This is a genomic window from Mitsuokella multacida DSM 20544 (assembly GCF_000155955.1).
Taxonomy (GTDB): Bacteria; Bacillota; Negativicutes; order Selenomonadales; family Selenomonadaceae; genus Mitsuokella; species Mitsuokella multacida.
Genome location: NZ_GG697141.2, coordinates 930,355 through 986,839, shown reverse-complemented (window position 1 = coordinate 986,839; position 56,485 = coordinate 930,355). Strand labels below are relative to the sequence as shown.

51 protein-coding genes, 3 tRNA genes and 1 pseudogene (1 of these 55 cut by a window edge) are annotated in these 56,485 nt (G+C 59.2%); 24 read left to right on the top strand and 31 right to left on the bottom strand.

The window, feature by feature from the left end; all coding sequences use genetic code 11:
* A protein-coding gene (locus tag MITSMUL_RS04645) for an IS607 family transposase (RefSeq protein ID WP_005840376.1) crosses the window boundary here: on the bottom strand, window positions 1–22 show its start. Its footprint begins 596 nt before the window's first position; 22 of the gene's 618 nt are visible here — the first part of the coding sequence; the start codon lies at window positions 20–22; its stop codon lies beyond the left edge, outside the window.
* 323 nt (window positions 23–345) lie between these two features.
* Between MITSMUL_RS04645 and treR the strand changes: the two genes are divergently transcribed.
* Entirely contained in the window at window positions 346–1,080 is a 735-nt protein-coding gene (gene treR, locus MITSMUL_RS04640) for a trehalose operon repressor (RefSeq protein WP_040635477.1), read from the top strand.
* Window positions 1,081–1,136: 56 nt separating this feature from the next.
* Here the strand turns inward: treR and MITSMUL_RS04635 are convergent, their stop codons facing one another.
* The gene (locus MITSMUL_RS04635) at window positions 1,137–1,673 is read right to left on the bottom strand and encodes a GNAT family N-acetyltransferase (protein WP_040635476.1); all 537 of its coding nucleotides are present in this window, start codon (window positions 1,671–1,673) and stop codon (window positions 1,137–1,139) included.
* Between the two features lie 117 nt (window positions 1,674–1,790).
* On the opposite strand from MITSMUL_RS04635, the gene MITSMUL_RS04630 reads away from it, so the two are divergent.
* From MITSMUL_RS04630 to nrdG, 3 genes are all read left to right on the top strand, one after another.
* A complete protein-coding gene (locus tag MITSMUL_RS04630; RefSeq protein ID WP_005840373.1) occupies window positions 1,791–2,876 on the top strand; it encodes a mechanosensitive ion channel family protein in 1,086 nt (361 codons plus the stop codon).
* Window positions 2,877–3,287: 411 nt separating this feature from the next.
* Window positions 3,288–3,572 carry an anaerobic ribonucleoside-triphosphate reductase gene (nrdD, locus tag MITSMUL_RS04625; protein ID WP_005840372.1) on the top strand — a complete coding sequence of 95 codons (285 nt, stop codon included), beginning with the start codon at window positions 3,288–3,290 and terminating at the stop codon, window positions 3,570–3,572.
* A gap of 84 nt (window positions 3,573–3,656) precedes the next feature.
* Entirely contained in the window at window positions 3,657–4,169 is a 513-nt protein-coding gene (nrdG, locus tag MITSMUL_RS04620) for an anaerobic ribonucleoside-triphosphate reductase activating protein (protein ID WP_005840371.1), read from the top strand.
* Between the two features lie 509 nt (window positions 4,170–4,678).
* Here nrdG and MITSMUL_RS04615 read toward each other — a convergent pair.
* Together MITSMUL_RS04615 and MITSMUL_RS04610 are read right to left on the bottom strand one after the other, a co-directional pair.
* Window positions 4,679–5,095 carry a universal stress protein gene (locus tag MITSMUL_RS04615; RefSeq protein WP_005840368.1) on the bottom strand — a complete coding sequence of 139 codons (417 nt, stop codon included), beginning with the start codon at window positions 5,093–5,095 and terminating at the stop codon, window positions 4,679–4,681.
* Window positions 5,096–5,107: 12 nt separating this feature from the next.
* Window positions 5,108–5,569 (bottom strand): universal stress protein, encoded by a 462-nt coding sequence (locus tag MITSMUL_RS04610; RefSeq protein WP_005840366.1) that lies wholly within the window; start codon window positions 5,567–5,569, stop codon window positions 5,108–5,110.
* 230 nt (window positions 5,570–5,799) lie between these two features.
* Between MITSMUL_RS04610 and ilvA the strand changes: the two genes are divergently transcribed.
* The 7 genes from ilvA (at window position 5,800) to MITSMUL_RS04575 (ending at window position 13,812) form a co-directional block, all read left to right on the top strand.
* Window positions 5,800–7,062, top strand: coding sequence for a threonine ammonia-lyase (gene ilvA, locus MITSMUL_RS04605; RefSeq protein ID WP_040635474.1), 1,263 nt, complete (start codon window positions 5,800–5,802; stop codon window positions 7,060–7,062).
* 213 nt (window positions 7,063–7,275) lie between these two features.
* A complete protein-coding gene (locus tag MITSMUL_RS04600) occupies window positions 7,276–8,808 on the top strand; it encodes an L-lactate permease (RefSeq protein ID WP_005840362.1) in 1,533 nt (510 codons plus the stop codon).
* 110 nt (window positions 8,809–8,918) lie between these two features.
* A complete protein-coding gene (gene murQ, locus MITSMUL_RS04595) occupies window positions 8,919–9,833 on the top strand; it encodes an N-acetylmuramic acid 6-phosphate etherase (RefSeq protein ID WP_005840360.1) in 915 nt (304 codons plus the stop codon).
* Window positions 9,830–11,314, top strand: coding sequence for a PTS transporter subunit EIIC (locus MITSMUL_RS04590; protein WP_005840358.1), 1,485 nt, complete (start codon window positions 9,830–9,832; stop codon window positions 11,312–11,314). The genes murQ and MITSMUL_RS04590 overlap by 4 nt, the downstream gene beginning before the upstream one ends.
* 39 nt (window positions 11,315–11,353) lie before the next feature.
* Complete coding sequence (locus MITSMUL_RS04585) at window positions 11,354–12,487, top strand: DUF871 domain-containing protein (RefSeq protein ID WP_005840356.1); 1,134 nt, start codon at window positions 11,354–11,356, stop codon at window positions 12,485–12,487.
* Window positions 12,488–12,620: 133 nt separating this feature from the next.
* The gene (locus tag MITSMUL_RS04580) at window positions 12,621–13,001 is read left to right on the top strand and encodes an ArsR/SmtB family transcription factor (RefSeq protein ID WP_005840355.1); all 381 of its coding nucleotides are present in this window, start codon (window positions 12,621–12,623) and stop codon (window positions 12,999–13,001) included.
* Between the two features lie 46 nt (window positions 13,002–13,047).
* Window positions 13,048–13,812 carry a C40 family peptidase gene (locus MITSMUL_RS04575; RefSeq protein WP_005840353.1) on the top strand — a complete coding sequence of 255 codons (765 nt, stop codon included), beginning with the start codon at window positions 13,048–13,050 and terminating at the stop codon, window positions 13,810–13,812.
* A gap of 81 nt (window positions 13,813–13,893) precedes the next feature.
* Here MITSMUL_RS04575 and MITSMUL_RS12090 read toward each other — a convergent pair whose 3' ends face one another.
* Window positions 13,894–17,355 (bottom strand): YadA-like family protein, encoded by a 3,462-nt coding sequence (locus MITSMUL_RS12090; protein WP_005840351.1) that lies wholly within the window; start codon window positions 17,353–17,355, stop codon window positions 13,894–13,896.
* 43 nt (window positions 17,356–17,398) lie between these two features.
* On the opposite strand from MITSMUL_RS12090, the gene MITSMUL_RS13065 reads away from it, so the two are divergent.
* A complete protein-coding gene (locus MITSMUL_RS13065) occupies window positions 17,399–17,662 on the top strand; it encodes a hypothetical protein (protein ID WP_244944626.1) in 264 nt (87 codons plus the stop codon).
* A gap of 545 nt (window positions 17,663–18,207) precedes the next feature.
* Here MITSMUL_RS13065 and MITSMUL_RS13170 read toward each other — a convergent pair.
* The 3 genes and pseudogenes from MITSMUL_RS13170 to MITSMUL_RS13110 form a co-directional block, all read right to left on the bottom strand.
* Window positions 18,208–18,330: pseudogene (locus MITSMUL_RS13170) on the bottom strand (ESPR domain-containing protein); the annotation flags it as partial.
* A 203-nt stretch (window positions 18,331–18,533) separates the two neighbouring features.
* Window positions 18,534–19,100, bottom strand: a complete 567-nt coding sequence (pdxT, locus tag MITSMUL_RS04565; protein ID WP_005840349.1) for a pyridoxal 5'-phosphate synthase glutaminase subunit PdxT — start codon at window positions 19,098–19,100, stop codon at window positions 18,534–18,536.
* Window position 19,101: 1 nt separating this feature from the next.
* Window positions 19,102–19,524 (bottom strand): beta/alpha barrel domain-containing protein, encoded by a 423-nt coding sequence (locus tag MITSMUL_RS13110; RefSeq protein WP_005840347.1) that lies wholly within the window; start codon window positions 19,522–19,524, stop codon window positions 19,102–19,104.
* Between the two features lie 234 nt (window positions 19,525–19,758).
* Here MITSMUL_RS13110 and MITSMUL_RS04555 point away from each other — a divergent pair, with 234 nt between their 5' ends.
* Complete coding sequence (locus MITSMUL_RS04555) at window positions 19,759–20,637, top strand: aldose 1-epimerase family protein (RefSeq protein ID WP_005840345.1); 879 nt, start codon at window positions 19,759–19,761, stop codon at window positions 20,635–20,637.
* 556 nt (window positions 20,638–21,193) lie between these two features.
* Here MITSMUL_RS04555 and hemL read toward each other — a convergent pair.
* The 12 genes from hemL to MITSMUL_RS04495 form a co-directional block, all read right to left on the bottom strand.
* On the bottom strand, window positions 21,194–22,513 hold the full coding sequence (gene hemL, locus MITSMUL_RS04550; protein ID WP_005840343.1) for a glutamate-1-semialdehyde 2,1-aminomutase: 1,320 nt from the start codon (window positions 22,511–22,513) through the stop codon (window positions 21,194–21,196).
* Between the two features lie 2 nt (window positions 22,514–22,515).
* The gene (gene hemB / locus MITSMUL_RS04545; protein ID WP_040635471.1) at window positions 22,516–23,496 is read right to left on the bottom strand and encodes a porphobilinogen synthase; all 981 of its coding nucleotides are present in this window, start codon (window positions 23,494–23,496) and stop codon (window positions 22,516–22,518) included.
* 81 nt (window positions 23,497–23,577) lie between these two features.
* Window positions 23,578–25,104 (bottom strand): uroporphyrinogen-III C-methyltransferase, encoded by a 1,527-nt coding sequence (cobA, locus tag MITSMUL_RS04540; protein ID WP_005840340.1) that lies wholly within the window; start codon window positions 25,102–25,104, stop codon window positions 23,578–23,580.
* A 55-nt stretch (window positions 25,105–25,159) separates the two neighbouring features.
* On the bottom strand, window positions 25,160–26,107 hold the full coding sequence (hemC, locus tag MITSMUL_RS04535; RefSeq protein WP_005840338.1) for a hydroxymethylbilane synthase: 948 nt from the start codon (window positions 26,105–26,107) through the stop codon (window positions 25,160–25,162).
* On the bottom strand, window positions 26,067–27,386 hold the full coding sequence (hemA, locus tag MITSMUL_RS04530) for a glutamyl-tRNA reductase (protein WP_040635470.1): 1,320 nt from the start codon (window positions 27,384–27,386) through the stop codon (window positions 26,067–26,069). Before hemA ends, hemC begins: the two co-directional genes overlap by 41 nt.
* Window positions 27,355–28,008, bottom strand: a complete 654-nt coding sequence (locus MITSMUL_RS04525; RefSeq protein WP_211205210.1) for a precorrin-2 dehydrogenase/sirohydrochlorin ferrochelatase family protein — start codon at window positions 28,006–28,008, stop codon at window positions 27,355–27,357. Before MITSMUL_RS04525 ends, hemA begins: the two co-directional genes overlap by 32 nt.
* 173 nt (window positions 28,009–28,181) lie before the next feature.
* On the bottom strand, window positions 28,182–29,474 hold the full coding sequence (locus tag MITSMUL_RS04520) for a type II secretion system protein GspD (RefSeq protein WP_005840334.1): 1,293 nt from the start codon (window positions 29,472–29,474) through the stop codon (window positions 28,182–28,184).
* 76 nt (window positions 29,475–29,550) lie between these two features.
* On the bottom strand, window positions 29,551–30,195 hold the full coding sequence (locus tag MITSMUL_RS04515; protein WP_005840333.1) for a hypothetical protein: 645 nt from the start codon (window positions 30,193–30,195) through the stop codon (window positions 29,551–29,553).
* 139 nt (window positions 30,196–30,334) lie between these two features.
* A complete protein-coding gene (locus MITSMUL_RS04510; protein ID WP_005840332.1) occupies window positions 30,335–31,798 on the bottom strand; it encodes a glucose-6-phosphate isomerase in 1,464 nt (487 codons plus the stop codon).
* 153 nt (window positions 31,799–31,951) lie between these two features.
* Window positions 31,952–33,634 (bottom strand): phospho-sugar mutase, encoded by a 1,683-nt coding sequence (locus tag MITSMUL_RS04505; protein WP_005840330.1) that lies wholly within the window; start codon window positions 33,632–33,634, stop codon window positions 31,952–31,954.
* Window positions 33,635–33,739: 105 nt separating this feature from the next.
* Window positions 33,740–35,083: an MATE family efflux transporter gene (locus MITSMUL_RS04500; protein ID WP_005840328.1), complete on the bottom strand. Its 1,344-nt coding sequence runs from the start codon at window positions 35,081–35,083 to the stop codon at window positions 33,740–33,742.
* Complete coding sequence (locus MITSMUL_RS04495) at window positions 35,080–35,838, bottom strand: YdcF family protein (protein ID WP_040635468.1); 759 nt, start codon at window positions 35,836–35,838, stop codon at window positions 35,080–35,082. The genes MITSMUL_RS04500 and MITSMUL_RS04495 overlap by 4 nt, the downstream gene beginning before the upstream one ends.
* A gap of 145 nt (window positions 35,839–35,983) precedes the next feature.
* Here MITSMUL_RS04495 and MITSMUL_RS04490 point away from each other — a divergent pair, with 145 nt between their 5' ends.
* Window positions 35,984–36,319, top strand: a complete 336-nt coding sequence (locus tag MITSMUL_RS04490; RefSeq protein WP_040635466.1) for a cupin domain-containing protein — start codon at window positions 35,984–35,986, stop codon at window positions 36,317–36,319.
* 75 nt (window positions 36,320–36,394) lie between these two features.
* Here the strand turns inward: MITSMUL_RS04490 and sstT are convergent, their stop codons facing one another.
* Complete coding sequence (gene sstT / locus MITSMUL_RS04485; protein WP_005840322.1) at window positions 36,395–37,645, bottom strand: serine/threonine transporter SstT; 1,251 nt, start codon at window positions 37,643–37,645, stop codon at window positions 36,395–36,397.
* Between the two features lie 228 nt (window positions 37,646–37,873).
* Window positions 37,874–38,749, bottom strand: a complete 876-nt coding sequence (gene rfbD / locus MITSMUL_RS04480) for a dTDP-4-dehydrorhamnose reductase (protein ID WP_040635464.1) — start codon at window positions 38,747–38,749, stop codon at window positions 37,874–37,876.
* A gap of 246 nt (window positions 38,750–38,995) precedes the next feature.
* On the opposite strand from rfbD, the gene MITSMUL_RS04475 reads away from it, so the two are divergent.
* The 3 genes from MITSMUL_RS04475 (at window position 38,996) to MITSMUL_RS04465 (ending at window position 42,850) form a co-directional block, all read left to right on the top strand.
* Window positions 38,996–40,054, top strand: coding sequence for an AbrB family transcriptional regulator (locus MITSMUL_RS04475; protein ID WP_005840319.1), 1,059 nt, complete (start codon window positions 38,996–38,998; stop codon window positions 40,052–40,054).
* A gap of 164 nt (window positions 40,055–40,218) precedes the next feature.
* Window positions 40,219–41,478 carry an SLC13 family permease gene (locus MITSMUL_RS04470; protein ID WP_005840317.1) on the top strand — a complete coding sequence of 420 codons (1,260 nt, stop codon included), beginning with the start codon at window positions 40,219–40,221 and terminating at the stop codon, window positions 41,476–41,478.
* 52 nt (window positions 41,479–41,530) lie between these two features.
* Complete coding sequence (locus MITSMUL_RS04465; RefSeq protein WP_005840315.1) at window positions 41,531–42,850, top strand: PLP-dependent aminotransferase family protein; 1,320 nt, start codon at window positions 41,531–41,533, stop codon at window positions 42,848–42,850.
* A 71-nt stretch (window positions 42,851–42,921) separates the two neighbouring features.
* Here the strand turns inward: MITSMUL_RS04465 and MITSMUL_RS04460 are convergent, their stop codons facing one another.
* The 3 genes from MITSMUL_RS04460 to MITSMUL_RS04450 form a co-directional block, all read right to left on the bottom strand.
* Window positions 42,922–44,376 (bottom strand): sensor histidine kinase, encoded by a 1,455-nt coding sequence (locus MITSMUL_RS04460; RefSeq protein WP_040635462.1) that lies wholly within the window; start codon window positions 44,374–44,376, stop codon window positions 42,922–42,924.
* The gene (locus MITSMUL_RS04455) at window positions 44,360–45,052 is read right to left on the bottom strand and encodes a response regulator transcription factor (RefSeq protein ID WP_005840311.1); all 693 of its coding nucleotides are present in this window, start codon (window positions 45,050–45,052) and stop codon (window positions 44,360–44,362) included. Before MITSMUL_RS04455 ends, MITSMUL_RS04460 begins: the two co-directional genes overlap by 17 nt.
* A gap of 131 nt (window positions 45,053–45,183) precedes the next feature.
* Window positions 45,184–46,092: a LysR family transcriptional regulator gene (locus MITSMUL_RS04450; RefSeq protein WP_005840309.1), complete on the bottom strand. Its 909-nt coding sequence runs from the start codon at window positions 46,090–46,092 to the stop codon at window positions 45,184–45,186.
* A gap of 268 nt (window positions 46,093–46,360) precedes the next feature.
* On the opposite strand from MITSMUL_RS04450, the gene dhaL reads away from it, so the two are divergent.
* From dhaL to MITSMUL_RS04420, 6 genes are all read left to right on the top strand, one after another.
* Window positions 46,361–46,984, top strand: a complete 624-nt coding sequence (gene dhaL, locus MITSMUL_RS04445) for a dihydroxyacetone kinase subunit DhaL (RefSeq protein ID WP_005840308.1) — start codon at window positions 46,361–46,363, stop codon at window positions 46,982–46,984.
* A 145-nt stretch (window positions 46,985–47,129) separates the two neighbouring features.
* Window positions 47,130–48,590 carry a glutamate--tRNA ligase gene (gene gltX / locus MITSMUL_RS04440; protein ID WP_040635460.1) on the top strand — a complete coding sequence of 487 codons (1,461 nt, stop codon included), beginning with the start codon at window positions 47,130–47,132 and terminating at the stop codon, window positions 48,588–48,590.
* A gap of 24 nt (window positions 48,591–48,614) precedes the next feature.
* A tRNA-Glu gene (locus tag MITSMUL_RS04435) sits at window positions 48,615–48,689 on the top strand.
* A gap of 1 nt (window position 48,690) precedes the next feature.
* Window positions 48,691–48,765: transfer RNA gene (locus tag MITSMUL_RS04430), tRNA-Glu, on the top strand.
* Window positions 48,766–48,767: 2 nt separating this feature from the next.
* Window positions 48,768–48,842, top strand: a tRNA-Glu gene (locus MITSMUL_RS04425).
* A 60-nt stretch (window positions 48,843–48,902) separates the two neighbouring features.
* A complete protein-coding gene (locus tag MITSMUL_RS04420) occupies window positions 48,903–49,661 on the top strand; it encodes a sulfite exporter TauE/SafE family protein (protein WP_040635894.1) in 759 nt (252 codons plus the stop codon).
* Window positions 49,662–49,739: 78 nt separating this feature from the next.
* On the opposite strand, the gene MITSMUL_RS04415 is transcribed toward MITSMUL_RS04420, so the two are convergent.
* From MITSMUL_RS04415 to hydF, 6 genes are all read right to left on the bottom strand, one after another.
* Entirely contained in the window at window positions 49,740–50,636 is an 897-nt protein-coding gene (locus MITSMUL_RS04415) for an ROK family protein (RefSeq protein ID WP_005840305.1), read from the bottom strand.
* Between the two features lie 42 nt (window positions 50,637–50,678).
* Window positions 50,679–51,740, bottom strand: a complete 1,062-nt coding sequence (gene hydE / locus MITSMUL_RS04410) for a [FeFe] hydrogenase H-cluster radical SAM maturase HydE (protein WP_005840303.1) — start codon at window positions 51,738–51,740, stop codon at window positions 50,679–50,681.
* An 11-nt stretch (window positions 51,741–51,751) separates the two neighbouring features.
* Window positions 51,752–52,384, bottom strand: a complete 633-nt coding sequence (locus MITSMUL_RS04405) for a hypothetical protein (protein WP_005840301.1) — start codon at window positions 52,382–52,384, stop codon at window positions 51,752–51,754.
* A 67-nt stretch (window positions 52,385–52,451) separates the two neighbouring features.
* The gene (gene metA, locus MITSMUL_RS04400; protein WP_005840299.1) at window positions 52,452–53,387 is read right to left on the bottom strand and encodes a homoserine O-acetyltransferase MetA; all 936 of its coding nucleotides are present in this window, start codon (window positions 53,385–53,387) and stop codon (window positions 52,452–52,454) included.
* Between the two features lie 143 nt (window positions 53,388–53,530).
* Complete coding sequence (locus tag MITSMUL_RS04395; protein ID WP_147653089.1) at window positions 53,531–54,409, bottom strand: hypothetical protein; 879 nt, start codon at window positions 54,407–54,409, stop codon at window positions 53,531–53,533.
* A gap of 89 nt (window positions 54,410–54,498) precedes the next feature.
* A complete protein-coding gene (hydF, locus tag MITSMUL_RS04390; RefSeq protein ID WP_040635892.1) occupies window positions 54,499–55,722 on the bottom strand; it encodes a [FeFe] hydrogenase H-cluster maturation GTPase HydF in 1,224 nt (407 codons plus the stop codon).
* Between the two features lie 111 nt (window positions 55,723–55,833).
* Between hydF and MITSMUL_RS04385 the strand changes: the two genes are divergently transcribed.
* Window positions 55,834–56,421, top strand: a complete 588-nt coding sequence (locus tag MITSMUL_RS04385; RefSeq protein ID WP_005840294.1) for a hypothetical protein — start codon at window positions 55,834–55,836, stop codon at window positions 56,419–56,421.
* Window positions 56,422–56,485 lie beyond the last annotated feature (64 nt).

The following is a 56,485-nucleotide window of genomic DNA, read 5'->3' as shown; positions in this document are numbered from 1 at the left end:
GAAGAACATCTTTAGCAAACATATGGGGCTCACCTCCCTTCTATAGATAATTATAACATATTTTAATATAATTATCTATAGATTTGGTATGATTGATTTTATATCTTTACTATATCTTTCCCTGTCCTTCTCTCATTCAACTTGTCTGTGACTTGTTTAAACATTCATCTCGCGCCCTTATTATGCTATTCTTGTTTAAACAAGTCAATACGTTTCCGCCAATTTCTTTTTCTTTTTTATCGTTTTTTCTTGCACATCCTGCGAAAGATTTGCAATATGACTGCCCTGCATCCTATAATAAAGAAAACATACTTCAGTAACAAAAATGATCAAGGAAGGAATTTCATGCCAAAAGCAAAATTCAACGATATCTACAAAGACCTCAAGAAGAAGATTGAAGCGCATGCTTACCCCTATCAGAGCCTGCTGCCGTCGGAGCACGAGCTGACGGAAGTCTACGACTGCTCGCGCAATACCGTGCGGCGTGCATTGCGCGGGCTCATAGAACGCGGTTACGCACAGGCCATCCAGGGCAAGGGTGTACGCGTGCTCTACCAGACGCCGGAGCAGAGCACCTTCCGCATCGGCGGCATCGAGACGTTCCAGGAGTCCGCCGCACGCAACCACCTCAACGCCGAGACGCGCGTCATCCACTTCAGCGAGGTCCGCTGCGATGAGGCGCTGAGCGATAAGACGGGCTTTCCCGCCGGCGAGCTGCTCTTTGACATCCGCCGCGTGCGCTACCTCGACGGCAAGCCCTTGATCCTCGACAAGAACCTCTTCCGCACCGACCTCGTGCCCGGCCTCACGCCGGAGATCGCCTCGCATTCCATCTACGCCTACATCGAGGACACACTTGGCATGACGATCGTCACGAGCAAGCGGCGCATGACGGTCGAGCGCGCGACCGAGGAAGACGAGGCCCTGCTCGACCTCGGCAACTACAACTGCCTCGCCGTCATCACGAGCCAGGCCTTCAACGACAACGGCATCCAGCTGGAATACACCGTCTCCCGCCATCATCCGGAGCGCTTCTGCTTCGAGGATACGGCGACGCGGCAGCGCACGACAGCACGATAAGCATAGAAAAGGGAGCCTCCTTCGGGAGGCTCCCTTTTCTATGTCACTCAAAAATCTCAGAGCTCGAGGCCTTTCGCCTTGCGTTCCTGGTACTCGCGGTCGAGGATGCCGAGGATCACGAGGTTCTCGTAGACGCCGTTCGTCAGGATGGTCTCACGGATCAGGCCCTCGCGCTGCATGCCCTCCGACTCGTAGAGGTGAAGTGCGCGCGCATTGTAGTCCTTGCAGTCGAGCCAGGCGCGGTGGAACTTGAGGTCGTCGAAGCCCCATGCCTTTAAGAGCTTCATCGCCTCGTGGCCGTAGCCCATGCCCTTCTTCGCGATGATGATATGCGTCCACTCGAGCTCTTTGGCTGGCGTCGTCAGCCCGTTGATCAGCAGGTAGCCGACCGGCTCCTTCGTCTCGATTTCCTCGACGATGACATCCATCGACGCCTTGCCTTCCTCGATGATCTTCGTGTGGACATCACGATCGAACGGCACGATGAACTTGAGGTTCTCGGGATCGTACTCGAGCTTCATGATGAAGTCGAGGTCCGCCATCGTCGCCTTGCGAAGCTGCAGGCGCTTGCCTATATGCAGGATTTCTGCCATAAAAAACACTCCTTTTCGCTGTGTGTTCATTTTTCCTTTTCCCTACCTGTTTCTTATAGTATAATGAATATACTTTGGACTTCAAGGCTTTTTTTCACGCCAACATCTGCTCGTTCCATGAAAAAGGAGGTTATTTTCTTGCATTACGATTGGCTGGCCTGGATTGACTGGACACATCTGATGGAGATGCTCTTCGTCCCCATCTGCATCCTCGTGGCATCTCTGACGATCGGCATCATGCTCAATAAGCTCATCAACCGCCGCATCGAGAATCACCTGAACATCGATGAAGATTCCTGGTTCTACATCTTCATCAACGCACTGCGCGGCGTGCCGGTCTCGCTGTGCCTCGTCGTCGGTCTCTACTGGATCGTCAACACGAACACGATCAACATCATCGAGCCGCTGACGCGCCTGTTCTCCTACATCCTCTTCACCGTCATTATCCTCTCGATCACGCGCGTCGCCGCCCGCACGATCAACGGCTTCGTGACGCTGCGCATCGAGCGCACGCAGGAGAAGCTGCCGAAGACGACGCTGCTCAACACAATCCTCAACGTCATCATCTACGCGATGGGCGTGCTCGTCGTGCTGCAGTACTACGGCATCTCAATCGCGCCGATCCTCACTGCCATGGGTGTCGGTGGTATGGCCGTCGCCCTCGCGCTGCAGGAGACGCTCGCAAACATCTTCTCAGGCCTCCACCTGATCATCTCCAAACAGCTGCGCCTCGACGACTACATCAAGCTCAACACGGGTGAAGAGGGCCGCGTCACGGACATCACCTGGCGCTTCACGACGATCGTACCGGCCGGCGGCGGCAACATGATCGTCATCCCAAACCAGAAGATTGCCTCGTCGAACATCACGAACTACAGCATGCCGCACAAGGACATCGTCATCAGCATCCCGGTCGGCGTCGCTTACGACAGCGACCTCGACAAGGTCGAGCGCGTGACGCTCGAGGTCGCCCGCGAGGTCATGAGCCGCATCGACAAAGACGTCAAGATGGAACCAGCCGTGCGCTTCCACACCTTCGGCGAATCGAGCATCGACTTCAACGTCGTGCTGCACTCGAGCTACTTCGAGCATCAATTCCTGCTCAAGCACGAATTCATCAAGGCACTGACGCGCCGCTACCGCGAGGAAGGCATCGAGATTCCGTATCCGACGCGCACCGTCCTGCAGCCGGAAGAATCCTGATTCTATCGCCACAAGATACGGGGTTGTGGATAAGTCAGCCCCTATATCTTGTTCCTTGTTATCCACAGAAAGCCTGAGACTTATCCCTCGCTTTCTGTGGATAAGTTTATTATGGAGAATCTTTATTCATTCGCTTTCGCTATCGCTGCGATGCACGCCTTGAACCAAGCGACTGCATGGGGTCTCCCACTTTTGTCAATATGAATATATATTTGTTGAAAGCATGAAAACTCATTTTCCCTTGTGGATAAGTGAAACTGTCAGAAAACTATATATTGTGGGTACCTTGACTCGTCAGCAATACATATTGTATAATTGACGCAAGTCCTCGAGATAAGCCCTATCTCAAAGGATGCTTAAACATACAGATTGCAAGATTGATTCAATACAGAGAAGGATTGGTGACCCCAGATGGTAGTAAACGGCATTGATGTAACGGTAAATGGACTCAACGACGTATCGGAGCAGGAGATCGTCAATTACATTGACTATGTCCAGACTCAGACGAAGGAAAAAGTCAACAGCCTGAAGCTCTCCGCCACGAAGGACGGCCAGGTCGACATCCGCTACGAGCTCCAGCCGCAGAAATTCGAGCGCATCCGCCGCATCACGGGCTACCTCGTCGGCACCATCGACCGCTGGAATGACGCAAAGCGCGCCGAAGAGCACGACCGCGTCAAGCACGGCCTGCATTGATTGATGCAAGGAAGAAGCCGCTGCCACTCCCCCCGGCAGCGGCTTTTCTATTGGGAAGAATGGATTGGGAAAGGACGATTTGACATGTCACTAGATGATACGCTGCGCGTCGCTGGCCTCGTCGAGGACTCGATTGTCGACGGCGACGGCTTCCGCTTCACGATCTTCGTGCAGGGCTGCAAGCGCCGCTGCCCGAACTGCCAGAACCCGGAGACACAGCCGCTCGAGGGCGGCCACGAGGAGACGCTCGCAGCACTCCTGCAGAAGATTCGCCAGAACCCGCTGCTCACGGGCGTGACCTTCAGCGGCGGCGAACCCTTCCTGCAGTGCGCACCGCTTGCAAAGCTCGCCAAGGAGATCCACGCCATGGGCCTCGACATCTGGAGCTACTCCGGCTACACGCTCGAAGAACTCCGCGCGCGCCACGACGAAGCCACCGACGCCCTGCTCGCCGAAGTCGACGTGCTCGTCGACGGCGCCTACATCGAAGAACTGCGCGACCTCACCCTCCACTTCCGCGGCTCCTCCAACCAGCGCGTCATCGACATGAACGCCACGCGCAAGCAGGGAAAAGTCGTATTGCTATATGAAGACTGATTTCTCTAATTCGTAGAAGCGAGGCGTCATCTGGGGGTATCCAACGTTCCGCGCAGCAGGCTGAAGCTCCACTTATGGATACCCCCAGATGACTTCACGCCCAGCAGCTCACACAAAACCTCCAACCTCGCAACTGCATTAAGTACCCGCATACCACGCAAAAATGCCAGATACCTGGAATCTCTCTCCAGATATCTGGCATTCTTTATCGATTGTGAACAGTCTATGCTACGAAAGCAGGGGAAGGGCTGGCCATAAGCGGAGCTTTGACCAGCTGCGTCAAGAACCTGTTTTTTGCCGACCAGACCCCTTGCCAAAGAGCGTCGTTCAAGCGGAGCGCGTTTAGCTCTTTGGTAAGGATTGATTCCATGGCAAAAAACAGGTTCAGCAGCTGGTCATGCGGAGTGTTGGACAGTCCTTCCCCGTCTTTCGCGCGTATTCTAGAAAAAAGCCGACCATAGATGTCTATGGTCGGCGGCTCGCTTCCACGAACAGAAACAATTCTTATCTCATTTCACCACAAGCACTGGGCACTTCGACTGCTCTACGATGTACTGGCTGACACTGCCGAGCAGCACGCCCTTGACGACGCCGAGGCCGCGGCTGCCCATGACGATGAGGTCCATGTCATTGCTCGTCGCGAAGTCCAGGATGACGACGGCTGGCGAGCCCGTCTCCGAGAATGCTTCCTTCTCGATGCCCGACGGGACCATCTCCATCGCGCGATCGAGCACGACGTTGCCGGCTTTCGTCACGGCCTCAAGGATGGCATCCGACAGGCAGGCGTTGATGGCGAGCTGGTTGATGTTCGCGACATAGAGGAAGTTGAGCTTCGCCTCGCATGCCTCTGCAATGGAAATGGCTTCCGTTACGGCGCGGTCCGAACCTTCCGAACCATCGACTGGCACCAGGATATTCTTCATCATAGTATTACCCCCTTAGCATGATATCCGTTCTGGATGAGGATTTTCTTTAACCACGGTCACCGGACACTTCGCCTCCCAGAGGACCTGCGTGCTGACGCTCCCGAGCAGTGCCGCATGCAGCGCGTCGAAACGGCGGCTGCCGACGACGATGAGGCCGCTCTGCCGCTCTTCGGCAAAGTCCAGGATCGTCTGCGCCGGGCTGCCGGTGCGATGGTGCGCTTCATAGATGACTGCGTCCGGGATGAGCCGCTTTGCCCTCTCCAGGATCTTCTCGGCTTCGGGCCCGATGGGACCTGCCACACTTTCCGGCAGCCACGATACCTCGTCCGCATCCGTACTGCTATCGAAATACGACACATGCAGGATGTCGACAGAGGCACCCGTCGCATCAGCCAGAATGGCGGCAAAACGCACGGCTTGGTCGGAAGCTCCAGATCCGTCAACCGGAACCAGGATACGAGCCAACCTTTCCATACAAGAATCCCTCCCGTAGTATTTCTTTCATGGTGTATAATTCGCGAACACATGGGCAAATTCCTCTAAATTCTCCAAAAACTTCTCGCGCTTTTCCAAGAAATTTCATTCTCCCCTGCCACGCCTCTCTCCGAACAGGCATATGTAAAGTTGTAATTGACTTTTGCGCAGCTGAGGTGATAAACTGGATAAAATACGGGAAGTATCGCAAAAAGAAGGGAGATCTAACTATGCCTGAAGATAAGAAAGTGACGGAGCGTTCCGAACGTTCCAATGCGGAGATCGTGGAGAGCACGACGATTGCCGACGTCTATCGCGCTGCCAAGCAGCTCGAGGGTGTAGCCCGCAAGACGCGGCTCATCCACAGTGACTTCTTCTCGGAGCAATACCACAACGATGTCTACCTCAAGCCGGAAAATCTTCAGCATACGGGTGCCTTCAAGCTCCGCGGTGCCTACAACAAGATCAGCCAGCTCACGCCGGAGGAGCGCGCGAAGGGCGTCATCACGGCTTCGGCCGGCAACCACGCGCAGGGCGTGGCCTATGCAGCGCAGAAGCTCGGCGTCAAGGCCGTCATCTGCATGCCGGCGACGACGCCGATCCTCAAGGTCGAGGGCACGCGCGCACTCGGCGCGGAAGTCGTGCTGCATGGTGACGGCTTCGATGATGCCTACGCGCACAGCCTCGAACTCCAGAAGAAATACGGCTATGTCTACATCCATCCGTTCAACGACCTGCAGGTCCTGCTCGGCCAGGGCACGACGGCGCTCGAGATCATCGACGCGCTCAAGGACGTCGACGCGATTCTCTGCCCGATCGGCGGCGGCGGTTTCGCATCGGGCGTTGCGCTCGCGACGAAGCTCGTCAATCCGAACGTCAAGGTCATCGGCGTCGAGCCGGAGAACGCGGCCTGCATGAAGGCGGCGCTCGAGGCCGATAAGGTCGTGACGCTCGCCTCGGCCGACACGGTCGCCGACGGTTGCGCCGTCAAGACGGCCGGCACGCTGACTTTCGAGTTCTGCAAGAAATACCTCGATGACATCATCACGGTCTCGGAGATCGACATCATGAACGCGCTGCTCTCTCTGATTGAGAAGCACAAGCTCGTCGCGGAAGGCGCCGGCGTCCTCTCGCTCGCCGCGCTCGCAAAGCTCCCCTTCCAGGGCAAGAAGGTCGTCTCCATCATCTCGGGCGGCAACATCGACATCTCGACCATCTCGGCGCTCATCGACAAGGCCCTGATTGCGCGCGGCCGCGTCTTCTGCTTCGCCGTCCAGCTGCCGGACAAGCCGGGCCAGCTGCTCAACGTCTCGCGCATCCTTGCCGAAGAGAATGCCAATGTCATCAAGCTCGACCACGACCAGACGAAGGTCACCGACAGCTTCAAGAAGGTCGTGCTGACCGTCACGGTCGAGACGCACAACGAGCAGCACATCCAGAAGATCATCAAGGCGCTCAACGCCAACGGCTACGAAATCCAGAAAATCTACTGAGCCAGTGAGCCAGATACGCAAGCAAAGCCCCTCTTCGGAGGGGTTTTGCTTTGCATATTTGCTCATCTGAAAATTCTCATTCTTAAAAAGATAAAACCTTTATTTTCACCATTGACTTTCGGGGAAAGCTGTCGATATAATGAGTTATCCATTCATCTCTTTTTCAGATGAAATCGATCGGTTTAAACGATAAGCTTAGAAAGGAAGGACCTAATGTTTCTCATCGCGCTCTCTCCAATCCTATGGCTCATCATCGCGCTGAGTGTGCTCAAGATAGCAGCCTACAAGGCCTGCCCGATTGCACTCGTCATCGCCCTGGCAGCCGGCATCTTTGTCAATGACATGACGATTCCCCATGCAGTCGAAGCGACGCTCGAAGGCGTTGCACTCGCCTGCTGGCCGATCCTGCTCGTCATCATCGCGGCCATCTTCACCTACAACCTGACCCTTCAGACGAAGGCGATGGACACGATCAAGAAGATGCTGACCTCCGTCAGCAATGACCGCCGCGTGCTGATCCTGCTGATTGGCTGGGGGTTCGGTGGCTTCCTCGAGGGCATGGCCGGCTTCGGCACGGCCATCGCGATCCCGGCCGGCATGCTCGCCGGCATCGGCATCAATCCGGTGCTCGCGGCAATGGTCTGCCTCATCGCGAATTCGGTCCCGACTGCCTATGGCTCCATCGGCATCCCGATCGTCACGCTCGGCAATGTCACGGGCATCGACCCGATACAGCTCGCGACCTACACGGCCCTGCAGCTCGCACCGCTGACGATCCTCTGCCCGTTCCTCATGGTCATCGTCGCGAGCCACGGCCTCAAAGGCCTCAAGGGCATGATGCTCATGTGCCTGATGGCTGGCGTCGGCTTTTCCGCCGTAGAGATGGCCATCGCCATGTTCATGGGTCCGGAACTCGCCGTCGTCGGCGGTTCCATCACCGCAATGGCCGCCGTCATCGGCTGCGCCAAGCTCTTCCCGGTCAATGACCCGGAATATTCCCTGCCGCCGCATGACGACGAAGCGCCCATCACGGCAGGCACGGCCATCCGCGCTTGGATGCCGTTCATCCTCATCTTTGTCTTCCTGCTCATGACGTCGAAGCTCATCCCGGCCATCCACGACCCGCTAAACCTCATCAAGACGAGCGTGCTGATCTACGACGGCCCTGGCGGCGAGCCCTACACCTTCACGTGGCTCGCGACGCCAGGCGTCCTCATTCTGCTCGCTGCCTACATCGGCGGCGCCATCCAGGGCGCTGGCTTCGGCAGCATGACAGGCTGCCTGCGCCGCACGGTCTGGAACCTGCGCTTCACGATCATCACGATCATCACGGTCATCGCCACGGCCAAGGTCATGGGCTATGCGGGCATGACGCACGCGATTGCGGATACGGCCGTCGCCGCGACGGGTACGATGTATCCGTTCATCGCCGCCTTCATCGGCTCGATTGGTACGTTCATCACGGGCTCCGCTACCTCGTCCTGCGTCCTCTTCGGCAAGCTGCAGACCGACTCCGCCATGGCCATCGGCGCGAGCGAGAGCGTGCAGGCCTGGATTGCCGCCTCGAATCCGCTGGGTGCCTGCGCCGGCAAGATGATCTCCCCGCAGAACATCGCGATTGCCGTCGCCGCCATCGGCACGGTCGGCTGCGAGGGCAAGCTCCTGCACTTCGCCGTCAAGGTCTACATCCCGTTCGTCATCATCATGGGATGCATCGTCTACTTCGGCCAGTCCCTCGTCGGATGAGCCACACCAGACAGGCAAAGCCTTCCCCATCCGGGGAAGGCTTTTTTCGCGTCTTGTGGTATACTATAATTATTGTGTTTGACTATAAATAGAAAAGGAGATTTCCTTTCATGGATTTAGCAAAACTCACGACGGAGCGCCGCAATCCGGCCTCCGCTCATATCGACAGCTGCTCGACGCTTGAAATGGTCACGATCATGCAGCAGGAGGACAGCAAGATTGCCGCCGCCATCGAGAAGATCCTGCCAGAGATTGCCCGGGCCATCGACGAGACGAGCCAGCGACTCAAGCGCGGCGGCCGCCTCTTCTACCTCGGCGCGGGCACTTCGGGCCGCCTCGGTATCCTCGACGCTTCAGAATGCCCGCCGACGTACGGCACGGCCCCCGAGCTCGTGCAGGGGCTCATCGCGGGCGGCACCCCCGCCATCTTCCGCGCACAGGAAGGCGCAGAGGATAACCCAGACCTCGCCGTCCAAGACCTCAAGGAGCACGGCTTCACCGAGAAGGACGTCCTCGTCGGCATCGCGGCCTCAGGCCGCACGCCCTACGTGATTGGGGGGCTCAACTACGCTAAGGCGCTCGGCGCGCTGACGATTGCGCTGTCTTGCAGCGAACACTCCAAGATTGCCGCGCTCGCCGACATCGCGCTGACGCCCGTCACGGGGCCGGAAATCGTCACGGGATCGACGCGCATGAAGGCGGGCACGGCACAGAAGCTCGTGCTCAACATGCTCTCGACGGGCACGATGATCAAGCTCGGCAAGGTCTACGGCAACCTCATGGTCGACGTCAAGGCCAGCAACAAGAAGCTCGAGGAGCGCGCCATCCGCATCGTCATGGAAGGCAGCGGCTGTGCGCGCAGCGAGGCTGAGACTGCCCTGCAGGAAGCCGGCGGCCATGCCAAGCTCGCCATTCTCATGGTGGTGGCGGGCGTCTCTGCCGACGAGGGGCAGCGGTTGCTCGATTGCACAGCTGGACACCTTGCAGCCGCTATCCGCCAGGCCGCAGGAGGGACGCAAGCATGAACTACACGGACATCGCCCGCCAGGTCTTCGCCCTGACGGGCCCGGCCGACAATATCGAGTCGGCCACGCACTGCATGACGCGTCTGCGTCTCGTACTGCACGACAAGAAACCTGAACAGATTGAAGCGCTCAAGAAAATCGAAGGCGTGCTCGGCGTCTACGACGCGGGCGAAGAGCTCCAGATCATCTTCGGCCCGGGCCGCGTCGACCGCGTGACCGAGGCCTTCCTCCAAGAGCTCGAGGCGGTGCGCTCCAGCGCTTCTCCAGCATCGTCATCATCCGACGGTCCGACTGTCGGCAAAGTCGGACTGTCGGACGGCGCACAGTCAGTCGGACGGTCTGCTGCAGCTGAACCGACCGCACCGGTCGAGTCGGCGGCCCAGGCGGCCGCCAAGGCGGAAATCGGCGATGGCAAGGCCCTGCACGCGAAGATCCGCGCGAAGAACGCGACGCCTATCAAGCTGCTCTTCAAGCGCATCGCGAGCATCTTCATCCCGCTGATCCCCGCCTTCATCGCCTGCGGCCTCATCAGCGGCACCCTCAACGTCGTCAGCAAGGTCGACCCGGCATTTGCCCAGACGGCCGTCTATCAGCTGCTCGCCATCGGCGGCAGCACCGTCTTCTGGGGCATGAACCTCTTCGTCGGCTACAACGCGGCCAAGGAGTTCGGCGGCACGCCGATCCTCGGCGGCATCCTCGGCGCCCTGCTCGCCCATCCGGGACTCGCCTCCGTCGAGCTCGCGGACGGACCGCTCGTGCCGGGCCGCGGCGGCGTCATCTCCGTGTTGCTCGTCGCGGCCCTCGCCGCCTTCGTCGAGAAGCGCCTGCGCCGCATCATCCCCGAGATGTTCAGCCTGTTCCTGACGCCGCTCTTCACCTTCCTGATTGCCGGCACGATTGCCATCTGCGTGCTGCAGCCGCTCGGCGGCTTCCTGTCCGACTGCATCGGCACGGCGGCCACGAGCGCGATTGGCTCGGGTGGCGCCATCACGGGCTTCATCCTCGGCAGCACCTTCCTGCCGATGGTCATGCTCGGCATCCACCAGACGCTCACGCCGATCCACGCGGAGCTCCTCGCGCGCTACGGCGTCACGATTCTCCTGCCCGTACTCGCCATGGCGGGCGCCGGACAGGTCGGCGCGAGCTTTGCCGTCTACTGCAAGACGAAGAACCGCTTCCTCAAGAAGACGATTGCCTCCGCGCTGCCCGTCGGCATCATGGGCGTCGGCGAGCCGCTGATCTACGGCGTCACCCTGCCGCTCGGCAAGCCCTTCATCGGCGCCTGCATCGGTGGTGCCTGCGGCGGCGCTGTACAGGCGCAGTTCATGGTCGGCGCCGCCACGCTCGGCATCTCCGGCCTGCCGCTTGCCGCAGCGACCGACCAGATTCCCGTCTACCTCCTCGGCCTCGTCACGGCCTACATCGGCGGCTTCATCGCGACGTGGCTCATCGGCTTCGACGACCCGCCCGAGGAATCATGACGAGCGAACAAAACGCAGAAAGCAGAAAGGAAGTTTTACATGGAAAACGGAATCTCGCTTTACCCCGGTCTTGATAACACGCCAGACGAAAACCTGGCACTCTTAGAGAGGGCCGCGCAGGCCGGCATCCGGCGCGTCTTTACCTCCCTGCACATCCCCGAGACGGACGTCGCCGCACTCAAGCAGGAAATCGGCTCGCTCTTGCGGGCAGCCCGCCGCCATCACATGGAGGTCATCTCCGACGTCTCGCCCGCGACGTGCCAGCTGCTCGACCTGCCGGAATTCAACCCGGCCTCTTTCCGCATGCTCGGCATCACGACGCTGCGCCTCGACTACGGCTTCTCCGCCGAAGAGATGGCCCGCCTCACGCACCGCTTCCCCGAGATGCGCTTCCAGCTCAACGCCTCCACGATCACGAACCGCATCCTCAAGGATCTGCAGGATGCGGGCACGGACTTCTCGCACATCGACGCCCTGCACAACTTCTACCCGCGCCGCGGCACGGGCCTCAGTGAGCCCGCCCTCGTCCACGCCAATATCCTGCTGCACCGCTACGGCATCCGCGTCGGCGCCTTTGTCGCGAGCCAGGGCCGCCGGCGCTCGCCGCTTGGCGACGGCCTGCCGACGCTCGAGGAACACCGCGATGAGACAGCTGAGCTCTCCGCCCGCCACCTCGTCGCGCTCGGCTGTGACTCCGTCTTCCTCGCCGACTCCCTGCCGACAGATGAGGAAATCCAGGCCATCGGCCAGCTCCAGGGCGACCAGGTCACCCTGCACGCGCACTACATGACGAAAGACCCCGTCCAGCGTGAACTGCTCGCGCACACCTTCACCTCGCGCCTCGACGAAGCGCGCGACGCCATCCGCGCGCAGGAGAGCCGCCCGCTGCTGCGCGAGATGCACGCGACCATCCACCCTGACAACACGACGACGCACCCGATTGGCGCCATCACCATCGACAACGAAACGTACGGCCGCTACATGGGCGAACTCCAGATCATCCGCATGCCACAGCCGGCCGACCCGCGCACGAACGTCGCCGCTATGGTCGACGAGAGCGAGTGCAACCTGCTTCAGTACATCACGCCGGGAAGAAAATTTTCGTTCCAGTTCGATAGCGAAACTGATAGAACGAGGCAGAAACTATCTTTCATTTCCGAAAGGGAAAGTTAACACCTGAAAACAGCAAGTAAATATATCTCTTGCCTCGTTGAAAGGCCAAGAGGAAGATTTGCCTGTGGCAAATCTGGAACAATGGCCTTATAATATAAATATATATCAAAATGCGAGAGGAAATACGAAACGAATGGAAGATACTAGTAAGAAGGAAGACCGCTGCGCGCTCTGCGAGATCAATCACCCACATCCCGAACGCGTCCAATTTGCGCTGAAGCACAAGCTCGACGATGAGACGAGCCTGCACCTGGCCGACCTCTTCAAAGTGCTCGGCGACAAGACGCGCATCAAGTTGCTCTCCTTGCTCGTCGTCGAGAAGGAGATGTGCGTCTGTGACATCGCCGAAGCCCTGCAGATGGGCCAGTCGGCCATCTCGCACCAGCTGCGAGTCCTGCGCACAGCAAGACTCGTCAAGTACCGCAAGGAAGGCAAGGAAGCCTGGTATTCCCTCGCAGACGACCATGTCGTCAAGCTCATGTGCCAGGGACTCGACCACGTGCGCGAGCTCTGACACACATTATTGTTTCCCCGTCAATGTTCAGAAAGGACCCGATCGTATGCACAGGAGTCATTTTATCAAAGCCGGCCTCGTCGCCGGACTCTTTTCCGTGCTGTTCTCTGCCACGGTCTTCGCCGCACCTGTCCTCAAGCTCAATTCCTCTGGACGCGACGTCATGCTGCTGCAGCAGAAGCTCCAGAACGTCGGCTACACGATAAAGGACATCGACGGCATCTTCGGCGAGGAGACGCAGCGCATCGTCACACAGTTCCAGAAAGACAACAACCTGCGCGCAACCGGCGTCGTCAACAACGCGACTTGGCGCGCGCTCAAGGATACGAAATCCATTCACCACGGCTCCATCAAGGACAAGGAAGCCCTGCTCGAGCGCCTCAAAAAGACAGCGCCGAACTACGGTCCGACCGTGCCCAACAACAAGCCGATCCTCGAGCGCAGCAAGGTCAGCAGCATCATCTCGACGGCCAAGTCTTATATCGGCGTGCCCTACAGCTTCGGCGGCGCGACGCCGAAGGCCTTCGACTGCTCGGGCTACCTGCAGTACGTCTTCGGCAAGAACGGCATCAGCATCCCGCGCCTTGCCGACGACCAGTACCGCCTCGGCCTGTACACGACGAGCAAGAGCCAGCTCGAGCCCGGTGATCTCGTCTTCTTCACGACCTACGAGCCCGGCCCCTCCCACTGCGGCATCTACCTCGGCAACGACCAGTTCATCCACGCTTCCAGCCACGGCGTTCGCATCGACAGCCTGTCCAATGCCTACTGGCAGCCGCGCTACATCGGCGGCAAGCACATCATCAAATAAACCATGCATAGCAAAAAGCCCCGGCGCATCAATTACGCGCCGGGGCTTTTTGGCAACCAATCCACTGCAAAGAGATTGCCATCATTTATTCAACTTGTCCAGGATTGCTTTGAGCTGTTCCTTCATCTCCTGATTCTCCTGCTTGAGCGATTCTATTTCCTTAGACTGTTCATCCAACTGTACCGACTGGTTCTGGATGATTTTCGCCATCTGTCTCTTGCTGAGCATCGGTGCGCCAGAGCCGCCCGGGCCGAACTTGATCGTGATGCCTGCGCTGACGCCAGGGTTGCCATTGCCAATCGATGCACCCAGATTCATCATGCAGTTCTCGTCCGGCTGATAGAAGGCGCCGACTGCAGCTGCATTGGCATTATGATAGTGGCCATAGCCGATGCCGAACTGCAGTTTATCGTCGGAGTCGAACTCCATCGGCTTCAATGCCGCCAGGGCATTGCTGCTCGCCGCAGCACGGCTGATATCATTCCGGAGGCTGCCATAGGCTTGGTTCATGTCCTGATAGATCTGCTGTGTATTGCCATTGACATACGCCACATTGGCGGCCGACGACGGGTCACGAACATCGGTCTTGACGCCAGTAATCACTCGATTCGTCCCTGCGCCAGACACATCGATGACTTTAGCCGAATCGTCTTTGGCAATATTGACGACCTTGCCGTCGGACTTGACCAGGCCGTAATTACCCACACCCTGAAGCGCTTCAAACACCTTGCCGCCCGAAATCAGGCCATGGTCGCCACGAGCGATATTGCCATTCCCTAACTTATCCTGCCAGTTCTTGACGTCGTCTGCCGACAAATTCGCCGCGCTCTTATCCACCTTCTGAGCCATGTCATCCTTCATGATGTCTTTGACCGCAGTCTTGCCGGCATCCGTCAGGTTGCTCAAGCTTGTATCCGCCTTTCCCGCTATATTCGTCGTCAGGCCGCTGACCTTGCCATCGATCTCAGTACGGTTATACGTCTCTGCCTTCGTGTAGACCGTCGATTTGTCGGCTTTCTGCGCCAGGTCATCCTTCATGATGTCTTTGACTGCGGTCTTGCCAGCATCCGTCAGATTGCTCAGGCTCGTATCCGCCTTCCCTGCAATATCCGTCGTCAGGCCACTGACCTTGCCATCAATCTCAGTACGGTTATACGTCTCTGCCTTCGTGTAGACCGTCGATTTGTCGGCTTTCTGCGCCAGGTCATCCTTCATGATGTCTTTGACTGCGGTCTTGCCAGCATCCGTCAGATTGCTCAGGCTCGCATCTGCTTTCCCTGCCAAATCTGTTTTCAGGCCGCTGACCTGACTGTCGACTTCCGTCTTCGTGTACACGCTCGATACATCGGCCTTCTTCGATAGGTCATCTTTCATGATGTCTTTGACTGCGGTCTTACCGGCATCTGTCAGATTGCTCAGATTCGTATCGGCCTTCCCTGCCAGATCCGTTTTCAGGCCGCTGACCTGACCGTCTACTTCCGTCTTCGTATAAACAGTCGACACATCCGCTTTCTTCGACAGGTCTTCCTTCATAATATCTTTGACTGCCGTCTTGCCGGCATCCGTCAGATTGCTCAGGCTCGCATCGGCCTTCCCTGCCAAATCCGTTTTCAGGCCGCTGACCTGACCGTCTACTTCCGTCTTCGTATAAACAGTCGACACATCCGCTTTCTTCGACAGGTCTTCCTTCATAATGTCTTTGACTGCCGTCTTGCCGGCATCCGTCAGATTGCTCAGGCTTGCATCTGCTTTCCCTGTCAAATCTGTTTTCAGGCCGCTGACCTGACTGTCGACTTCCGTCTTCGTGTACACGCTCGATGCATCGGCCTTCTTCGACAGGTCATCTTTCATGATATTTTTGACTGCGGTCTTACCGGCATCTGTCAGATTGCTCAGATTCGTATCAGCCTTCCCTGCAAAGTCTGTTCTCAGGCCGCTGACCTGGCTGTCGACTTCCGTCTTTGTATAGACGCTCGATGCATCAGCCTTCTTCGACAGGTCGTCTTTCATGATATTTTTGACTGCGGTCTTACCGGCATCTGTCAGATTGCTCAGATTCGTATCAGCCTTCCCTGCAAAGTCCGTTCTCAGGCCGCTGACCTGGCTGTCGACTTCCGTCTTTGTATAGACGCTCGATGCATCAGCCTTCTTCGACAGGTCATCTTTCATGATGTCTTTGACTGCGGTCTTACCGGCATCTGTCAGATTGCTCAGATTCGTATCAGCCTTCCCTGCAAAGTCCGTTCTCAGGCCGCTGACCTGGCTGTCGACTTCCGTCTTTGTATAGACGCTCGATGCATCAGCCTTCTTCGACAGGTCGTCTTTCATGATATTTTTGACTGCGGTCTTACCGGCATCTGTCAGATTGCTCAGATTCGTATCAGCCTTCCCTGCAAAGTCCGTTCTCAGGCCGCTGACCTGGCTGTCGACTTCCGTCTTTGTATAGACGCTCGATGCATCAGCCTTCTTCGACAGGTCATCTTTCATGATGTCTTTGACTGCGGTCTTACCGGCATCTGTCAGATTGCTCAGATTCGTATCAGCCTTCCCTGCAAAGTCCGTTCTCAGGCCGCTGACCTGGCTGTCGACTTCCGTCTTTGTATAGACGCTCGATGCATCAGCCTTCTTCGACAGGTCGTCTTTCATGATATTTTTGACTGCGGTCTTACCGGCATCTGTCAGATTGCTCAGATTCGTATCAGCCTTCCCTGCCAAATCCGTTCTCAGGCCGCTGACTTGACTGTCTACTTCCGTCTTCGTATAAACAGTCGACACATCCGCTTTCTTCGACAGATCGTCCTTCATGATGTCTTTGACTGCCGTCCTGCCGGCATCCGTCAGATTGCTCAGGCTCGTATCTGCCTTCTGCTTCATCGCGGTCTGCAAGTCGGATACATTCTTGTTCGTTGTCGTGAGCTGCTTGTTCAGGGTGGTATCGGCATTCTGACGAGCTGTTGTTTCTGCGCTCAATGCTGTGTTGATTGCATCGCCTGTCACTAAGCCCGTATTCCCCTTCTCGATTTTTCCATTGGTAAGAATGGATATCTTCTTGCGCTGCTGGCCAATCATATTAGTCGCTGTCGTATCCGCTTCAACCTTGACATGGTCGCCAGCTACCAGCTCTACCGTCTGTCCGACCGTAGCGACATCATGAGCTGACTGTCCATCTGCAACTTTGACGAGGCGGTTGTAATAGGAAGAAGTATACTTATTCTCTGTAACCGTGGGAGCTTTCGTGTAATCATTCGTCGTGCCATCGGCATTCTTGACGATGTGGCCCTCTGAATCCGTATCCGTGCGTTGCTGCCACGTCACTGTATAGCCCGACACATCATCTGCATCATGGCCAAACGCAATCGTGTCAGACTGGTTTGTCGTGCTCTGATAGCCTACCGCCGTGCCATGTATAGCCGTAACAACAGACGATGGACCGATGGCTACAGCATCAATGGCATCTTTGCCAGTCGAACCACCGATGATGACCGAACCATATCCCTGCGCCACACCCTTCTCGCCACCGAGTGATGTAGCATATTGTTCCATAACAATGTTCTTAGTGCCACCATGAGCTGATGATACCCTTCCCATGGCAATATTGCCATCGCCGCCACTTATCGAAGACCAACCGCCTAAAGCTGTATTGTTACTACCGCCACTTATCGAAGCATCACCTCCTGAAGCTGTATTATTGATACCACCACTTACCGAAGCACCACCTCCTGAAGCTGTATTGTTGCTACCGCCACTTATCGAAGCATCATTTCCTGAAACTGTATTATTACTACCACCACTTACCGAAGCACCACCTCCTGAAGCTGTATTGTTGCTACCACCACTTATTGAGGAGTAAGTTCCAGAAGCTGTATTGTTGCTACCACCACTTATTGAGGAGTAAGTTCCAGAAGCTGTATTGTTGCTACCGCCACTTATCGAAGCATCAATTCCTGAAACTGTATTATTACTACCACCACTTATCGAAGACCAAACTCCTAAAGCTGTATTGTTGCTACCGCCACTTATCGAAGCATCATTTCCTGAAGCTATATTTTGACATCCACCACTTACCGAAGAATACTTTCCTGAGGCCGTATTGATCCTACCACCACTTACCGAAGAACCCTCTTCTGAGGCTGTATTACTAATACCACCGCTTACCGAAGAACCCTTTCCTGAGGCCGTATTACTAGTACCACCGCTTACCGAGGAGTCCTCTCCTGAAGCCGTATTGATAGCTCCGCCACTTACCGAAGCATATTTTTCTGAGGCCTTATTACCTAAACCACCACTTACCGAAGAATCCTCTCCTGAAGCGACATTATTACTTGCCCCAGCTAACACTTTCCCCTCAGCTGCATAAGCGCTACTGCTCATCCCGCCTACGACAAGCACGCCTGCGGCTAAGGCGGCGAAAATCTGCTGTTTGGTGCTATGTGCCTTGCCATGGGCATGGGTGGTCTCGGCTACGGCCACATAGGTATTGCGCACGGCCGACCAGATGACTTTATAGATTCGATTCATAGGAGACATCCTCTCTCTCTAGCTTTTCCCTTAAATAAAAATTGCATTATTCTTGCGATTCGATAAAACTTTACTGAAATTATAGCACAATAATCCCCCCCCACAAGACAAAGTTAACTTTCACATAACAGAATGCCTTTAATAAAAAAGAACGCATCTGACAATCTGTCAAATGCGTTCTTTGGTTTCTGTTCAAAAAGTACTCATATCATGCGCAAGAAGGCCTCATGCAGCCGCGTGTCGTGGCCGACTTCGGGATGGAAGGATAGGGCCAGCTGATTTTTATAGCGCACGGCGGTGATATGTCCTTCCGTCTCGGAGAGGACTTCGACTTCGGGGCTGACCTGCTCGATGTAGGGCGCGCGGATGAAGTTCTGGCGCATCGTGCCGATGTGGCGGACCTTGGCCTCGGCGATGAAGCTGCCAAGCTGGCGGCCGTAGGCGTTGCGGCGCACGGTGACTGGCAGCGTTTCAAAGCACGTGCGCGCGTCGTTGCTCAGGTGCTCGGCCAGCAGGATGAGCCCGGCGCATGTCGCGAGTACGGGCATGCCCTCCCCGATCCACGATCTGATGGGCGAAAACATGCCGCTCTCCATCAGGATCTTGCGCTGGACCGTGCTCTCGCCGCCCGGCAGCACGAGGCCGTCGGGCTTCTCCTCGAGGTCACTTGCCTTGCGCAGTTCATGGCACACGGCGCCGAGCGCGCCGAGCATCGCCTCGTGCTCGGCGAAGGCGCCCTGCACGGCGAGCACGCCGATTCGCTTCGCCATGTCACTTTCCCCTCTCCGCCATCAGAAGCTCAATCTCCTCTTCGTTGATGCTGACCATCGCCTCGCCGAGATCTTCGGAGAGCTCGGCGATGACCTTCGGGGCCTCGTAATTCGTCACGGCCTGCACGATGGCGCGGGCACGCTTGGCTGGATTGCCCGACTTGAAGATGCCCGAGCCGACGAAGACGCCCTCCGCGCCGAGCTGCATCATGAGCGCGGCATCGGCAGGCGTCGCGACACCGCCCGCCGCGCGGATGTCGGCCGGGATGCGCTCGAGCGCCATGACGGCGCAGGCGCCCGCCTCTTCTGCGATCTTTGCCTGCTCCGGCGTCGTGACGTCCATGATGACGCCACCCTTGAGCATCTGGGCGAGCTGCTTGTTGAGTTCATAGCGATTATCGCGATTGTCGAGTTGTTCTGCCATGTCGATTCCTTCCTCTCTTGCTGCACGGGAATGATTACGCTCTCCAGTATACGCTTTCCTGGTTTTATCAAAAGCCTCAATCCACTTTATTTCTGCAGGGTCAAGAATAAGAGTCCGACTGCCATCCGACTTTGCGATCGAAGAAATCTGACCTATCGGGCAGGAATGGACTGACCTTAACGCGAATGAGAAAGAGACCGATAATTTTCCAGAAAATAGAAATGAGGGACTCAAATGCTTTACACTATCGAGAACGACAAGCTCTGCGTGCAGGTGCGCGACCACGGCGCAGAGCTGCGCTCCATCAAGGAGCGCGAGGATGAGACGGAATACCTCTGGAACGGCGACCCGACCTGGTGGCGCTACAGCTCCCCGGTGCTGTTCCCGATCGTCGGCAAGCTCAAAGACAACAAGTACCGCGTCAACGGCAAGACGTACGAGCTGCCGAGCCACGGCCTCGGACGCATCTCGGATTTCCAGCTCGTCGAGAAAGAGGCGGACCGCATCGCCTTTTCGCTGCGCTGGACGGAGGAATCGCTCAAGCGCTATCCCTGGAAGTTTGAGCTGCAGGTGGCCTATGAACTCCACGGCAAACAGGTCAAGGTCATCTGGACGGTGCGCAACCACGACGACCACGAGATGATCTACTCCATCGGCGCGCACGGCGCCTACCGCTGCCCAATCGTGCACGGGGAGGAATTCTCCGATTGCTACCTCGAATTCAACCATGAGGAAGATGCACCGAACATGCCGCTCAACAAAGAAGGTCAGTACCTGCGCACACATGGCACGAAACCGCTCAAAGGCACGAGGCTGCCGCTCTGCTACGAGGAATTCAAGGACGACGTGCTCGCCTACCACAATCTCAAATCGGACAAGGTCACGCTGCGCTCGACGAAGAGCAGCAAATCGCTCTCCGTCATCGCTAAGGACTTCCCCTACTGGGGCTTCTGGACCCCGGGCCAGGGCGGCGCCCCGTTCATCTGCCTCGAACCATGGCACGGCCACGCCGACTACGAGGACTTCGACGGCGACTTCGCCGACCGTGAAGGCAGCGAACACCTCGCCGCCGGCGAAGAAGCGGTGTTCAGCTATACGATTGAGATAGGATAAATTTAGCAAGAACCGCCGGGGAGGGATGACAACACTGCGCTAGGATGCAGCAGTGGCGGCAGGGCAGCAGGGCCCAACACTCCGCTGTACCCGACTGCTGAATCTTTTTTTACCCCTAAAATATATCCTGCCAAAAGAGCTAAACGCGCTCCGCTTGAACGACGCTCTTTTGTCAGGGTCCTGGTCGGGTAAAAAAAGATTCCTGACGCAGTCGGGCAACGCTCCGCTTATGGGCCCTGCCACCCTGCCGCCAAGTCATGATTGACCACTGAGGCCGCACAAATCCCACAAAAAAACGCTGGCAAAATCTGTCAGCGTTTTTGTATGCATGAAAACGAGCGATGCTATAGCCAGAGGGACGGGGCTGGCCAGAAGCGGAGCGTTGAGGCCCTGCGTGAAGAACCGATTTTTTGCCATCCCGCCCTTGCCAAAGAGCGTCGTTCAAGCAACGCGCGTTTAGCTCTTTGGCAAGGTTGATTCTGAGGCAAAAAATCGGTTTAGCAGGGGCTCATCGCGCAGTGTTGGCCAGCCCCGTCCCGTCGGCTTTGCAAGAAAATCAGCGGCGGCTCTCTGCCACTGCCTTGAAGGCCTTGCCCGCAGCCTCGATCGTGCGGTCGATGTCTTCGTCACTGTGTGCGCCGGACATGAAGAGCGTCTCGAACTGCGACGGGGCGAGGTAGATGCCCTGCTCGAGCATGCTCTTGAACCAGACCTTGAAGGCCTCTTGGTCCGATGCGCACGAGTCATCGTAATTGTAGACCTCATGCTCGTTGAAGAAGATGCCGAACATCGAGCCTGCCTGATGCGCCTGGATCGTGACGCCGGCTTCCTTCGCCTTTTCGAGCCAGCCGAGCAGCAGTTTCTTCGTCTTGAGCGTCAGCATGCGGCTGTAGTCCGCTTCGCCCGGCTCCGGCTCTGCCGTGATGAGCTTGAGCGTCTCGATGCCAGCCGTCATCGCGAGCGGGTTGCCCGAGAGCGTGCCCGCCTGATAGACCGGGCCTGCCGGCGAGACCTTCATCATGATGTCGCGGCGTCCGCCGTAAGCAGCGACCGGCAGGCCGCCACCGATGATCTTGCCGAGACACGTGAGGTCCGGCGTGATGCCGTAGGCTGCCTGTGCGCCGCCGAGCGAGGCGCGGAAGCCGCACATGACCTCATCGAAGATCAGGATCGTGCCGTGCGCCTGCGTGAGCTCGCGGATCTTGCGCAGATAGCCCTGCTTCGGCGGCACGCAGCCCATGTTGCCCGCGACCGGCTCGATGATGACCGCCGCGATCTCGTCGCCCATCTCGTCCATGACCTTCGTGATGGCTTCGACGTCATTGTAGGGTACCGAGATCGTGTCCGCCGCCGTGCCCTTCGTGACGCCCGGCGAGCTCGGCACGCCGAACGTCGCCATGCCCGAGCCGGCGTTGACGAGCAGGCTGTCGCTGTGGCCGTGATAGCAGCCGATGAACTTGACGATCTTATCGCGCCCCGTGTAACCGCGGGCCAGGCGCAGCGCGCTCATCGTCGCTTCCGTGCCCGAGTTGACCATGCGGATGACCTCGATCGACGGGTAGACCTTCATGACGAGCTTCGCGAGCTCCGACTCGAGAAGCGTCGGCGCGCCATAGCTCGTGCCGCGCGTCACCGCCTCCTGCAGCGCCTTGACGACGTTCGGATGCGCGTGACCGACGACCATCGGGCCCCACGAGCCCACGTAGTCGATGTACTCATTGCCGTCGATGTCGAAGATGCGGTCGCCCTTCGCCTTCGCGATAAACGGCGGGTTGCAGTCGACATTGGCGTACGAGCGGACCGGGCTGTTGACGCCGCCCGGCATGAGCGTCTTGGCTTCATTGAAAGCCGCCAGAGATTTTTCGAGATTCAGCATATTTATTCCTCTTCCTTAAGCCATCTTGCCGCATCCATCGCGTGGTACGTGATGATGATGTCCGCACCGGCGCGCTTCATGCTCGTCAGCGTCTCGAGCACGATGCGCTTCTCGTCGATCCAGCCGTTTGCCGCGGCGGCCTTGACCATCGCGTACTCGCCGCTAACATTGTAGACAGCGACTGGATGATGGATGTGGTCGCGGACCTGGCGCACGACGTCGAGGTAAGCGAGCGCTGGCTTGACCATGATGATGTCCGCGCCTTCCATGACATCGAGGTCGACTTCCTTGAGCGCCTCGCGCGCGTTGGCCGGGTCCATCTGGTACTGGCGGCGGTCGCCGAACTGCGGCGCGCTGTCGGCCGCATCGCGGAACGGACCGTAGTAGCCCGAAGCGTACTTGACGGCGTAGCTCATGATGGAGACGTTCTGGAAGCCGTGCTCGTCGAGCGCCTCGCGGATGGCGGCGACGCGGCCGTCCATCATGTCAGACGGCGCGATGATGTCGGCACCGGCCTCAGCCTGCGAGACGGCGACCTTCTGCAGGAGCTTGAGCGTCTTGTCATTGTCGACGTAATGGCCTTCGAGATGGCCGCAGTGGCCATGCGTCGTGTACTGGCAGAGGCAGACGTCGCCGACGATCATGAGCTCTGGCACGGTAGCCTTGATGGCCTTGATGGCGCGCTGCACCGGGCTCGTCGGATCCCAGGCCGAAGAGCCATCCGCATCCTTGTACTCCGGCAGACCGAAGACCTCGACAGCGGGGATGCCGAGCGCGGCGATCTCCTTGGCGAGCTCGACGGCGTTGTCGACCGAGAGGTGGTAGCAGTTCGGCATGCTCGGGATCTCTTCCTTGACATGCTCACCCGGGACGACGAAGATCGGATAGACGAAGTCCTTTGCGGAAAGGGTCGTCTCCCGGACCATGGCGCGCATGGCCGGCGTGATGCGCATGCGGCGCGGACGAAGCTTCTGGTTATACATAACAACAACATCTCCTAAATACATAGATGTCTGGCAGATACCTGCCATGGCAATCGCAAAACAGAATGAAGTGCTTCTCTCTCAGGCGAGGCTTTCGCGCATGGCCTCGACGAGGCCCTCGATGGTGTAGCGCGAGGCCACGATAGTGGGCTCGATGCCGTGCTTGCGGGCTGTCTCGGCCGTCACGGGGCCGATGCAGGCCGTCTTGACGCCCTTGAGAGGCTCGATGCCGCCGAGCAGCTTGACAAGATTCACGACGGTCGAGGAGCTCGTGAACGTCACGAAGTCAATCGCACCGTTCTCGAGCTCTTCGCGAAGAGCTGCCCGCTCCTCCTCACTCGTCTCTGCCATGACCGTCTGATAGACCGGCACGACATCGACTTCGGCGCCCTGCTCGCGCAGCTTCTCGGGCAGGATCTCGCGCGCAACAGCGGCGCGCGGCAAGAGGATTTTCGCATGCGGCGGCAGCTTGCCCTTGAGCGATTCTAAGATGCCCTCAGCGCGGAACTCCTGCGGCACGACATCGGCGCAGATGCCGTATGATTGGAGCTTCTTTGCTGTCGTCTGGCCGATGGCCGCGACCTTCGCATAGCCGAGCGCGCGGACATCTTTGCCTGCGGCAAAGAGCCGCTGCATGAAGCGCTCGACACCGTTCGTGCTCGTGAAGATCAGCCACTGATACGAGTCGAGCTTCGCGATGGCCGCATCGACGGCCGCATAGCCGTCATCGGGCACGGCAATCGCGATGGCTGGCTTCTCGATGACGCGGGCGCCGAGCTCTTCGAGGCAGGCCGTGAGCTTCGAGGCCTGGCTGCGCGCGCGCGTGACGAGCACCGTCTTGCCGAAGAACGGCTTCTGGCTCAGCTTGTCGAACCACTGCAGCTTGCCGCGCAGTTTGACGACCTCACCGACGATGAAGATGGCCGGGGGCTTCAGTCCCGTCCGCTGGACATCTTCGGCGGCCTTGCCGACCGTCGTCATGAGGACCTCCTGCTCCGGCTTCGTGCCCCAGCGGATGACGGCGGCCGGCGTATCAGCCGGACGGCCATTCGCGATGAGCTCCGCCGTGATGTGCGGCAGATTGGCCACGCCCATGAGGAAGACGAGCGTGTCGACGCCCGTCGCGAGCTTGTCCCAACGGATGTTGCTCTTGCCCTTTGTCGGGTCTTCATGGCCCGTGACGACGGCGAACGACGTCGCGATGCCGCGGTGCGTGACAGGGATGCCGGCATAGGCCGGCACCGAGATGGCCGACGTGATGCCCGGCACGACCTCGAACGGCAGGCCGTTCTCCTCGAGCAGCAGCCCCTCCTCGCCGCCGCGGCCGAAGACAAACGGGTCGCCGCCCTTGAGGCGCACGACCGTCTTGCCCTCTTTTGCCTTGTCGACGAGCAGCTGGTTGATGTCCGGCTGCTTCATCGTGTGGTGGCTCGAGGCCTTGCCGACGTAGATGAACTCCGCATCGCGCGGCGCCCAGCCGAGGATGCGGTCATCCGCGAGGCGGTCGTAGACGACGACCTCGGCCTTCTTCAGGCAGTCCACTGCCTTGAGGCTGATGAGGCGGTAGTCCCCAGGACCCGCCCCGACCAGATATACCATACCTGCCATAATAAAACTCTCCTCTTATCAAATGATTGGACTATCGTCAGTGCACCGGGCTCCGTCACGCCTTGCGGTCGAGCAGCAGCCCGATCTCGTGCAGGATTGCGATGCCGCCCATCGCGAGCAGCTTGTCGGCAAGCGCCGTGCCGAGCGACTCGGCCTCTGCTGCGCTGCCCACAGCAGCATCGCGGTAGAGCCGCGCGCCGTCGAGCGAGGCGATGACCGCCTCGACGTGCAGGCGGCCCTCTGCCTCTGGCACGGCATAGACACCGACCGGTACCTGGCAGCCGCCCTCGACGCGGGCCAGGAAGGCGCGCTCCGCCCTCGCACAGGCCACGGTCGCCTCGTCGTTGAGGAAGGCGATGAGATTGCGGACCTCACGGTCATTCTCGCGCGTCTCGATGGCCAGTGCCCCCTGTCCGACGGCGGGCAGCACCATCTCGCGCGGCAGCACCTCTGTGATGCGGTCAGCAAAGCCGAGGCGCTTGAGGCCGGCCACGGCCAGGATGATGGCATCGAAGTGCTCGCGCTCGAGCTTCTCGAGCCGCGTGTTGACATTGCCGCGCAGGTCCGAGATCTGCAGGTCCGGACGCGCGTGCAGCAGCTGTGCCTTGCGGCGCAGGCTCGACGTGCCGACCTTCGCGCCCTGCGGCAGATTTTCAAGTGTTCTGTACTTCGGGCTCACGACGGCGTCGCCCGGGTCAAAGCGCTCTGTGATGGCGGAAATGACGAGTCCTTCCGGCACCTCCGTCGGCATGTCCTTGAGGCTGTGCACCGCGATGTCGATGCCGCCTGCGAGCATATCCTGCTCGAGCTCCTTCGTGAAGAGCCCCTTGCCGCCGATCTTGGCGAGCGGCGCGTCGAGGATCTTGTCGCCCTTCGTCGTCATGAGCTTTTTCTCGACGCGCAGCTCTGGATAGCGCTTCCTAAGGCAATCCGCTACATAGTCCGCCTGCCAGAGTGCGAGCTTACTGCTTCGCGTCCCGATAACGATTGTGTCGTTCTTCACTCGTCGCCGCCTCCCCTATGGTGTCCAGTTTGAACAAGGCCCGCATGGCCTCGATGTAGAATGCTTCCTGCGGCGTGCCGGCGGAAGCGTTGAGCTTCATCATCGGCATGCGCAGGATCTTGCGCACGATCATGCGCGTCATGTGCTCGATCTGCCGGCGCTCCGACTTCGTGAGGTCCGGCAGCTTCGACGAGGCGCGGCGTATCTCGCGCAGGCGGATGCGCTCGCAGCGCTCCGAGAGCAGCGCCATCAGCGGGCGGAAAGAGAGGTACTGGAACTTGTCCTCGATGGACTTCACTTCCTCCTCCACGATTGCACGCGCGAGCTTCGCCTCCTGCTGCCGTTCCTCCTTGTGTTCGTCGACGACAGCCTCCAAGGCATCGATGTTGTAGAGCGTCACGCCCTTGATGTTCTCGACCTCCGGGTCGACGTCGCGCGGCACGGCGATGTCGATGAAAAAAAGCGGCCTGCCCTTGCGCTTCGTCATGAGCTGGCGCGTCTCCCAGGGCTTGACGACGTAGTGCGGCGCACCCGTCGACGTCACGATGACATCGACATCCACCGCCTGCTTCAGCGCGCCCTCGAACGGGACGGCCTCGCCGCCGAACTCCGCGGCCAGCTGCTCTGCCTTCTCGATGTGGCGGTTGGCCACGTAGATCTTGCGCACGCCGTGCGCGACGAGGTGCTGCGCCGTGAGCTCGGCCATCTTGCCCGCGCCGAAGATCAGCGCATTCGAAGCGGAAAGCGAGCCGAGCTTTTCCTGCGCGAGCTCGACTGCCGCATAGCTTACCGAAACCGAGTTGTAGGCGATGCGCGTCTCCGTGCGCACGCGCTTGCCCGTCGCAATGGCGCGGTGGAAGAGCGTGTTAAGCACCGTGCTCGTCGTGCCCGCCTCGCGCGCGATCGCATACGCCTCCTTGACCTGCGAGAGGATCTGCCCTTCGCCGAGCACGAGCGAATCGAGGCTCGAGGCCACGTTGAAGAGGTGGCGGATGCATTCCTCGTCGACGAACGAGTAGAGGTAAGCGTCGATATCCTCATCGTTGCCCGTCAGGTCGAACAGGAACTGCTTGAGCGTCGCGATGTCTTCCTTCGCATCGTCGACGACGGCGTACATCTCGCTGCGGTTGCAGGTCGAGAGCACGACGGCCTCCGATATTCCCTCGTATTCATTGAGATTTTCCAGGCCATCGCGGACGGACTGCCGGGAAATCGAGAAGTGCTCGCGCACCTCCACCGGTGCCGTCTTATGATTTAGGCCTAAAATCAATAATTGCATGTCGAATCATTACCTCCGCCCGGTTCAAACGACCGGCCTTGACTAACTCCATGATATCCCGCGACAGTGCCATGCGCCAGAACGCCTGCCGGTCATCGCTCGTCGGCAGCTTCTCCTTCATCTCCTGGCGGATGGCAGAAAGCCTCTCAATCCAGAGCCCGAAGGCCGGCGGGAAGGCCTGCTCGAGCTGCTCTCGCAAGCTCCGCGAGAAAGCGGGACTCAGGCCGCCCGTGCCGATGGTCAGCAGGAAGCGGTCGCGCCGGATGCTTGCCGGCACGAAGAAATCCGAGAGCCCCGGCTCGTCGGCCACGTTGACGAGCGCGTGTGCTGCACGCGCCTCCTCGGCCGCCATGCGGTTGACCTTGCGATTGTCTGCGGTGCAGAAGACGAGGAACGGGCGCACGCGCTGCAGGAAGCCCGCCTCATACGGCTGGGCCAGCCAGAAGAAGCAGCCCGTCGAGGCCTCCTGATAGAGGAGATTCGTCAGCGTCGGCGCGATGACGATGAGATGTGCGCCCGCCTGCAGCAGCACGTGTGCCTTGCGCTCCGCGACGCGTCCACCGCCTATGACCACGCAGACGCGTCCCGCAATCTCCATATGGATTGGATACTGCACGCTCATCCCCCCGCCTATAACCTGAACATTCATCAATTACGAATCTCATTCACTTATTGTAATCACCTTCTTATTATAACGGATGTTTATGCAAAAGAAAAGAAGCTCTGTCCAAAAGTCCGCATGACTTTTCGCAAAGCTTCTGATTTCGTCTTTCTTGCACGTCTTTCTGTATCGCCTCAGGTCGCGCCCGCGTCGGGGATGACATGGGCCGTCAGGAAGATCATGATCTCGGATTCGGAGCGGCTCTGGCGCACGCTGCGGAAAAAGCTGCCGAGGATGGGCAGGTCGCCGAGGAACGGGATCTTCGAGAGCGTGCGCGACTCATCGCTGCCGATGAGTCCGCCGATGACCATCGTCTCGCCGTCGCGCAGGCTGACCGTCGTGTCGGCGCTGCGGTTCTGGAAGCGGTAGGCCTTGATGTCCTCGACGTAGAGCGGCGAGCTGACCTCCGTGTGCACCGTCGCCGTGATGCGGCCGTCCTCGTGGATGCGCGGCGTGCAGCGCAGGATGATTCCGGCTTGCCGGTAGGTGTAGGTCGTCGTCGTCGTGTTGTTCGTCACAGACTGCGTCGGCACGGGCACCTCGCCGCCGATGTTGATGAGCGCCTCCCTGCCCTGCACTGTCGTGATGTTCGGCCGCGCGAGCATCTTGGCCTTGCCTTGCGTCACGAGTGCCTGGATTGTCGCGCTGTAGTAGAACTCGAATGGCACGCCCTCCGGACCGCGGCCAAACTGGATGATGCCCGGCACCGTGCCGTCCTGCGTATGGCGCTTGATCTCCTTCTCCTGCACTTCGTTGGCCGAGCCCTTGTGGCGGTACGTCGTCTCAAAATCCGGGTACTGCGGCAAAGAAGACCACTGCCACTCAACGCCGAGCTTCTTCGATGCATCCTTAGAGAGGGCCAGGACCTTTGCCTCGAGCGAGACCTGGCGCGGCTTGCGGTCGAGCTGCTGTACGACCTTCGCGACGTTGGCCGCCTCGGCTGCCGTGCCATAGAACAGCACGGAGTTCGTCGCACTGTCGACGAGGACGCGGCGCGCTGTGCCAGTCTCCTGCCCATCCGCAGTCTTATCCCCTGCAACACTCTTCAGGGACAGTTCAGCCGCGTGCGCAAGATCTGCTGGATCCGCGTGACGCACGGGATAGACATGCACGCTCCGCAGCGCATCCGCCCGCGGCATCGTCGTCACGAGATACGTCGAGCCCTCCTTGATAAGCACGAGCCCTTTCGATGCAGCGATCATGCGCAGGAGCTTCGCTGGCTCCTCCGTCGCATGTAGCGTCACCGTCCCCGCAACGCTGTCGTCGAGCACGATGTTCTCGTGTGCAGTCCGCGCCAGCGACAGCAGCACCGAGCGCACATCGCCTTCGACGACCTGCATCTCAATCGGCGCTGCCTCCGCCCAGCTGCTGCCCAGCAGCAGAGCACCGAGCAGGATGGCCTGCCATCCTCGTTTCCAACTGTTCATCGCCTGGCCTCCTTCTCCCCATCTACCTCTTTTCTACTTCTTTTCTCTCTCGAACTATGCGTTTGATCTATGCGGCTCAGCTGAACGAGGCCATCGTCAGCCATATCTCGCCCTCAGGTCCGCGCAGCCGCACGCCCGTCCTGCCGATCTCGACGACCTCATAGGCGAGGAAGCGCTCGCCGACCGCAAGCGATTGGCTCGTCCTGCCGTCCGACAGGATGACGAGCGGCTCCACGCCGCCCTGCACGATGCCGCGCAGGGCCAGTACGGCCTTCGCACCATCTGTCCCTGCCTGTACGGACTGCGCAGCAGGCGTTGTCACACGTCCTGCTTCAGCGGCAGTACCCGCCTCTTGCGGCAGCGGTGCGACCTGCTGCCGCGCTGCTTCTTGTTTCTTGGATGGAGCAGCCTTCCCCTGCAGCGCCTCATTCTTTGTCGGCTCAGCTACAGCTTCACCGCGCTTCTCATGTGCGGGCGAGAACGGATTGCGCAGGTCCTCGATGGCCACCTGGCTCTCCATGCCGCGTATCTTCTCGTAGCGCGCAGCCATCTGCTTCTTGGCCGCCTGATCAGGCGATCTGCCATCCGACGCACCCTGCTCCATCTGCACGGGCTGCTGGTCCATGCCGTCCGCATCCCCCTGCCAGAACAGGAAGAGCGCGAGCAGGACTGTCATCACAGCACCAGTGACGATATGCTTCGGCTCGACGTGCATCGTCATCCTCCCCTCTTTGTATTTTATATTTTCATTATTCTGACTTCAACTGTAATGAAGAAAGGCTCTGCCAAACGGACAGAGCCTTTCCTGTGCCTTTGACTGCGTCTGTGTCTGCCACAGATAAGCCTCGGGTATATCTTGTTTATTTTGCAGCCTTTGCAGCCTTGAGTGCCTGGAGTTTCGGTCCCATGATGCGCTTGTAGGACTCGACGCCCGGCTGGTTGAAGGCATCGACATCAGCGAGTTCGCCCTCGTAGGCAACGCTCATGGCGAGCATGTAGAGGAGTTCACCAAGGTGGTAAGCATTGAGCTCCGGCAGCGAGAAGCATGCGTTGTAGCGCTTGTTCGATGCGAGCGCATCGGCGTTCGACTGGCGGGCGACCTCGAGGGCCTCGCTCATCGTGACGCCGGAGATGTCAGCCAGCTTCTTGGCCTCCGGGAAGACATTCGGGATCTCGAGGTCGTTTGCCCAGTTCTCAATCTTGACGAACTGTACGACCTTGTTGAGCTTGCCTTCCTGATGCTGCTGCGTCTGGGAGTGCATGTCCGTCGTGCCGACAGCGACGAGCGGCGTGCGGCCGTAGCAGACTTCCTTGCCCTCTTTGTTGAACTGCTTGCCGAGGGATTCTGCGAGCAACTGGATGTACCACTCGGAGACGGACTTGAGGTAATCGCCATACGGCATCATGACCTCGATGTCGCGGCCGTGCTTCTCCGAAGCAGCGAACTTCAGCGCTGCGTTGAGCATGGCCGGGTTCTGCCAGATATCGTCGTTCTGGCAGGCCTTGTCCATGTCCTTGGCACCGTCGAGGAAGCTCTTGATGTCAAAGCCGATGCAGGCAGCCAGCGAGAGGCCGACTTCACAGAAGATGGAGAAACGTCCGCCGACACCGTCCGGTACAGCGTACTGCGGCCAGCCCTTCTCGATAGCCAGCTTCTTGAGGAGTGTCTGGTTCTCCATGTTCGGGTCCGTGACCGCGACGACTTCGACGTCGATGCCCGGGAACTTCTGCAGGGCGTCGTAGACGACCATGAAGTTCGACATCGTGTCGAGCGTGCCACCAGACTTCGAGATGACGAGCAGCAGGACCTTGAGATTGCGCTTCTCATGATACTGGAGGATCTTGGACTCGTTCTCGAGGTGATGGATGAGGTCGCCCGTGCTGCGCGGGTCGATGTTGTTGCCGCTGAAGTAGACCTTCGGGAAGCCATTGCGCTCTTCCTTCGGAAGCTCATTCCAGTAAGCGCCGCACTGCACGTCGAAGAGGACTTTATCGCCGAGGTACGAGCCGCCGATACCCATCGAGACGACGACATCGACGTTGTCCTTGACGTGATCCGTCAGCTCCTGCAGGTGCTTTAAAGAGTTCGGGCTGTTCAGATGGCCTTCCTCGACATACGGCAGCTGGGAGAACAGGACTTTTTCCGGTTCGCCATCCTTCGAGAGATGCGCGCGGATGAAGCCCGTCTCGCGCATGACCTTCATCGCCTCATGTGCTTTCTTGAGGTCTTCTTCGTAGGATTTGAGGTCCGCTTCCGTGACTTTGCCTTCACCGTAAAGATTGTCGTAGTCGAACGTAAAACCGGATTTCAGTTTTAAACTCATGTTCTAACACTCCTCTTCTTGTTCTGCTGCAGTCTTTCCACTGCAATTGCCTATACTTGCACAGGAAAGGGATACCGGCAGCAGGTCGTTGATTCCATACGACTTTATTATACCATGTATCCCTTATTCTGTGAATATTCTCTTATGTGAGGATTATGCTAAGAGCGGCTTGACTGCCTCTGCGAGCTTGTCCTTCTCTGCCTTGGCTTCTTCGAGATCCTTGCCGAGCGTCGTGAAGTACGTCTTGATCTTCGGCTCCGTGCCGGACGGGCGCACGACGACAGTCGCGCCGTCATCGAGCTTGTAAATCAGGACGTTTGCCTTCGGCAGGCCCGTCTTCTCCGGCTCAGCGTAGTCAATCGTCTCGACGACTTTCTTGCCGGCAAACTCCGTCGGCGGATTCTGGCGCAGGCTGACCATGATGCCTTTCATCTTGTCCATGCCCGAGAGGCCTGGGAACGAGAAGGCATCGACCTTGTTGTAGTAACGGCCGTACTGCTGGTAGATCTCTTCAAGGCGCTGCTTGATCGACGAGCCGATGGAACGGTAGTACGCCGCCATCTCGCAGATCAGCATCGAGGAGACGACAGCATCCTTGTCGCGGACGTACGGGCCAGCGAGGTAGCCGTAGCTCTCCTCGAAACCGAAGATGAAGCGGTCCGTCTCGCCAGCTGCTTCGAGCTGTGCGATCTGGTCGCCGATCCACTTGAAGCCCGTCAGCACGTGGCGCAGCTCCACGCCATAGTGCTCGGCTACCTTGTCGGCGAGCGGCGTCGAGACGATGGACATGACGGCCACCGGATTCTTCGGCATCGTGCCCTTCTCGATGCGGCCCTGGCAGATGTAGTCGAGCAGCAGCACGCCCATCTCATTGCCCGAGACGAGCTCGTAGCTGCCATCGGCGCACTTCATCGCGATGCCGACACGGTCAGCATCCGGGTCCGTCGCGAGCATGAGGTCAGCCTGCTCCTTCTTGGCGAGCTCGAGGCCTTTCTCGAGTGCCTCGAAGATCTCCGGGTTCGGATAGCTACAGGTCGTGAAGTAGCCGTTCGGGTACTCCTGCTCCGGCACGATGGTGATGTCCGTGATGCCGATGTCCTTGAGCACGCGCGTGACCGGTACGAGGCCCGTGCCGTTGAGCGGCGAGTAGACGAGCTTGAGGCCGGCCGTCTTCGCGAGTCCCGGACGGACCTGACGGTCCTCGATGGCCGCGTAGAACGCATCCTTGCAGTCTTCGCCGACGAACTGGATCAGGCCCTTCTCGACGCCTTCCGCAAAGCTCATGTGCTTGGCACCCGTCAGCACATCCGTCTTCTGGATGGATGCGTAGACGACAGCAGCTGCGTCATCCGTCATCTGGCAGCCGTCCGGGCCGTATGCCTTGTAGCCGTTGTACTGCGCCGGATTGTGCGAGGCCGTAATCATGATGCCGGCGTTGCAGTGGTAGTAGCGCGTCGCAAAGCTCAGGGCCGGCACCGGCATGAGCTCTTCGTAGAGGCGCACGTGGATGCCGTTTGCCGCGAGAACGCCGGCGGCTTCGCGCGCGAAGTTCCACCCCTTGAGGCGGCTGTCGTAGCTGATTGCGACCGTCTGCGTGCCGCCCTGCGTCTTGACCCAGTCAGCGACGCCCTGCGTTGCCTGGCGAACGACCCAGATGTTCATGCGGTTCGTGCCGGCGCCCAGCACGCCGCGCAGACCGGCCGTGCCGAACTCCAGAGCGACAGCGAAGCGGTCCTTGATGGCCTCGTCATCACCGGCGATGTCATTGAGCTCCTTGTTCAGATCGAAGTCCAAGAGGTCGGCAGCCGCCCAGCGTTTGTACTCATCCTGATACATTTTGAATCCATCCCTTCCTGAATCCCTTTTTCAACTATTGGTTTATTGTTGTAGTTCCTTTTCGACAGAAATTGCCTGAATCCTGCAAATCCTGCAAAAAGGGGCTCAAGCAAGGTGATATTTTTTCTTGAAACTCCGGTGCGTCCAGTAGAAGGCGATGGCGAGCGGCACACAGGAACCGATCCAGGCCATCGGGTTGGCCAGGCAAGCGCCGAGGTAGCCGAGCCAGTCGCAGAGGAAAAGCGCCGCCGCCGTGCGCATCAAGAGCTCCATGATGCCCGCGATCGTCGGCACGACGCTCTGACCAAGTCCCTGCAGCGTGTAGCGGAAGATGAAGAGGAACGAGAGGATCCAGTAGCACGAGCCGTTGACGATCAGGTACTCGTGGCCAAAGTCGATGACCTGTTGCGCGCCGTCACCGACGAAGAGGTGCATGAGCGAGGGCCCGAAGAAGATGAGCCCCGCGCCGGCGAGCACAGCAAAGGCCACTGACATGTAGCAGCACTTGCGCACGCCCTCGCCGATGCGCTCGAACTTGCGCGCGCCGTAGTTCTGCGCCGTGTAGGCAGACATCGCGATGCCAAACGACATCATCGGCATCATCGCGATGGACTCGATCTTCTGCGCCGCCGCATACGCCGCGACGGCGAGCGGCCCGAGGTCGTTGAGCGCGACCTGCAGGATGACGGCGCCAATCGCGATGATGCTCGACTGGAAGCCCATCGGCAGGGCGATGCGCAGGTGCTCCCAGTAGAACTTGAGGTTCGGTCGCCAGTCATGGCGATGTGCGTGCAGTGCGGGGACCTTGCGCAGGATGAAGACGAGGCAGAGCAGATTGCCGCAGACCTGCGAGGCGAGCGTCGCGAGCGCGGCACCCGGGATGCCCCAGTCAAAGACGAGGATCGCAATTGGCTCAAAGATGATGTTGAGCGAGAGCCCCGAGGCGAGCAATATCGTCGGCGTCTTGCTGTCGCCGAGCGCGCGGATGAGGTTCGTCTGCGTCTGGAAGAAGACGAAGAGCGTGATGCCCGCGTAGATCAGGCTGATGAAGGAGTACGCCCCGTCGAGGATTTCCGCCGGCGTCTGCATCCATATGAGCAGCTGGCGGCAGAGCAGCACGCCGACAGCCGTCAGGACGATGGAGGCAAAGAGCGAGAGCACGGCGCAAGCCGCTGCGCTCCTACGCACGCCCTCCTCGTCGCGCGCGCCGAAGCGCTGGCCTGTGTAGATGGAGAGCCCCGTCGAGAAGCCGATGACGAAGCCGAGCATCAAGAACATCAGCGCGCCCGTGCAGCCAACGGCGGCCAGGGCATTGACGCCGAGGAAGCGGCCGACGATCAAGGTATCGACAAAGGCGTAGAGCTGCTGGAAGATATTGCCCGCAATCAGTGGCATCGTAAAGAAGAAGATCAGCTTGGCCGGCGAGCCTTCTGTCAGATTCTTTGTCATTCCAGATACCTCGTCACAAAGGTGCGCAGCGTCTCCTGCAGCACCGTCACATTGTCCAAGAGCGCCTCCGTCTGCGGGCGCAGCTTCGTGTAGTGGAAGACGGGATGATGCGCGACCATGTAGTCCGTCGGGAACGGCTCCACCGCCACACCCTGCTTCGCGAAGTTCAACACAGAGCGCTTCATGTGGAAGGCACTCGTCACGAGGATTGGATGCGAGAGGCCGTTCTCGCGCAGGATCTCAGCAGAGAAGCGGGCGTTCTGGCTCGTGTTGATGCTCCGCGTCTCCGTCAGGATCTTGTCCTCCGGCACGCCAAGGCTCATGAGCACGCGCTTGGCGATCTTCGCCTCGGCCCCCGTGTCCTCATAGACCTGCCCGCCCGAGAGCAGGATCGGCACATCGAGCTGGCGCTGCAGGCGCACGGCCGTCAACAGGCGGCTCGCGGGGCTCGCGCAGAGCGTCCCCGTGCCGTCGACATCCGGCGTGTCGCTGTAGGCGCCGCCGCCGAGCATGATGATGACATCGCCCGCCGGCCGCTCGGGCGGCTGATAGGCCGACTCGAGCCAGCCCATCGTCTTCTCCGCGACGAGGCCCGTGCAGAGCAGATAGAAGGCAAAGGTCAGCGCGAACAGGACGGCCGCCGCCCGCTTCTCCCCGCGCTTCTTCCAGAGCCACCAGGCAAGGACAAAGAGCGCCAGGATGAAGATGCCGGGCGGCAATACCCAGCTGGCCCCGAATTTCAAGAGATAAACCATATCGCATCCTCCAAAAAAATAAAGCGCAAATCCCATCCACATAGAGGAATCCCCGCATTTATCTAGAAACTATAAATTGTATATCCATTGTAACAAACTTGCCGCGCTGCGGCAAGGCATCGATTCGCGAAAAGGAGAGTTTATCATGGCATTCATTGAACCAGCACCCGGACAGGCCGAGAAAGGCATCGGCACGATCACGATCGTCAAGCTCCTGACGCCAGCAGAGCTCGACGGCAAATGCGACATGTACGCGAAAGTCATCGTCCCGCCGCTCTGCGGCATCGGCGTCCACCAGCACGTCGGCAACACCGAGACGTACCACATCCTCTCCGGCCATGCACTCTACAACGACAACGGCAAAGAGGTCGAGATTGGCGCCGGCACGACGACGTTCTGCCCAGACGGCGAGACTCACGGCATCAAGAACACCTCCAAGACGGAAGACCTCGTCTTCATGGCGCTGATCATCCGCAAATAATCATATATCCAACTAAAAAATGCGGCCCAGGAATCTGGGTCGCATTTTTGTGTTCACTTTGAATCAGCGAAACCATCAGTTGCTGTGCGGGACCATGTCCTCGTCGCGCAGCTTGCCTTCCTTGGCGCGCTGGGCAAACTCAGCCGTCGCCGTGAAGAGCACGTCCGTCGAGCTGTTGAGGGCCGTCTCACAGGCATCCTGGATGACGCCGATGATGAAGCCGACACCGACGACCTGCATCGCGATGTCGTTGCCGATGCCAAACGATGCGCAGGCAACCGGGATCAGCAGCAGGGAGCCGCCGGCCACGCCCGAAGCGCCGCAGGCACCGACGGTCGAGACGAGGCAGAGCAGCAGGGCCGTCGGCAGATCGACGCTGATGCCGAGCGTGTGCGCTGCGGCAAGAGAGAGCACGGCAATCGTGATGGCCGCACCGCTCATGTTGATCGTCGCACCGAGCGGGATGGAGATGGAATACGTGTCCTCATCGAGGCCGAGGCGCTCACAGAGATCAAGGTTCACCGGGATGTTGGCCGCCGAGCTGCGCGTGAAGAAGGCGTAGAGACCGCTCTCCTTCAGCGTCGTCCAGACGAGCGGGTACGGGTTGCGGTGGATGTGCAGGTAGACAATCAGCGGGTTCATGATCAGGGCCACCGAGAAGAAGGCCGCGAGCAGGACGCCGAGGATCTGGACGTAGCCGAGCAGGGCGCCGAGGCCGTTCGTGCCGATAGCATTGGCGACGAGGCCCATGATGCCGAACGGTGCGAAGCGAATGACCCACTGCACGATCTTCGTGACCGTCTTCGCGAAGTCATTGAGCATATCCTTTGTCGTGTCACTGGCCGAGTGCAGCGCAATGCCGGCAAGGCAGGCCCAGCCGAGGATACCGATGTAGTTCGCCGTTGCCAGCGCATGGATCGGGTTGTCGACGACCGAAAGAATCAAGTTGTGCAGGACTTCGATGATGCCGGACGGCGGCGCGAGCTGCGCATCGGCGACCTGCAGATGCAGGGCCGTCGGGAAGGCGAACGAGAAGGCGACAGCGACGAGCGAAGCGCAGAACGTCGCGAAGATGTAGAGGCGCACGATTGGCTTCATGGCAGCACTGGCATCCGAATTCTTCTGAGCCAGAGCGTTCATGACGAGCACGAAGACGAGGACCGGTGCGATGCCCTTGAGGGCACGGACGAAGAGATCGCCGAGCACCGCGACGGCCGGTACAGCCTGCGGCGCAGCCAGCGCGATGATGATGCCGATGACGAGACCAGCAGCAATCAGCTTGATGAGCGCTGTCTCTCGGTATTTCTTACCAATCTTATGGAACATATGAATCCCCCTTGCAGAACGTTTGGAACGCTTTAGACGCCAAAGGCGCCATGAAACGTTTTTCGTTTCTCTCAAAAATACATATGTTAGTATACACTAAACAGTGGCGGGATGCAATACTTTTCCCGTAATTTGTTTTTTATACGCGTACTCTGTATTCCAGTGACATAAAAAGCGTGTACATCTCAAAGAGATGTACACGCTCAAAGGACATGCTCTGTAATATGCTCATTCCGCCAGGGCTTCTCTCTGCTCCTTCATGCTCTCGAGCTCGATGAGGTAGCGGCCGACGGCGTCCTGCCAGCGCGGCAGCAGTGCAAAGCCCGCCTCTGTGAGGCTATTCTTGCTCATGCGGGAGTTCTTGGGCCGCACGGCGCGCGTCGGATAGGCCGAGGATGGCACGGGCGTGACCTCCACGGGCATGCCGGCCTGGCGGAAGACCTCTGCAGCAAGCTCCGCCCACGAGCAGAAGCCTTCGTTCGTCGCATGGTAGACGCCGTATCGCTCCGTCTGAATCATGTCAGCGAGCAGCACGGAGAGATCGCGCGTATACGTCGGAGAGCCGACCTGGTCGTCGACAACCGTCAGCTTCGCGTGCGACTCACCGAGGCGCAGCATCGTGCGGATGAAGTTCTTGCCGTTGATGCCAAAGACCCATGAGATGCGCACGATGAAATAGCGCTTGAGGATGGACTGGATGGCCTCCTCGCCCATGAGCTTCGACTTCCCGTAGACGTTCTGAGGTCCCTTCGGCGCATCCGTCTCGTACGGCGCATCACCGTCGCCGGGGAACACGTAATCCGTGCTGATGTAGACCATCTTGGCATGGAACTCGCGGCAGAGCTTGGCGAGATTTGCCGTGCCTTCTGCATTGACGGCCATGCATGCTGCCTCATCGTCCTCCGCGCGGTCCACGGCCGTGTAGGCCGCACAGTGGATGACGCAGTTCGGCTTGTAGGCGGCCATGACGCGCCGCATCGCCTTTGCATCCGTCAGCGGGAAATCCTTGCTCGACACGCCGCGGACTTCCATTCCTCTATCCTTCAGCTCTACGACACAATCGTGCCCGAGCTGTCCTGTTACACCTGTGACAAGTACCCTCATCCTCATGAATCTCCTTCCGTTCTGATGATCCCGTAATCCCGAATTATTTCTTAAACTATTCTTGCAGGAAGGGCTGACTTCCTGCCTCTTCCGCATAAAAGTATGCAAAAAGTAGAAAAGTACCAGAGCCATGCCCCCTAACAGGCAGTGATTTGCTGGGTTTGCTGGATATGGTATACTGAGTCCATCGGAATTTGCCGATAATCGGTTCACACAATCCACACATTCAGAAGACTGGAGACTTTTATGGAATACTGCAAGACCTTGATCCTGTCTATTCTCGGCGGCATCGCCATGACGTATCTCAATGCCCCGCTGCCTTGGACGCTCGGCCCCATTGTTTTCGTCGCGCTCGGCTCTCTCATCCGCAAACGGCCGTTCCACTGGTCCCTGCGTATCCGCAATACGGCACTCATCCTGCTCGGCTACGCCATGGGACGTCCATTCACCTTAGAGACGGGGCGTGCCATCCTCGCCCAATTTCCCTTGATGATCACCGCCACATGCATCACGGTCGCAGCCGGCGTCCTCACCGCCTGGCTCATGTTTCGCCACACCAAGATCAACTTCACGAGTTGCCTGCTCGGCTGCGTGCCAGGCGGTCTCTCGCAGATGGTCATCCTCGCCGACGAGATCCGCGACGCCGATCTCACAGCCGTCACGATCATGCAGACGCTGCGCATGCTCTCTGTCGTCTTTGTCATCCCCTTCCTGACAATCCATGTGCTTGCGGGCAGCAGTCATGCGGCTGCATCCGCTGGGACAGCTGTCCACGCAGCAGGCTCACTCGCCGAAATCCTGACCTATGCCGCCGTTGCCGTGCTTGGCGCCGTCCTCGCCAAGAAAATCCATCTGCCCACCGCACCGATGCTCGGGCCCATCCTCAGCACTGCCGCATTCGTCGTCATCACAGGGACAGCCGCCCCCGTCGTCCCAGTCCATTACATCAACGCGGCTCAGGTCCTCGTCGGCGCCTACATCGGGTCCAGCGTCGATCTCACGCGCCTGCATCAATACCACGGCATGGGCAAGGTCCTGCTCGGCGGGGTCCTGCTTGTTCTCCTGGTCAGCATGGGCATGGGCTGCATCATCTCGGAGGTGACTGGCACCGATCTTGCCACAGCCTTTCTTGCCACGGCCCCCGGCGGCCTGACCGAGATGGGAATCACGGCACTCGTCGTCGGGGCGGACAGCTCGACGATGGTCGCCTACCAGCTCACGCGCCTGCTCTTCATCATGCTGGTCTTCCCGTACATAGCCCGCGCAATCGTCGCCCTCTACCGCAGGAAAACAGATAACGGATGACCTGCTGCCCCAGCTTCTCCATCCCTGCCATCTTTCTTCAAGAAAGATGGTATTTTTTTTATCTCCCCAAAATCCAAAAAGGAAAACGATGATTTACGACGAAATAATATACTATAAACTGAATTTCCTGTTTTGGATGCGATTGAAGAAGGGAGCCTGATTGAATGGATCCAGCAGTATTGACCCTGATTGTCCTCGGGGTAGCCGCCTTTTTCTTTGTGACCGAGCTCATCCCGCTTGCCGTCACAGCAATGGGCGCATCGATTGCCCTCGGTTTGCTCGGCGTACTGACGCCGAAACAAGTCTTCTCCGGTCTGTCAAACTCCACCGTCGTGCTCTTCGCCGGCATGTTCGTCATCGGCGCCGCGATGTTCCAGACGGGCCTTGCCCAGCGCATCGGCATCACCGTCGTCCATGCGGCGGGCACCGGAGAGAAACGCCTGATGGCCGCCATCATGATTGTCACGATCATCCTGTCCTCCGTCTCCTCGAACACAGCTACGGTTGCCTGCCTGCTGCCGGTCGTCGTGCAGATCTGCGCCGTCGCGCGCCTCGCCATCTCGCCGCAGCTCATGGCCCTGGCCGTCGCGGCCAACGTCGGCGGCACCATCACGATGATCGGCACACCGCCGAACATCCTCATGAGCGCGACGCTCTCTGCGAGCGGCCTGCAGCCCTTCGGCTTCTTCGAATTCGCCTGGATCGGCATCCCGCTGTCCATCGCCGGCGTCATCTACATGCTGACGATTGGCCGCCGGCTCTGCCCGCACGGCCACGTCGACAGCAACCTCAGCGACCTGACGTCTGACCTGCCGAAGGACACGCGCAAGATGACCATCTGCGCCATCATCCTCATCCTCGTCGTCATCGCCATGGCACTCTCGAAGACCATCAACGTGCCGATGCAGACGGCCGCCATCATCGGCGCCCTTGCCTGCGTCATCACCGGCTGCCTCAGTGAGAAACAGGCGTACGGCGGCATCGACTGGACGACCATCTTCCTGTTCGCCGGCATGCTGCCGCTCGCCGAGGCGATGGACAAGACGGGCGCCGGCGCGATGATCGCCAACGGCGTCGTCGGCATCATCGGCAGCAACGCCTCGCCGCTCATCATCGTCATGGCGATGTTCCTGCTGTCCTGCGGTCTCACGCAGTTCATGTCCAACACGGCCGCCGCAGCACTGCTCGCACCGATTGGCATTTCGATTGCCCAGTCCATCGGCGTCTCGCCGTTCCCCGTACTCATGGCCATCGGCATCGCCGCCTCCTGCGCCTTCACGACGCCGGTCGCCACGCCGCCGAACACGCTCATCCTCGGCCCTGGCAAGTTCCGCTTCATGGATTACGTCAAGGTCGGCCTGCCGCTCGTCGTCGTCTCGATGATTGTCTGCACCGTCATCATCCCACTCGTCTGGCCGTTCTGATGGCACTCAGCACCACCAACAAAAAACAATACCACAAAAGTGAGGTAATTATATGGACAGAGAAGAATTACTGAGCACACTCAAAAAGCTCGATGAAGAAGTATTCGCCGAATTCCAGGACGAAGTCGAAGAGCAGCGCTTCACCTTGTCGCTGATCCCGACCGTCAATGCCGAATCACCGTTCGCCGCCTACCTCGAGGGCAGCATCCTCGCCAACGTCAGCACCGACTACCACGGCATCAGCCGCACGGGTCGCTTCGAGCGCATGGCCGTCGAACGCGCGCTCAAGTGCTTCCATGCGGAACACGCCATCGTGCGTCTCGACAGCATCAGTGCCGCCTCACGCGTCGTCTTCAAGGCGCTCTTGAAATCCGGCAATCCCGTCCTCTCGTTCAACGGCCGCAAGCAGGAGCTCTGCCATGGCCTCTCCTACCGCTTTGCCATCTTCGGAGCAGACTGGGAGAACCGCGACATCAACTGGCAGGAGCTCGATGAACAGATTGCGCGCCATCAGCCGAAAATCGTGATCTTCTCTCCGACGAGCTTCCCATTCGCCATCGAAACGAAGCGCCTCGCAAAGGTCACCCACGATGCCGGCGCACTGCTCTGGGTCGACATCGGCCAGAACGTCGGCCTCGTCGCCGCCGGACTCATGCCGTCGCCCGTCGATGACGCCGACGTCGTGACCTTCCCGACGAATGACTCACTGCAGGGCCCGGAGGGCGCCATCATCCTCTGCAAGAAAGAGCTGGCCGAGACGATTGAGCGCGCCGTCATCGACAACGGCCACTCAGCCCTGCACAAGAACCGCCTCGCAGCCCTCGCCGTCGCGCTGCGCGAGGCCTCCGAGCCGTCCTTCCGCTATTATGGGCAGCAGGTCATCGCCAACGCGCGTGCCCTGAGCAAAGCCCTGCAAGAAAATGGCATCTCCATATGGGGCAATGGCACAGACTGCCATCTCGTCGTCGCCGCCCTGCCCAAGGACGCCGACCCACAGCAGATTGAGCAGCACCTGCACCGCGCGGGCTTCCTCGTCAAGACGGCCCGCCTGCCGGATGAAGAGGAGCGCAAGCCAGCCCATCCTGTGCTGCGCCTCTCCAGCCTCAATCCGACGACACGCTCTCTGAAGGAAAAGGACATGGAGAAGATTGGGCAGCTCCTCGCCGCTGCTCTGAACGTAGATGATCCGGCCGCACTCGAGGTCATCCGCAAGAAAGTCAGCTCCCTGCTCATGGACAAGCCAATCTACTCGGAGGAGTGGGTCGAAAGCATCGCCAAACCCGATATCTTCTTCAACGGGGCCGACGAGCTCAGCGTCCGCAACATTGCCTCGAACGAGAAGAAACACCTCTTCGGACGCCTGTTCCACTGACAGCAGCATACATGCAGCGCAATAAAAGAGCGGCCACGGGAAAATTCCCCGTGGCCGCTTTTTCATGCCTGTCATGCGTCGCTATGCGATTCGCCATCATGTGACAGCGGGATGGTCAGGATGAACTTCGTCCCCTTGTCGAACTCGCTCTCGACCGCGATATCGATATCGTGCTGCTCGGCAATCCAGCTCGCAATCGAAAGGCCGAGACCCGTGCCGCCGACACTGCCAGCCTTCTTCGTGCGCGAACTGTCCGCGCGGTAGAAGCGCTCGAAGATCTTGCCCTGGTCCTCCTCGGCAATGCCGATACCGTCATCGCTAAACGTCAGCTGCATGGCCTCTTTCTCGGGCAGGCGGCGCGAGGCGACCGTGATGTGGCCGCCTTCCGGCGTGTACTTGACCGCATTCTCGAGGAAGATGCGCATCATCTGGCGCATCGTGGCCGGATCCGCATAGATGATGCCCGGCTCATTGGCCTCGAGCCGCAGCGTGTGCTGCTTGGCGACGAGCTTCATCTTGCGCACGGCATCGTCGACGAGCTCGTCGAGATGGACATTCTCCTTGTGCAGGACTTGGCGCTTCTGGTCGGCACGCGCGAGGAACAGCAGTTTCTCGATAAGGTCCTGCATGTCCTCGGCCTCCGAACGGATGGACGAGATGCCCTCCTCGAGGATCTTCGCGTCAGAGCTGCCCCAGCGCGCGAGAAGGTCTGAGTAGCCGAGGATGACCGTCACCGGCGTCCTGAGCTCATGCGAGGCATCCGAGACAAAGCGCTGCTGCTGCTGGAACCCGCGCTCCAAGCGGTCGAGCATGTGGTTGAACGTCAGCGCGAGTTCCGCCATCTCATCCTTGGCCGGCGGCACCTCGATACGCTTGTCCATGCGCTCCACCTCGATCTTGCGTGCCGTCTGCGTGAGGTTGCGGATGGGCTGGAGTATCCTGTTGCTCAGGAAGTAGCCGGCAACGAGCGCGACGAGGAAGCCCGCAATCGTGATGAGGAAGAGCAGCCTCTGGAGATCCACGAGAAAGTTCTTCTCCGCTGTGATCGTGCGGAAGAAGTGGATCTGATAGATCTGGCCGTGGTCGGCCACATCCATCGACGTATAGTACATCATGAAGCGGTTGAACTCGACGACCTCCATGTCCTTGGCCGCCCAGAACGGCGGATCCTTCACGCGATGCGCCTCCACCGTGTCGAGCGACGGGTAATGCGAGTCGTTCTCGTAGATGACGCGCCCCGTCAGGTCGGTCACGCGGATCACGACGCCCGGCGGGACGATGTCGCCCTGGACCAGGAATTCCTGCAGGCTGCGCGACGAAGCCAGCCCCTTCTGCACGTTCTGCATCGCGAGGTGGATCTCGGTCTCCGCCTCATGGTAGAACGAGAAGTAGATGCCGAGGCCCATGATGGCGCTCGTTAAAAGCAGCACGACGAGCAGGATGGCCCCATAAAGGCCCGTGATCTTCGTCGAGATCTTCATGCGCCAGAAGGGGCTCCTGCGGACCCACTTACTCCTTGACCGCATACCCTACGCCTCGCACCGTGTAGATGTACTTCTCGTGGAAGCGATCATCGAGCTTGGCGCGCAGGTAGCGGATGTAGACATCGACAACATTCGTATCGCCGCTGTAGTCGTAGCCCCAGACCTTCTCGAGGATCTGGTCACGCGTGAGGACCGTGCGCTTGTTGCGCATCATATATTCAAGCAGCGAGTATTCCTTCTTCGTCAGATGAACCGTCTCGCCGTCGACTTCGACCTCATAGCGCTTCGGGTACATGACGAGATTCTTGACCTGCAGACGCTCCTCAAGCGGCACGCCGCCATTGTCTGGCACGTGCTTGCGCAGGGCATTGCGGATGCGTGCCATGAGTTCCTCGATGGCGAAGGGCTTCGTCATGTAGTCATCGGCACCGATGTCGAGGCCCGCCACCTTGTCTTCGACCTCATCCTTAGCCGTCAGCATGATGATGGGCAGCGACGAGACTTCGCGCACGCGCTTGCAGATGGTCATGCCGTCCATGCCCGGCAGCATGACATCGAGCAGCACGAGGTCAAAGTTGCCCTGCATGATGCGTTCATAGGCGCGCGTGCCGTTCTCTTCAATCTCCGTCTCGAACCCTTCATGCTCGAGCTCAATCTGCAGGAAACGCGCGATGCGGCGCTCATCTTCTACAATAAAGATGCGAACTGGTTTATCCATGAGATTCCCTCCATGTCAGCAAACAAAAGATAAGAAAAAAAGAGATATATTTTTTAATATATCTCTACTATATAGCAGGTCAGCCCAAAAAGAAAGGGCTCCCGAACAAATTAATTCGATTCTAATTGCTTTCAAACAAGCTTCTTATCGGATGCCTGCGGCTCACTTAGGAACATCTCCCGGAACAGCTTGATGAGGTGCTCGCTCGACGAGGAGAGCGTGCGGTTCTTGAGCCAGGCGACGACAGTATGCGTGCTCATCTCCGGTGCCACGAGCTTCTTGTAGTAAAGGTTGCCGTCCGTCAGCAGCGTGCGCGAGGAGACCGGCAGGATGGCCGCGCCCATGTCCATCTTGACAAGCAGCAGGTCCTGCACGATGCTGTCCGAGACGCAGACGATGTGCGGCTCGAAGCCGAGCTTGCGGCAGTTCGCGACGAAGAGGCTCTGCCAGCGCAGCGGGATGATGATTGGCGTGTCGCGCAGCTCCTCCATGCGCACTTCCTTGTCGGATGCGCCGATGATCTGGTCCTTGTTCATGACGACGACGAGCGGCTCGTTCGGCAAGACAATCGATTCGTAGACCTTCGAGTCCACCTGCGTGCGCGTGATGGCGATCTCGATGACGCGGTTGTCGAGGAGCTCCAGGATGCGCGCGCCCTCCGCTTCCCAGATCTGATACGTGACCTGCGGGTAGCGGCGGTGGAACTCAGTGATGAGCTCCGGCAGCAGCAGCGCGCCCGATGTCGTGATCGTGCCGAGCTGGATTGAGCCGGCGACCCCGGAGCCGATCTCCGTGATCTCGCGCACTGTCCCGTCGACCATGCCGAGGATGTGTTCGACACGCGAGTACAGCACGCGGCCGGCATCCGTCAGGCGGATGCGCCGGCTGCCGCGCTCAAAGAGCTGCACGCCAAGCGACGACTCCAGCCGCTTCATCTGGCGCGAGAGGGCCGGCTGCGCGATGTCGAGGCGCTGTGCTGCATGACTGATATTTCCCTCTTCCACGATGGCATAGAATGACCGCATATCCTTGATTTCCATATGATTCTCACTTTCCGATCAAGATACTGTCTATAGCAAATATTCATACTTACTATATCTCTTTCTTGCTATTATACTTTTTCCTGCAAAAATAGGCAAATACTTTTCCTCAAAATTATAGGTTGGAAGAGTTTATGTTCTCCCATATTTCTGTCAATTCACTCTTGTGATTTTTCGGCCACATGTTATAATAGAATATCATTGGTGTTAACGATTATCACGATACATGGTATCGATACTACGTGAGCAATAAAAAGGAGTTTTTCACATGACACGAATCAAAGACGCACTCGACGCGGTGGCCGCCGCGATCATCGCCCAGAAGGACTACCTGACGGATCTCGACCGGCAGATTGCCGATGGCGACCACGGCATCAACATGACCCGCGGCTTCCAGGCAGCGATGGACGCCGTCGAAGAGATGGACGATACGACGAAGCCCGGCCCCGTACTCGAGACGATTGGCAGGGCCTTCATTCACAACGTCGGCGGTGCCGCCGGCCCACTCTACGGCACGGGCTTCATCAAGGCCGCAGCCGTCTGCGACGAGGACACGAAGCTCAACGTCGCTTCCTTCGAGAAACTCCTCGGCGCCGCAATCGCTGGCATCGAGAAGCGCGGCCATGCCAAGAAGGGCGACAAGACCATGCTCGACGCGCTGATCCCGATCCACGCGTGCTTCCTGCCGGAGAACGCTGAGGGCAAGACGCTCTTCGAGGTCCTGCAGGACGCTTCGCATGCCGCGAAGGAAGGCGTGGACTACACGAAGACGATTGCTGCGCGCCGCGGCCGCGCGAGCCTCGTTGGTGAGCGCAGCATCGGCCACGAGGACCCGGGCGCTGTGAGCTCCATGCTCATGTACCGCGCGCTCTACAACTTCCTACGCAAGTGAACCATCAAGACATAGAGAATCGTACCGACCAATCAGGCAAGGGGCTCTCTCCCCTTGTCTTTTCTTGTCTCACAAGCTGTTCTGTAGTATACTTTGTAAAGATATTCCGCAATGCATACGTCTCATATAAAGAGGAGGAATTCCATTGACTAAGCAGACTGTCCGCACGCGCTTCGCGCCGAGCCCGACGGGCTACATGCACATCGGCAACCTGCGCACAGCCCTTTACGGCTACCTTTACGCAAAATCCCAGCAGGGTCAGTTCATCCTGCGCATCGAGGATACGGACCGCACGCGTTACGTCGCTGACGCCGTCGATTTCATCAACCGCACGCTCGAGATGGCCCACATCGTCCCGGATGAGAGCCCGTCGCTCGGCGGCCCGTACGGCCCCTACGTCCAGAGCGAGCGCATGGACCTCTACAAGAAGTACGCCGAGGAGCTCGTCAAGACGGGCCACGCCTACTACTGCTTCTGCAATCCAGACGAGGATCACTCGGCCGGCAAGTTCGGCGGCTATGACCGCACCTGCCGTAACCTCGCACCGGAGGTCATCGAGGAGCACCTCAAGAACGGCGACCCCTACGTCATCCGCCAGAAGATGCCGCTCACGGGTGAGACGACGTTCTTCGACGTGCTCCACGGCAACATCACGATCAAGAACGAAGAGCTCGAGGATCAGGTCCTCCTGAAGCGCGACGGCATGCCGACCTACAACTTCGCCAATGTCATCGACGATCATCTCATGCACATCACGCACATCATGCGCGGCGCTGAGTTCATCACGTCGACGCCGAAGTACATCCTGCTCTACGAGTCGTTCGGCTGGGACGTCCCGACCTTCATCCACCTCGCCCCGGTCATGGGCAAGAACGAAGACGGCTCGATCTCGAAGCTCTCAAAGCGTCATGGTGCCACGAGCTTCGACGACCTCGTCAAGGCTGGCTACCTGCCGGACGCCATCGTCAACTACGTCGCCCTGCTCGGCTGGAACCCGAAGACGACGAATCAGGAGATCTTCTCGATGGCAGAGCTCATCGAGCACTTCAGCCTCGAGGGCCTCTCGAAGTCCCCGGCCGTCTTCGACTACGACAAGCTCGGCTGGATCAACGGCGAGTACCTCAAGGCCATGAGCGACGAGGACTTCGCCAAGATGGCGCGCCCATTTGTAGGCGAGCTGCCAGATTACCTCGAGCAGAGCTGGACACACCTCGCTTCCCTGCTCAAGACGCGCATCCAGCGCCTCGGCGACCTGCCGCAGGAAATCGCTTTCCTCTGCGAGCAGCCGGCCTTCGACGCGGAGCTCTACGTCAACAAGCGCAACAAGGTCACGCCGGAAAAGGCAGTCGAGCTCCTGCCAGGCATGATGGCCCTCTTAGAAGAGGTGCCGGAGTCCGACTGGAACAACGACGCGCTCTACGAGAAGCTCAACGCCTATATCGAGGAGCAGGGCATCAAGAAGGGCCTGGCCATGTGGGTCCTGCGCATCGCCGCAGCAGGCCAGAAAGTCACGCCGGGCGGCGCTACAGAGATCCTCTCTCTGCTCGGCAAAAAAATTTCCATGGAAAGAATCAAAAAAAGCCTTGCAAAATTGCAGGAGCTGTAATATAATAAATCAAGTCAGTTACGTGGCACCTTCGTCAAGCGGTTAAGACACCGGCCTCTCACGCCGGGTTCATGGGTTCGAATCCCATAGGTGTCACCACGGCGCCTTCGTCAAGCGGTTAAGACACCGGCCTCTCACGCCGGGTTCATGGGTTCGAATCCCATAGGCGTCACCATCGGCACCTTCGTCAAGCGGTTAAGACACCGGCCTCTCACGCCGGGTTCATGGGTTCGAATCCCATAGGTGTCACCATTGTAGATAACAGCCAGGATGCAGTCGCTCCTGGCTTTTTTGTTTGAAAGGATGGTCCTCATGCTGTTTGCCTCCATGCTCGTCCTCGGTGCCCTGATTGGCTTTGTCGGTGCCGGCGGCGCCGGCGTCACGATTGCCCTGCTGACCGTCGGCTTCCACGTGCCCATCCACACGGCGCTCGCCGTTGCCCTCGCCTCGATGGTCTTCACGATGCTGTCCGGCACGATCAGCCACTTCCGCCAGCATGAAGTCCTCGTCAAGACGGGCGCCATCATGGGGCTCGGCGGCATCACGGGTGCCTACCTCGGCGCCAACTTTTCCAATATCGTGCCTTCCAATATACTCAGCGCCATCACAGGCTTCATGCTCGCCTCGAGTGCCGTGACGCTCTATATCAAGATGTACCAGGCCGAATGGCTCGGCCGTCATATCAAGATACGCCAGGAGCCTCTGACGGGGCGCAAGCTCTGGATCTACGGCATTCTCATCGGCATCTTCATGGGCTTCCTCTCCGGCGCCTTCGGCATCGGCGCAGCGGCTTATATCCAGCTCGCCCTCATGGTCGTCTTCGGCGTGCCGCTGCTGCAGACCATCGGCACCTGCATGATGGTCATTCTGCCAATCTCAGCGGCCGGCGGTCTCAGCTACCTCTTCAACGGCCGCCTCGACTTCCCGATCTTCATCCAGACGCTCGCCGGCCTCATGATTGGCGCTTGGTTCGGCGCAAAAATGACGCATCTCGCCCCTCTGCGCCTGTTGCGCGTCTTCATCGTCGGCATGCCGGCTGTCGGCGGCATTGTCATGATATTATTCCACTGATCATCTCATCCCATCATGCACAACCTCACAGAAAAAACAAGGCCATCTGCACGCGGCCGCGTGCAGATGGCCTTGTTTTTATTTATTTTTTTCCTGCTCCAGCAGCGCACAGAGCGCGCCGAGCATCCCCGCATCGTTGCCGAGTGCGGCAAAAGCGAGGCGCGTCTTCGCACGCATGGCTGGCATGACGAGTTGCTCGAGCCGTTTCTCGAGCAAAGGACCGAGAATCTCGTGCTGTGCCATGACGCCGCCGCCAAGCACGATGACCTCTGGATTGAGCAGGCAGCAGACGGCCGCAAGGCCTTCGCCGAGATTACAAGCGAGCTCCTCGATGGAAGCCATGGCCTCCTCATCGCCCTCGCGCGCCCAATCAAAGACCATCTCGCCGGTAATCTCAGAGGGGCTCATGTTGTGCGAGAAGGCGGCCTCGCGGATCATCGCGCGCGTCGAGGCGACGTCCTCGAGAATGCGCTTCTCGTTGTGCAGGCGCAGGTAACCGATCTCGCCGGCGCTGAAACTCGCGCCATGCCAGACACGCCCCTGCTGCACAAAGCAACCGCCGAGGTTCGTGCCCACCGTGATCATGAAGGCCGATGAGGCGCCGCGCGCCGCACCGAGCCACGCCTCGCCGAGCGCAGCGGCATTGACGTCATTCTCGACGAGCACGGGCAGATGTACCGCCTCGCGCACGAGGCGCCCGAGTTTCGTGCCGCTGTAGCCGGGAAACGTCGCCTCGCCGGCAAAGACGATCTCACCATCCTCGCCGGGGCGCACGATGCCGGCTGTATCGATGGCCACGCCCACGAGTGCATGGCGGCTGGCCATGTCCTGCACGATCGCGATGACTTTCTCAGGGATGCCGCCTTCCCTTGCCTGAGTCGGGCAGGAGGCTTTCTCGAGGAACCGGCCTTCCTCTGTCGCACAGCCGTACTTGATGGCCGTGCCGCCGATGTCTATGACAGCATATGCGTTCATAGCAGCTCTCCTTTCGCTTCCTGGTGATTCCTCTGCCACGCCTCACCCGCCGTGCTGACGATGATGGCGAAAGCCCTTGTCCTTCGCGACGAAGCGGCCCATCGCCCGGATGCGGCCGCTCATGCAGCTGCGGCAAGCAGCCGGCGTGTCCGCCACGCAGACCTTGCCGGGGTACAGGGCATAGTTGCGGCGCGGGTCGCCCTCCGTGACGTTCGGCATGACGACATTTGCCCCGGAGGCGAGGATGAGCTCGCGGCCGTGCGGCACCATCGTCTCCATGGCCGTCGTCGCGGGGATGTTGGCCTCCGGCAGCAGCAGGCGCAGCAGAGAGACCATGCGGCGCGTCAGGTGGAAGTCCCCCGGCGCGGCCTTGCCGAGCGGCGTGTCGGGGTTCGGTATCAACGGGCCGATGCCGACCATGTCCGCATCGATCCGCTGGTAGAAGAGGATGTCATCCGCAATTGAGGCGAGGCTCTGGCCTGGCAGACCCACGAGCGTCCCCGTGCCAACCTCGTAGCCGAGTGCGCGCAGGTCGCGCAGGCAGCGCACGCGGTTCGCGTAGGCCATGCCCGGGTCCCAGCGCTCGTAAACCACCTCGTCCGTCGTCTCGATGCGCAGCAGGTAGCGATCCGCGCCGGCAGCGCGCCAGAGCGCATACTCCTCATAGCTCCGCTCCCCGACCGAAAGCGTCACCGCGAGGTCGAGCGCCTTGATGCGTCGGACGATGGCGGCGAGACGTTCCGCCGTGAAGTAGATATCCTCGCCGGACTGCAGGACGACGGTCTGGTAGCCATAGCCCTTCGCCTTGCGCGCGAGTTCCACGATGGTATCCGCGCTGAGGCGGTAGCGCTTGACCTTGCCGTTCTCGCGCCGCAGTCCACAGTACATGCAGTCCTGCCGGCAAATGTTCGAGAACTCGATGAGGCCGCGCAGGTGCACGCCATCGCCGACAAAGGCCCGGCGCACGCGGTCGGCCGCCGCGGCGAGGCTCTTCTCCGCCTCCGGCGCCGCCAGAAGCGCTGTGATGGCCTCGCGCGGCAGCCTGTGCTGCTCTTCTGCCTGCCGCACGCGCGCCTCAAGACTGCCCACGATGCATCCCCCCATCTACTCCCTCATCACTTCGCCACGTTGCCAGGAGCCGAGTACGGCGTGACGACTGGCTGGAACAGCGGATCTTTCTTAGTCTTGAGTATCTTAGCATCAGCGGCGCTGAGCTTGCCCTTCGTGCGCGCGATGAGCTCATCCTGATGCTTGGCTGCATACTGCAGGATGGCGTTGTAGAACTTCGACTCGACGTCCTTGCCCGACGATTTCTTCAGGTCGAAATCCGGCTCTTCGCCGTACGTGCCCAGCGTGGACCACGTGCTGTCGAGGTCATCGTGCTGCGTGACCTTGACTGTGCGGTTGCGCAGGTCGATGGCGAGGTACTCCGCCGAGCCCACGAGGTCATCGTAGCCCTTGACGGACTGCATGTTCCAGCGACGCTTGTCGACGACATCCTGCTTCTGGACATCGTCGAACGTGCGCAGTGTCGGCACGATCAGCATGCCGAGGTCTATCTCACCGTTCGGCTTGACCGCATAGCACATCTGCTCTTTATTGAAGTAATAATTCTGCCGTGCAGTCGACTGCACCCACTGGAAGATATTCTCCGGTACATCTATGCTGGCTGCCTCACAGGCCGGTGCTGCCGTGAAGAGAGCGGCAGCAACCATCAGGCCGAGGCAAGCGTTCTTGATCTTGTTCATAACGGTTCCTCCTGTATCGTGATAGTATCAGTATAGGACTGTCGGCTGAAAGTTTAGTGAAGCACCCTCAATCGTCCTCTTCCTTGTAGAGCTCATCGAGGACGTACGGCGTCTCCTGGTAGACGTAGTAGTTGAGCCAGTTGGCGAACAGCAGATGCGCCACACTGCGCCAGCGCACGACGGGCTTCTTGGTCGGGTCATCGTCAGGGTAGTAGTTCTGCGGGATCTTCGGGTTCATGCCGGCCTTCTCGTCGCGGTCGTACTCCTGCTTGAGCGTCAGCGGGTCGTACTCCGCATGGCCCGTGATGAAAAATTGGCGCTTCTTGAGGTTGGCGATGGCGTAGACGCCGGCATCGCCCTCCGCCTCTGCGAGGATCGTGAGCTCCGGCACCTTCTCGATGTCCTCGCGGTGATTCTCCGTATGGCGCGAATGCGGCACATAGAACTCGTCGTCGAAGCCGCGGAAGAGCTTCTCGTGCTCGACGCAAAGGTGGTGCTTGTAGACGCCGAAGATCTTCTCCGGCACCTGATACTTCGGGATGCCGTAGTGGTAGTAGAGGCCGGCCTGCGCGCCCCAGCAGATGTGGAACGTCGAGTAGACGTGCGTCTTGCTCCACTCCATGATTTCCGAGATCTCATCCCAGTAGGCGACCTCCTCGAATGGCATCATCTCGACCGGCGCACCCGTGATGATCATGCCATCGTACTTCTTGTGGCGGACTTCAGCGAACGTGCCGTAGAACTCCGTCAGGTACTCCTGCGGCGTGTGGCTCGGCGTGTACGACTCCGTGTAGATGAAGTCGACCTCGATCTGCAGAGGCGTATTGCCGAGCAGGCGCAGGAGCTGCGTCTCGGTGATGTACTTGATCGGCATGAGGTTCAGGATGAGGATCTTGAGCGGGCGGATATCCTGGCTGTAAGCACGGTCGGAATCCATGACGAAGATATTCTCTCCCTCGAGGATATGAGCGGCCGGCAGATTATTCGGTATCTTGATTGGCATGAAAACACTTCCTTCCACATGCCACGGACAGTAAAACATAAACAGATGCAATATTTTTTATTATACCACATACCACGGGCTGTATACAAAAAGGCAGACCCCTCGAAAAAGGAGGTCTGCCCAATCGATTCACGTTCACCAAGTCACCAGATACTGTAGCGATGGACCCAGCTGGAATTTGCCTTTGCATAGGCGCGTAGCTGCAGGACGCCCTGATATGCCGGCGAGTCGGCTGCAATCATGTGGTAAGCACCATCGAGGCCGCTCTCCACCGTCTGCCATCCTTCACTCGGTGTCCAGGTCTCCGCGCGGATCAGGCGTTCCGTCCCCTGTGGGAGGTTGACTGTCCGCTTCACGAAGGTAATCCTCATGACATTGCCGTCGGCGTCCTTATGCTCAGCCCACTGCCAGAAGATCATATTGTCGCCCTTCATGCGCATCGTCGTCGTGTCGGCCGTCACATGCAGCTGCGTGCCGTCGACATCCGCATGCGAGTAGAGCGTGATCCAGCGGTCCTTCGCGCTGGCCCGCTCCAGCTCGCCGGCGCCGAAGACCGAATCGACGATGGCATCGTAGAACGCCTCATCGAACTGCTGGCTCGTGACCTCCTTCACACGGCCGTCCGTCTTCGACCAGATGACCTCGCCCTGCGGATTGTAGAAGTCCTCTTTCGTGTACTGGATCGTGCGGTTCTGCGGGTTGATGGAGACTTCCGCCAGGCTGTAGGCCAGCTGAGACGGGTCTGGGATCAGTCCACTCAGGCCATAATTATCGAGCGTTTCCTTAGCGCCCTCGTAGCTGTACGAGGTCTTCGTCCAGGCCTTGATCTCCGTCGCGACTGAGCCGTGGCTCGTCTCAGTGCTGTGCGAGACATGGACGGAAGATGGTTCGAAATACTTGCTGTACTTGCTGTCCGATGACAGCCAGTACCAGCCATCCGCCCGCGCAATGCCGAGCGGCATGAACAGGAAGCAGACGAGCAGCAGGAGCAGGCTCGCCATGGTGCAGGATGCGTGTTTCATGTCGTTCACCTCTGTTTGGATTGATGATTTGTATGGTATTTCTATTCCATTGTATCGTATCCATCTGGATACAGCAAGGAAGGCCAGTGTCAGTCCACGCCCGGTATCACGACATCGTCGAGGATGCCTAAGAGCGCGGCGATTGCCATGCCGTAGTTCGTCATCGGCACGTGCGCGCGCCGGCAGGCGGCGACGCGGCTCATGACATAGGCGCGGTTGAACATGCAGGCGCCGCAGTGGATGACGAGGTCGTAAGGCGCGAGGTCTTCAGGGAAATCATGGCCCGCTGTCACCGTCACAGCAATCCCCTCGCCAAGCTTCTTCTTGAGCAGGCGCGGCAGCTTGACGCGCCCGATGTCATCGCGCAGGGGCTTATGGGTGCAGGCCTCGGCGATCAGGATATGCGCGTCTCTTGGAAGTGCGGCAATCTTGCGGGCTGACTCCGCGAAGAACGGCGCATCACCCTTGTAGGCTGCAAACAGCACCGAGAACGAGGTCAACCGGCTGCCAATGGGCAGCTGCGCGTGGACCGTGCGGAAGGCCTGCGAATCCGTGATGACGAGGTCCGGCGCCTTGGCAAGCGACTGCAGCATCGCGGGCAGGCAGTCCGTCGTGCAGCACGAGACGAGGCACTTGCGGTCGAGCAGCTCGCGCAGCGTCTGGACCTGTGGCAGGATCAGGCGGCCCTTCGGCGCCTGGATGTCCTGCGGCATGACGAGCAGGACCGTCTCCCCGCTCGCGCAGACCTCCGCCGTGATGCTGCGCGCCCGGTAGTCCTCAGGCAGCCTTCGCGCGATCTCCGTGCGCAGTGACTCGATACCCGCTCCCGTCACAGCGCTGACGCACACAGGCCGCACGCCGGTCTTTGTCTCGATGGCCTCGGCAAGCGCATCGGCCCCGCCGCCCTCGTCGATGCGGCTGATGACGGGAATGACGGGAATGCTGCACTGATGCAGCCGCTCGAGCCAGTCGAAAGCGTCCTCATTTCCCACTCCCGCACGCTCGTCCGGCATGCATGAGAACAGCACTAGCGCGATGTCGGTCTCCTTTGCCGCATCGCGCGTGCGCTCGACGCGCAGCGCCCCGAGGCTGCCGCTGTCATCGAAGCCGGCCGTGTCGATGAAGACGACGGGGCCGATGCCGTGGATCTCCATGGCTTTGTAGACCGGGTCCGTTGTCGTGCCCGGCACCGACGAGACCGTCGCGACGTGCTGCCCCGTCAGGGCGTTTACAAGAGACGATTTGCCGCTGTTGCGGCGGCCGAACAGGCCGATGTGAAGGCGCATCGCGCGCGGTGTATCATTGAGGCTCATGGCCATTCCCCCTTTTCCCTAAGTATAGCACAACCATGCTGTGGGATTCTCCCCCGCTGCAGAATGTGATAGAATAGAACCAAGACACGCCAGAAGAAGAGAGGTATAGATATGAGTGAGTACACGAATTTTGAAGTCGGCCAGAAATTCCCGCTGCCGATTGCCACACAGGCCGACGGTGCCATGTTCCAGGTCGACGCCAATGGCGCGATGTTCATCCTGCAGCTCTCGCGCACCGATGTCATCGCGCGCGAGGCCTTCCGCACGGGCGAGATGGAATTCGCCTTCTACGAGCAGGACGGCCTGCTCTTCCTGCTCTACCAGATCGACGGCATCTTCAAGGAAGGCTGGGGCGACGCGCCACTCTCCCTGCACAACCTGAAGACTGAGCTGCTGCCGACCGAGAAGAGCTTGCAAGATAGGACCATGCACCTCTATCTCGTCGACACGACGCTGCAGATCCTGCTCGCCCAGCGCGACATCGAGCTCTCGGACAAATGCCAGGCCGTCATCAAGAAGCACGTCGCCGCCCAGAAGAGAAAGCCATTCTCCGACGAGGGCTTCCGCAAGAAAGTCCAGCGCATCTGGACCCAGAAATCGCCCGCGATGATGCGCAAAGAAGCCGCGGCCGTCCAGCACGTCGCGCTCTCCATCCCGCATGCACCACACGTCCCGCAGGACCCGAAGAAGCTCCACTGAAACGGTTCACAAGCTCAAGACACAAAAAAAAGACTCGTCAGACGGCGAGTCTTTTTTGTGTTAT

Excerpts from the sequence above, each read along its gene's own strand:
- treR (WP_040635477.1), top strand. The coding sequence starts at position 346 with ATGCCAAAAGCAAAATTCAACGATATCTACAAAGACCTCAAGAAGAAG.
- MITSMUL_RS04635 (WP_040635476.1), bottom strand. The coding sequence starts at position 1,673 with ATGGCAGAAATCCTGCATATAGGCAAGCGCCTGCAGCTTCGCAAGGCG.
- MITSMUL_RS04630 (WP_005840373.1), top strand. The coding sequence starts at position 1,791 with ATGAAAAAGGAGGTTATTTTCTTGCATTACGATTGGCTGGCCTGGATT.
- nrdD (WP_005840372.1), top strand. The coding sequence starts at position 3,288 with ATGGTAGTAAACGGCATTGATGTAACGGTAAATGGACTCAACGACGTA.
- nrdG (WP_005840371.1), top strand. The coding sequence starts at position 3,657 with ATGTCACTAGATGATACGCTGCGCGTCGCTGGCCTCGTCGAGGACTCG.
- MITSMUL_RS04615 (WP_005840368.1), bottom strand. The coding sequence starts at position 5,095 with ATGATGAAGAATATCCTGGTGCCAGTCGATGGTTCGGAAGGTTCGGAC.
- MITSMUL_RS04610 (WP_005840366.1), bottom strand. The coding sequence starts at position 5,569 with ATGGAAAGGTTGGCTCGTATCCTGGTTCCGGTTGACGGATCTGGAGCT.
- ilvA (WP_040635474.1), top strand. The coding sequence starts at position 5,800 with ATGCCTGAAGATAAGAAAGTGACGGAGCGTTCCGAACGTTCCAATGCG.
- MITSMUL_RS04600 (WP_005840362.1), top strand. The coding sequence starts at position 7,276 with ATGTTTCTCATCGCGCTCTCTCCAATCCTATGGCTCATCATCGCGCTG.
- murQ (WP_005840360.1), top strand. The coding sequence starts at position 8,919 with ATGGATTTAGCAAAACTCACGACGGAGCGCCGCAATCCGGCCTCCGCT.
- MITSMUL_RS04590 (WP_005840358.1), top strand. The coding sequence starts at position 9,830 with ATGAACTACACGGACATCGCCCGCCAGGTCTTCGCCCTGACGGGCCCG.
- MITSMUL_RS04585 (WP_005840356.1), top strand. The coding sequence starts at position 11,354 with ATGGAAAACGGAATCTCGCTTTACCCCGGTCTTGATAACACGCCAGAC.
- MITSMUL_RS04580 (WP_005840355.1), top strand. The coding sequence starts at position 12,621 with ATGGAAGATACTAGTAAGAAGGAAGACCGCTGCGCGCTCTGCGAGATC.
- MITSMUL_RS04575 (WP_005840353.1), top strand. The coding sequence starts at position 13,048 with ATGCACAGGAGTCATTTTATCAAAGCCGGCCTCGTCGCCGGACTCTTT.
- MITSMUL_RS12090 (WP_005840351.1), bottom strand. The coding sequence starts at position 17,355 with ATGGAACAATATGCTACATCACTCGGTGGCGAGAAGGGTGTGGCGCAG.
- MITSMUL_RS13065 (WP_244944626.1), top strand. The coding sequence starts at position 17,399 with ATGGCAATATTGCCATCGCCGCCACTTATCGAAGACCAACCGCCTAAA.
- pdxT (WP_005840349.1), bottom strand. The coding sequence starts at position 19,100 with ATGGCGAAGCGAATCGGCGTGCTCGCCGTGCAGGGCGCCTTCGCCGAG.
- MITSMUL_RS13110 (WP_005840347.1), bottom strand. The coding sequence starts at position 19,524 with ATGGCAGAACAACTCGACAATCGCGATAATCGCTATGAACTCAACAAG.
- MITSMUL_RS04555 (WP_005840345.1), top strand. The coding sequence starts at position 19,759 with ATGCTTTACACTATCGAGAACGACAAGCTCTGCGTGCAGGTGCGCGAC.
- hemL (WP_005840343.1), bottom strand. The coding sequence starts at position 22,513 with ATGCTGAATCTCGAAAAATCTCTGGCGGCTTTCAATGAAGCCAAGACG.
- hemB (WP_040635471.1), bottom strand. The coding sequence starts at position 23,496 with ATGTATAACCAGAAGCTTCGTCCGCGCCGCATGCGCATCACGCCGGCC.
- cobA (WP_005840340.1), bottom strand. The coding sequence starts at position 25,104 with ATGGCAGGTATGGTATATCTGGTCGGGGCGGGTCCTGGGGACTACCGC.
- hemA (WP_040635470.1), bottom strand. The coding sequence starts at position 27,386 with ATGCAATTATTGATTTTAGGCCTAAATCATAAGACGGCACCGGTGGAG.
- MITSMUL_RS04525 (WP_211205210.1), bottom strand. The coding sequence starts at position 28,008 with ATGAGCGTGCAGTATCCAATCCATATGGAGATTGCGGGACGCGTCTGC.
- MITSMUL_RS04520 (WP_005840334.1), bottom strand. The coding sequence starts at position 29,474 with ATGAACAGTTGGAAACGAGGATGGCAGGCCATCCTGCTCGGTGCTCTG.
- MITSMUL_RS04515 (WP_005840333.1), bottom strand. The coding sequence starts at position 30,195 with ATGACGATGCACGTCGAGCCGAAGCATATCGTCACTGGTGCTGTGATG.
- MITSMUL_RS04510 (WP_005840332.1), bottom strand. The coding sequence starts at position 31,798 with ATGAGTTTAAAACTGAAATCCGGTTTTACGTTCGACTACGACAATCTT.
- MITSMUL_RS04505 (WP_005840330.1), bottom strand. The coding sequence starts at position 33,634 with ATGTATCAGGATGAGTACAAACGCTGGGCGGCTGCCGACCTCTTGGAC.
- MITSMUL_RS04500 (WP_005840328.1), bottom strand. The coding sequence starts at position 35,083 with ATGACAAAGAATCTGACAGAAGGCTCGCCGGCCAAGCTGATCTTCTTC.
- MITSMUL_RS04495 (WP_040635468.1), bottom strand. The coding sequence starts at position 35,838 with ATGGTTTATCTCTTGAAATTCGGGGCCAGCTGGGTATTGCCGCCCGGC.
- MITSMUL_RS04490 (WP_040635466.1), top strand. The coding sequence starts at position 35,984 with ATGGCATTCATTGAACCAGCACCCGGACAGGCCGAGAAAGGCATCGGC.
- sstT (WP_005840322.1), bottom strand. The coding sequence starts at position 37,645 with ATGTTCCATAAGATTGGTAAGAAATACCGAGAGACAGCGCTCATCAAG.
- rfbD (WP_040635464.1), bottom strand. The coding sequence starts at position 38,749 with ATGAGGGTACTTGTCACAGGTGTAACAGGACAGCTCGGGCACGATTGT.
- MITSMUL_RS04475 (WP_005840319.1), top strand. The coding sequence starts at position 38,996 with ATGGAATACTGCAAGACCTTGATCCTGTCTATTCTCGGCGGCATCGCC.
- MITSMUL_RS04470 (WP_005840317.1), top strand. The coding sequence starts at position 40,219 with ATGGATCCAGCAGTATTGACCCTGATTGTCCTCGGGGTAGCCGCCTTT.
- MITSMUL_RS04465 (WP_005840315.1), top strand. The coding sequence starts at position 41,531 with ATGGACAGAGAAGAATTACTGAGCACACTCAAAAAGCTCGATGAAGAA.
- MITSMUL_RS04460 (WP_040635462.1), bottom strand. The coding sequence starts at position 44,376 with ATGCGGTCAAGGAGTAAGTGGGTCCGCAGGAGCCCCTTCTGGCGCATG.
- MITSMUL_RS04455 (WP_005840311.1), bottom strand. The coding sequence starts at position 45,052 with ATGGATAAACCAGTTCGCATCTTTATTGTAGAAGATGAGCGCCGCATC.
- MITSMUL_RS04450 (WP_005840309.1), bottom strand. The coding sequence starts at position 46,092 with ATGGAAATCAAGGATATGCGGTCATTCTATGCCATCGTGGAAGAGGGA.
- dhaL (WP_005840308.1), top strand. The coding sequence starts at position 46,361 with ATGACACGAATCAAAGACGCACTCGACGCGGTGGCCGCCGCGATCATC.
- MITSMUL_RS04420 (WP_040635894.1), top strand. The coding sequence starts at position 48,903 with ATGCTGTTTGCCTCCATGCTCGTCCTCGGTGCCCTGATTGGCTTTGTC.
- MITSMUL_RS04415 (WP_005840305.1), bottom strand. The coding sequence starts at position 50,636 with ATGAACGCATATGCTGTCATAGACATCGGCGGCACGGCCATCAAGTAC.
- hydE (WP_005840303.1), bottom strand. The coding sequence starts at position 51,740 with ATGGGGGGATGCATCGTGGGCAGTCTTGAGGCGCGCGTGCGGCAGGCA.
- MITSMUL_RS04405 (WP_005840301.1), bottom strand. The coding sequence starts at position 52,384 with ATGAACAAGATCAAGAACGCTTGCCTCGGCCTGATGGTTGCTGCCGCT.
- metA (WP_005840299.1), bottom strand. The coding sequence starts at position 53,387 with ATGCCAATCAAGATACCGAATAATCTGCCGGCCGCTCATATCCTCGAG.
- MITSMUL_RS04395 (WP_147653089.1), bottom strand. The coding sequence starts at position 54,409 with ATGAAACACGCATCCTGCACCATGGCGAGCCTGCTCCTGCTGCTCGTC.
- hydF (WP_040635892.1), bottom strand. The coding sequence starts at position 55,722 with ATGAGCCTCAATGATACACCGCGCGCGATGCGCCTTCACATCGGCCTG.
- MITSMUL_RS04385 (WP_005840294.1), top strand. The coding sequence starts at position 55,834 with ATGAGTGAGTACACGAATTTTGAAGTCGGCCAGAAATTCCCGCTGCCG.